The 56,901-nt window shown below is 51.8% G+C and carries 58 protein-coding genes and 2 tRNA genes (1 of these 60 only partly in view); 46 read left to right on the forward strand and 14 right to left on the reverse strand.

The annotated features are described in order from the left end of the window. The first annotated feature begins 144 nt into the window (after window positions 1-144). The 5 genes from NI21_RS0110625 to NI21_RS0110645 all read left to right on the forward strand — a co-directional run bounded on the left by NI21_RS0110625 (window position 145) and on the right by NI21_RS0110645 (window position 2,824). The gene (locus NI21_RS0110625) at window positions 145-1,287 is read left to right on the forward strand and encodes a DUF3810 domain-containing protein (protein WP_081958045.1); all 1,143 of its coding nucleotides are present in this window, start codon (window positions 145-147) and stop codon (window positions 1,285-1,287) included. Between the two features lie 21 nt (window positions 1,288-1,308). Next, complete coding sequence (gene prdD, locus NI21_RS0110630) at window positions 1,309-2,064, forward strand: proline reductase cluster protein PrdD (RefSeq protein ID WP_033126203.1); 756 nt, start codon at window positions 1,309-1,311, stop codon at window positions 2,062-2,064. A 32-nt stretch (window positions 2,065-2,096) separates the two neighbouring features. Continuing rightward, window positions 2,097-2,585 (forward strand): glycine/sarcosine/betaine reductase component B subunit, encoded by a 489-nt coding sequence (locus tag NI21_RS0110635; protein ID WP_033126204.1) that lies wholly within the window; start codon window positions 2,097-2,099, stop codon window positions 2,583-2,585. 88 nt (window positions 2,586-2,673) lie between these two features. Then, window positions 2,674-2,745: transfer RNA gene (locus tag NI21_RS0110640), tRNA-Glu, on the forward strand. A 7-nt stretch (window positions 2,746-2,752) separates the two neighbouring features. After that, window positions 2,753-2,824 (forward strand) — tRNA-Cys (locus NI21_RS0110645). Window positions 2,825-3,004: 180 nt separating this feature from the next. On the opposite strand, the gene NI21_RS15885 is transcribed toward NI21_RS0110645, so the two are convergent. The 3 genes from NI21_RS15885 to NI21_RS0110660 form a co-directional block, all read right to left on the reverse strand. Then, window positions 3,005-3,337, reverse strand: coding sequence for a HEPN domain-containing protein (locus NI21_RS15885; protein WP_052084059.1), 333 nt, complete (start codon window positions 3,335-3,337; stop codon window positions 3,005-3,007). Further along, the gene (locus tag NI21_RS0110655; RefSeq protein ID WP_033126205.1) at window positions 3,322-3,651 is read right to left on the reverse strand and encodes a nucleotidyltransferase domain-containing protein; all 330 of its coding nucleotides are present in this window, start codon (window positions 3,649-3,651) and stop codon (window positions 3,322-3,324) included. Before NI21_RS0110655 ends, NI21_RS15885 begins: the two co-directional genes overlap by 16 nt. Before the next feature lie 106 nt (window positions 3,652-3,757). After that, complete coding sequence (locus NI21_RS0110660; RefSeq protein ID WP_033126206.1) at window positions 3,758-5,101, reverse strand: MATE family efflux transporter; 1,344 nt, start codon at window positions 5,099-5,101, stop codon at window positions 3,758-3,760. Between the two features lie 177 nt (window positions 5,102-5,278). On the opposite strand from NI21_RS0110660, the gene NI21_RS16105 reads away from it, so the two are divergent. From NI21_RS16105 to NI21_RS0110685, 5 genes are all read left to right on the forward strand, one after another. Beyond that, a complete protein-coding gene (locus NI21_RS16105; protein WP_052084060.1) occupies window positions 5,279-6,124 on the forward strand; it encodes a PocR ligand-binding domain-containing protein in 846 nt (281 codons plus the stop codon). Further along, window positions 6,121-7,467 (forward strand): MATE family efflux transporter, encoded by a 1,347-nt coding sequence (locus NI21_RS0110670; protein ID WP_033126207.1) that lies wholly within the window; start codon window positions 6,121-6,123, stop codon window positions 7,465-7,467. Before NI21_RS16105 ends, NI21_RS0110670 begins: the two co-directional genes overlap by 4 nt. A 130-nt stretch (window positions 7,468-7,597) precedes the next feature. Next, window positions 7,598-8,875, forward strand: a complete 1,278-nt coding sequence (locus NI21_RS0110675; RefSeq protein ID WP_033126208.1) for a sugar ABC transporter substrate-binding protein — start codon at window positions 7,598-7,600, stop codon at window positions 8,873-8,875. Between the two features lie 70 nt (window positions 8,876-8,945). Then, window positions 8,946-9,731 carry a sugar ABC transporter permease gene (locus tag NI21_RS0110680; RefSeq protein WP_330601314.1) on the forward strand — a complete coding sequence of 262 codons (786 nt, stop codon included), beginning with the start codon at window positions 8,946-8,948 and terminating at the stop codon, window positions 9,729-9,731. Continuing rightward, window positions 9,728-10,567, forward strand: a complete 840-nt coding sequence (locus NI21_RS0110685) for a carbohydrate ABC transporter permease (RefSeq protein ID WP_033126210.1) — start codon at window positions 9,728-9,730, stop codon at window positions 10,565-10,567. Before NI21_RS0110680 ends, NI21_RS0110685 begins: the two co-directional genes overlap by 4 nt. Window positions 10,568-10,607: 40 nt before the next feature. Here the strand turns inward: NI21_RS0110685 and bilS are convergent, their stop codons facing one another. Further along, window positions 10,608-11,129 carry a flavodoxin family protein BilS gene (bilS, locus tag NI21_RS0110690; RefSeq protein ID WP_052084062.1) on the reverse strand — a complete coding sequence of 174 codons (522 nt, stop codon included), beginning with the start codon at window positions 11,127-11,129 and terminating at the stop codon, window positions 10,608-10,610. 30 nt (window positions 11,130-11,159) lie between these two features. Continuing rightward, entirely contained in the window at window positions 11,160-11,555 is a 396-nt protein-coding gene (locus tag NI21_RS0110695; protein WP_033126211.1) for a Zn-finger containing protein, read from the reverse strand. 167 nt (window positions 11,556-11,722) lie between these two features. On the opposite strand from NI21_RS0110695, the gene srtB reads away from it, so the two are divergent. The 11 genes from srtB (at window position 11,723) to murD (ending at window position 21,953) form a co-directional block, all read left to right on the forward strand. Next, window positions 11,723-12,748 carry a class B sortase gene (gene srtB / locus NI21_RS0110700; RefSeq protein ID WP_369792798.1) on the forward strand — a complete coding sequence of 342 codons (1,026 nt, stop codon included), beginning with the start codon at window positions 11,723-11,725 and terminating at the stop codon, window positions 12,746-12,748. A 33-nt stretch (window positions 12,749-12,781) separates the two neighbouring features. Next, on the forward strand, window positions 12,782-12,973 hold the full coding sequence (locus NI21_RS0110705; RefSeq protein ID WP_033126212.1) for a DUF951 domain-containing protein: 192 nt from the start codon (window positions 12,782-12,784) through the stop codon (window positions 12,971-12,973). A 130-nt stretch (window positions 12,974-13,103) separates the two neighbouring features. Further along, a complete protein-coding gene (rpsF, locus tag NI21_RS0110710; protein WP_033126213.1) occupies window positions 13,104-13,391 on the forward strand; it encodes a 30S ribosomal protein S6 in 288 nt (95 codons plus the stop codon). Between the two features lie 18 nt (window positions 13,392-13,409). After that, a complete protein-coding gene (locus NI21_RS0110715) occupies window positions 13,410-13,850 on the forward strand; it encodes a single-stranded DNA-binding protein (protein WP_033126214.1) in 441 nt (146 codons plus the stop codon). Between the two features lie 32 nt (window positions 13,851-13,882). Then, complete coding sequence (gene rpsR / locus NI21_RS0110720) at window positions 13,883-14,149, forward strand: 30S ribosomal protein S18 (RefSeq protein ID WP_033126215.1); 267 nt, start codon at window positions 13,883-13,885, stop codon at window positions 14,147-14,149. Window positions 14,150-14,290: 141 nt separating this feature from the next. Beyond that, window positions 14,291-15,340, forward strand: a complete 1,050-nt coding sequence (locus NI21_RS0110725; RefSeq protein WP_147581189.1) for a hypothetical protein — start codon at window positions 14,291-14,293, stop codon at window positions 15,338-15,340. A gap of 29 nt (window positions 15,341-15,369) precedes the next feature. Further along, entirely contained in the window at window positions 15,370-16,710 is a 1,341-nt protein-coding gene (locus NI21_RS0110730) for a D-serine ammonia-lyase (protein ID WP_033126217.1), read from the forward strand. Next, window positions 16,707-17,552: an aminotransferase class IV gene (locus tag NI21_RS0110735; RefSeq protein ID WP_033126218.1), complete on the forward strand. Its 846-nt coding sequence runs from the start codon at window positions 16,707-16,709 to the stop codon at window positions 17,550-17,552. Before NI21_RS0110730 ends, NI21_RS0110735 begins: the two co-directional genes overlap by 4 nt. 4 nt (window positions 17,553-17,556) lie before the next feature. Further along, window positions 17,557-19,035, forward strand: a complete 1,479-nt coding sequence (locus tag NI21_RS0110740) for a sulfatase-like hydrolase/transferase (RefSeq protein ID WP_033126219.1) — start codon at window positions 17,557-17,559, stop codon at window positions 19,033-19,035. A 106-nt stretch (window positions 19,036-19,141) separates the two neighbouring features. Next, complete coding sequence (locus tag NI21_RS0110745) at window positions 19,142-20,512, forward strand: hypothetical protein (RefSeq protein WP_033126220.1); 1,371 nt, start codon at window positions 19,142-19,144, stop codon at window positions 20,510-20,512. Window positions 20,513-20,528: 16 nt separating this feature from the next. Continuing rightward, window positions 20,529-21,953 carry a UDP-N-acetylmuramoyl-L-alanine--D-glutamate ligase gene (gene murD, locus NI21_RS0110750; protein WP_033126221.1) on the forward strand — a complete coding sequence of 475 codons (1,425 nt, stop codon included), beginning with the start codon at window positions 20,529-20,531 and terminating at the stop codon, window positions 21,951-21,953. 35 nt (window positions 21,954-21,988) lie between these two features. Here the strand turns inward: murD and NI21_RS0110755 are convergent, their stop codons facing one another. Continuing rightward, the gene (locus tag NI21_RS0110755) at window positions 21,989-22,909 is read right to left on the reverse strand and encodes a helix-turn-helix domain-containing protein (protein ID WP_033126263.1); all 921 of its coding nucleotides are present in this window, start codon (window positions 22,907-22,909) and stop codon (window positions 21,989-21,991) included. 187 nt (window positions 22,910-23,096) lie between these two features. On the opposite strand from NI21_RS0110755, the gene NI21_RS0110760 reads away from it, so the two are divergent. The 5 genes from NI21_RS0110760 (at window position 23,097) to dnaB (ending at window position 29,180) form a co-directional block, all read left to right on the forward strand. Further along, entirely contained in the window at window positions 23,097-24,023 is a 927-nt protein-coding gene (locus NI21_RS0110760; protein WP_033126222.1) for a sugar phosphate nucleotidyltransferase, read from the forward strand. 125 nt (window positions 24,024-24,148) lie between these two features. Further along, window positions 24,149-25,165, forward strand: a complete 1,017-nt coding sequence (galE, locus tag NI21_RS0110765; RefSeq protein WP_033126223.1) for a UDP-glucose 4-epimerase GalE — start codon at window positions 24,149-24,151, stop codon at window positions 25,163-25,165. A 150-nt stretch (window positions 25,166-25,315) separates the two neighbouring features. Then, complete coding sequence (locus tag NI21_RS0110770) at window positions 25,316-27,376, forward strand: DHH family phosphoesterase (RefSeq protein ID WP_033126224.1); 2,061 nt, start codon at window positions 25,316-25,318, stop codon at window positions 27,374-27,376. Continuing rightward, a complete protein-coding gene (rplI, locus tag NI21_RS0110775) occupies window positions 27,377-27,826 on the forward strand; it encodes a 50S ribosomal protein L9 (RefSeq protein WP_033126225.1) in 450 nt (149 codons plus the stop codon). Window positions 27,827-27,839: 13 nt separating this feature from the next. Further along, window positions 27,840-29,180 carry a replicative DNA helicase gene (gene dnaB / locus NI21_RS0110780; protein WP_033126264.1) on the forward strand — a complete coding sequence of 447 codons (1,341 nt, stop codon included), beginning with the start codon at window positions 27,840-27,842 and terminating at the stop codon, window positions 29,178-29,180. Here dnaB and NI21_RS0110785 read toward each other — a convergent pair. The 5 genes from NI21_RS0110785 to pflB form a co-directional block, all read right to left on the reverse strand. Continuing rightward, window positions 29,163-29,522, reverse strand: coding sequence for a hypothetical protein (locus NI21_RS0110785; protein WP_033126226.1), 360 nt, complete (start codon window positions 29,520-29,522; stop codon window positions 29,163-29,165). The genes dnaB and NI21_RS0110785 overlap by 18 nt on opposite strands. A gap of 177 nt (window positions 29,523-29,699) precedes the next feature. Further along, window positions 29,700-29,870, reverse strand: a complete 171-nt coding sequence (locus NI21_RS16465) for a DUF362 domain-containing protein (protein ID WP_081958046.1) — start codon at window positions 29,868-29,870, stop codon at window positions 29,700-29,702. Window positions 29,871-29,985: 115 nt separating this feature from the next. Then, window positions 29,986-30,762 carry a pyruvate formate-lyase-activating protein gene (pflA, locus tag NI21_RS0110790; RefSeq protein ID WP_033126227.1) on the reverse strand — a complete coding sequence of 259 codons (777 nt, stop codon included), beginning with the start codon at window positions 30,760-30,762 and terminating at the stop codon, window positions 29,986-29,988. Then, complete coding sequence (gene grcA3 / locus NI21_RS0110795) at window positions 30,728-30,970, reverse strand: autonomous glycyl radical cofactor GrcA3 (protein ID WP_033126228.1); 243 nt, start codon at window positions 30,968-30,970, stop codon at window positions 30,728-30,730. The genes pflA and grcA3 overlap by 35 nt, the downstream gene beginning before the upstream one ends. Before the next feature lie 56 nt (window positions 30,971-31,026). Continuing rightward, a complete protein-coding gene (pflB, locus tag NI21_RS0110800) occupies window positions 31,027-33,144 on the reverse strand; it encodes a formate C-acetyltransferase (RefSeq protein ID WP_033126229.1) in 2,118 nt (705 codons plus the stop codon). Between the two features lie 247 nt (window positions 33,145-33,391). Here pflB and NI21_RS0110805 point away from each other — a divergent pair, with 247 nt between their 5' ends. After that, complete coding sequence (locus tag NI21_RS0110805) at window positions 33,392-34,597, forward strand: substrate-binding domain-containing protein (protein ID WP_033126230.1); 1,206 nt, start codon at window positions 33,392-33,394, stop codon at window positions 34,595-34,597. Window positions 34,598-34,801: 204 nt separating this feature from the next. Here NI21_RS0110805 and NI21_RS0110810 read toward each other — a convergent pair whose 3' ends face one another. Genes NI21_RS0110810 through NI21_RS0110820 form a run of 3 tightly spaced genes read right to left on the reverse strand, consistent with a single transcriptional unit; the run spans window position 34,802 to window position 39,385 of the window. Then, the gene (locus NI21_RS0110810; RefSeq protein WP_369792799.1) at window positions 34,802-36,256 is read right to left on the reverse strand and encodes an ATP-binding protein; all 1,455 of its coding nucleotides are present in this window, start codon (window positions 36,254-36,256) and stop codon (window positions 34,802-34,804) included. A gap of 16 nt (window positions 36,257-36,272) precedes the next feature. Continuing rightward, window positions 36,273-36,974 (reverse strand): response regulator transcription factor, encoded by a 702-nt coding sequence (locus NI21_RS0110815; RefSeq protein ID WP_033126231.1) that lies wholly within the window; start codon window positions 36,972-36,974, stop codon window positions 36,273-36,275. A 32-nt stretch (window positions 36,975-37,006) separates the two neighbouring features. Then, complete coding sequence (locus NI21_RS0110820; protein WP_033126232.1) at window positions 37,007-39,385, reverse strand: endonuclease MutS2; 2,379 nt, start codon at window positions 39,383-39,385, stop codon at window positions 37,007-37,009. A gap of 224 nt (window positions 39,386-39,609) precedes the next feature. Here NI21_RS0110820 and NI21_RS16110 point away from each other — a divergent pair, with 224 nt between their 5' ends. From NI21_RS16110 to NI21_RS0110905, 19 genes are all read left to right on the forward strand, one after another. Continuing rightward, the gene (locus NI21_RS16110; RefSeq protein WP_052084063.1) at window positions 39,610-39,894 is read left to right on the forward strand and encodes a hypothetical protein; all 285 of its coding nucleotides are present in this window, start codon (window positions 39,610-39,612) and stop codon (window positions 39,892-39,894) included. Window positions 39,895-39,924: 30 nt separating this feature from the next. Then, window positions 39,925-40,896 carry a S1C family serine protease gene (locus tag NI21_RS15890; protein ID WP_052084064.1) on the forward strand — a complete coding sequence of 324 codons (972 nt, stop codon included), beginning with the start codon at window positions 39,925-39,927 and terminating at the stop codon, window positions 40,894-40,896. A 70-nt stretch (window positions 40,897-40,966) separates the two neighbouring features. Then, on the forward strand, window positions 40,967-41,911 hold the full coding sequence (locus NI21_RS0110830) for a 3'-5' exoribonuclease YhaM family protein (protein WP_033126233.1): 945 nt from the start codon (window positions 40,967-40,969) through the stop codon (window positions 41,909-41,911). Window positions 41,912-42,009: 98 nt separating this feature from the next. Continuing rightward, window positions 42,010-43,434, forward strand: coding sequence for a 23S rRNA (uracil(1939)-C(5))-methyltransferase RlmD (gene rlmD, locus NI21_RS0110835; RefSeq protein WP_033126234.1), 1,425 nt, complete (start codon window positions 42,010-42,012; stop codon window positions 43,432-43,434). A gap of 277 nt (window positions 43,435-43,711) precedes the next feature. Beyond that, complete coding sequence (locus tag NI21_RS0110840; protein WP_052084065.1) at window positions 43,712-44,731, forward strand: virulence RhuM family protein; 1,020 nt, start codon at window positions 43,712-43,714, stop codon at window positions 44,729-44,731. Between the two features lie 140 nt (window positions 44,732-44,871). Further along, entirely contained in the window at window positions 44,872-45,183 is a 312-nt protein-coding gene (locus NI21_RS16470) for a hypothetical protein (RefSeq protein ID WP_242842848.1), read from the forward strand. 68 nt (window positions 45,184-45,251) lie between these two features. Beyond that, entirely contained in the window at window positions 45,252-46,100 is an 849-nt protein-coding gene (locus NI21_RS0110845) for a KilA-N domain-containing protein (RefSeq protein ID WP_033126235.1), read from the forward strand. A 464-nt stretch (window positions 46,101-46,564) separates the two neighbouring features. After that, window positions 46,565-47,395: a hypothetical protein gene (locus tag NI21_RS16905; RefSeq protein WP_197052624.1), complete on the forward strand. Its 831-nt coding sequence runs from the start codon at window positions 46,565-46,567 to the stop codon at window positions 47,393-47,395. 488 nt (window positions 47,396-47,883) lie between these two features. Further along, complete coding sequence (locus NI21_RS17270; RefSeq protein WP_033126236.1) at window positions 47,884-48,198, forward strand: site-specific integrase; 315 nt, start codon at window positions 47,884-47,886, stop codon at window positions 48,196-48,198. A gap of 17 nt (window positions 48,199-48,215) precedes the next feature. Next, window positions 48,216-48,473 carry a tyrosine-type recombinase/integrase gene (locus tag NI21_RS17275; RefSeq protein ID WP_033126237.1) on the forward strand — a complete coding sequence of 86 codons (258 nt, stop codon included), beginning with the start codon at window positions 48,216-48,218 and terminating at the stop codon, window positions 48,471-48,473. A gap of 267 nt (window positions 48,474-48,740) precedes the next feature. Continuing rightward, window positions 48,741-48,935 (forward strand): hypothetical protein, encoded by a 195-nt coding sequence (locus NI21_RS0110865; RefSeq protein ID WP_033126238.1) that lies wholly within the window; start codon window positions 48,741-48,743, stop codon window positions 48,933-48,935. Between the two features lie 92 nt (window positions 48,936-49,027). Continuing rightward, window positions 49,028-50,941 carry a nucleoside-diphosphate sugar epimerase/dehydratase gene (locus tag NI21_RS0110870; protein WP_033126239.1) on the forward strand — a complete coding sequence of 638 codons (1,914 nt, stop codon included), beginning with the start codon at window positions 49,028-49,030 and terminating at the stop codon, window positions 50,939-50,941. A gap of 200 nt (window positions 50,942-51,141) precedes the next feature. Next, window positions 51,142-51,648: an antiterminator LoaP gene (gene loaP, locus NI21_RS0110875; RefSeq protein WP_033126240.1), complete on the forward strand. Its 507-nt coding sequence runs from the start codon at window positions 51,142-51,144 to the stop codon at window positions 51,646-51,648. Window positions 51,649-51,760: 112 nt separating this feature from the next. Next, window positions 51,761-53,035, forward strand: coding sequence for a DegT/DnrJ/EryC1/StrS aminotransferase family protein (locus NI21_RS0110880; RefSeq protein WP_052084067.1), 1,275 nt, complete (start codon window positions 51,761-51,763; stop codon window positions 53,033-53,035). A gap of 30 nt (window positions 53,036-53,065) precedes the next feature. Continuing rightward, a complete protein-coding gene (locus NI21_RS0110885; RefSeq protein WP_081958048.1) occupies window positions 53,066-53,467 on the forward strand; it encodes a sugar transferase in 402 nt (133 codons plus the stop codon). Window positions 53,468-53,708: 241 nt separating this feature from the next. Then, entirely contained in the window at window positions 53,709-54,977 is a 1,269-nt protein-coding gene (locus tag NI21_RS0110890) for a DegT/DnrJ/EryC1/StrS aminotransferase family protein (RefSeq protein WP_033126241.1), read from the forward strand. 14 nt (window positions 54,978-54,991) lie between these two features. Continuing rightward, window positions 54,992-55,645 (forward strand): sugar transferase, encoded by a 654-nt coding sequence (locus tag NI21_RS0110895; RefSeq protein WP_033126242.1) that lies wholly within the window; start codon window positions 54,992-54,994, stop codon window positions 55,643-55,645. Between the two features lie 11 nt (window positions 55,646-55,656). Further along, a complete protein-coding gene (locus tag NI21_RS0110900) occupies window positions 55,657-56,619 on the forward strand; it encodes an ATP-grasp domain-containing protein (RefSeq protein WP_033126243.1) in 963 nt (320 codons plus the stop codon). Between the two features lie 3 nt (window positions 56,620-56,622). Beyond that, on the forward strand, window positions 56,623-56,901 hold the 5' portion of the coding sequence (locus NI21_RS0110905) for a glycosyltransferase family 4 protein (RefSeq protein ID WP_033126244.1). It continues 927 nt past the right edge of the window; only the first 279 of its 1,206 coding nucleotides appear in the window; its start codon is at window positions 56,623-56,625; its stop codon lies off the right edge, out of view.

Below are 56,901 nucleotides of genomic sequence, written 5' to 3' on the forward strand. Positions count from 1 at the left end.
AGAGAAATGCCCATCTCCATGGCTCATTCATCTGAGATAGTAACTTGAAAAACCTTTATTTTAAAGGAAAATCACTTGACAATATAGGGAGGGTGTATAATGTGATTACAACCAGGAAATGAAGCGACAAAAGAGGAGACGGGCATGGGGACAGAGGAGAGAAAGGTGAGAGAAATACGGGACGAGAAGAGAAACAATGTTTACGGGACAGCTGTGAGACGGGCTGTGGCGGGCATTGTCCTTTTCGCTGCGGCGTTTCTTCTTCTGTTTGCCGCCTCAGTATCCGGAGAGTTTGCCCAGTGGTACACGCTTCACGTCTACTCCTTTTTTGTGGCTACACTGGGTCGTTTTTTTGGCATATTCGCCTTCTCTGCGTCTGAGTTTATGCTGTATGTGCTGATCGCCTTTCTTGTGTGGCAGATCATAAAGACTGTGTACAGATGCCGGCGGGGAAAGAATGTGAGAGAGCCCCTGGCAGCCTTTTTCTCAGGGATCTTTCTGGCGGCCGGGATCTTATTCTTTCTCTATGCCGCTTTCTGCGGCGTGAACTATCACAGGAGCTCCTTCGCGCAGGAGACGGGGCTTACGTGGGAGGGGGCCACGGTGGAGGAACTGGAGGCAGTCTGTGAGGAGCTGACATCGGCGGTGAACCGGACAGGGCAGCAGGTAAAGCGGGATGAAAACGGGATCATGGTGCTGACAGAGGATGTGTCTGTCCACGCTGTGCGGGCAATGGAAAAGCTGGCACTGGAATACCCCTGCCTGGAGGGCTGCTATCCGCAGCCCAATGGCCTGGAATTTTCCTGGATCCTGTCCGTCCAGCAGCTGACAGGGATTTACTCGCCCTTTACGATAGAGGCAAATTACAATACGGATATGGTTGCCTATAACATTCCTTTTACAGCCTGCCATGAGCTGGCTCACCTGCGAGGATTCATGCAGGAGCAGGAAGCGAATTTTATAGGATATCTGGCCAGCACCCGGGCAGACAGCCTGGAGTTTAACTACAGCGGCTATATGCTGGGGTGGATCTACTGTACAAATGCGCTCTATGATGTGGATCCGGATGCCTACGAGGAAGTGCGAAGTGAGCTGTCGGAGGAAGCGGAGGCGGACCTGGAAGCCAACAGCAGGTTCTGGGGGAAGTATGACACGCCGGTGGCCGAGGTGTCGGACCAGATCAACGACAGTTATCTGAAGGCCAACGGGCAGGAGGACGGAGTAGCCAGCTATGACCGGATGGTGGAGATGATCCTTACATATTACAGAGAAGAAGGACATTTATAAAAAATACAGGAGGGATGACAGATGGAGACAGGAACAAGACTTACCGTGAGGGCCTACCACATATCCTCGTTGGAATACGGGGAAGAAAACCGGGTTACACTGGACGGGCATATGACAGTGTGTCCGTCTGTGGCGGAAAAGATCCGGGAGAAGGAACCGCTGATCAAGGACATTTCGATCCGGATCATCCGGCCCGACGAGCATGACCAGCACACCAACACGGTGATGGACGTTATCCCTCTCTCCGCGAAAGTGCTTGGAAAGGTGGGAGAGGGGATTACCCACACGTTGACGGGGGTGTATGTGATCCTGACAGGGGTGGATGAGGCCGGCCGGCAGGTGTGCAATTTTGGCGCCAGCGATGGGATCCTGCGGGACAAGATCGCGTGGGGCAGGCCCGGGACTCCCCTGGAGAGTGACCTTTTGATCTCCTTTGACGTGGTGCTGCGGGAGGGGACCTGGGCGGACCGGCCCGGTCCGGAGGCGATCCACAGAGCCTGCGATGTGTTCTGCCAGATCTTCCGGGAACAGATGAAGAAATTCAACGGGTACAAGTGCACGGAAAAGCACGTGTTCCAGGAGACCTATGAGCCGGGCCGCAAGGATGTGGTGATCGTCAAGGAAGTCTCCGGGCAGGGGGCTGTGTACGACACGAGGCTGTTTGGAAATGAGCCCTGCGGCTACGAGGGCGGACGCTCTGTCATTGATATGGGATGGATGCCGGTGGTGGTGACGCCCAACGAATTCCGTGACGGCATTATGCACGCAATGGACTAGGCGGGAGACCCTGGCGGAAAGGAGAGGAGACTATGGGTATAGGTACAAGCATGAAAGAGACCACGCTCCACTATTACAGAGATCCTCTGGTGGAGGTGCTGTCGGAGGACAGGGACGTCAACCTGAGGGGGATCGTGATTGTAGGATCCCCGGATAAGAACGAAGACAAATATCTTTCGGCGGAGAGAGTGGGTGTCTCACTGGAATGTATGCGGGTGGACGGCGCCATTTTCTCCTGCAATGGGATCGGGAATAATCATGTGGATTTTGCGCATGCTATTGAGGAGACGGAAAAGCGGGGCGTCCCCACGGCAGTCTTAAGCCAGTGCCCTGCAAAGGACTTTGTAGTCCAAAACGACCACCTGGACGGCGTGATCTGCTATTACAAAGCGCTGGACAGGATGGATCAGCCGGGAGATGAGACGAAAATGCTGGCAGAAAATACTGTGACAGAGACGGACGCCAGAAAAGCGCTTGCGCTTTTAAAACTGAAAATGCGCAAGTGGGAGGAAAAGGGATAAAAATAAAAAAATGCCTTGCAATTTACAGCGGAGTGTGATACGATATCTCACAGTCAGCTTGAGAGAGCTGACTGTCTATATCGTATCTGGCTCCGTGGTCAAGAGGTTAAGACATCGCCCTTTCACGGCGGTAACACGGGTTCGATTCCCGTCGGAGTCATGTATCAGGCGCAGTAGCCAAGTGGTAAGGCACAGGTCTGCAACACCTCGATTCACCGGTTCAAATCCGGTCTGCGCCTTTCAAATTTAAAGTGCTTCAAACTCTTTGTTTATAAGAGCTTGAAGCACTTTAAATTTGAGAAGAAGTTGTACGATTTTGTGTCAGGACAGGAAACGGGATACTTACTGCTTTACAATATTTCTTTTTTCTGTAGATAGTTGGTAATAAATTCATGAAATGTTTGAGCTTTTTGAACTTGTTACTCAGCATCCTGGCGGGAAGCAACGAAAAAATCTTCGTAGTCAGCATGTTCACGCATTTCAGAAGATGTTCGGATGATCTTCGATGCTTCTTTAGAAAAATCGCCTGTCTTAACATGGTATTGATTAAAATGGGCAATGACACCGCTATGCTTGCTGCTGTCAAATTCATCCAGGACATTTACTGCGCGCATACCGTGAAAAATAGAATAATAGGATCGGTTAAGAGCAAGCTTATATTTACCGGTTTCCAACATTGCTTTTGCGTTTTCTAGTTCTTCAGAGGATCTTTCATACCGGTATCTTGATAAATCTTTTATGCTGCCGGCCATAATACAATCCCTTCCTTTTTCACGTTTTTATAAAATGGCATTACATTTTCCCACTCTGCAAATTTATCATGATCAATAAGGAGCACGGAAAGGACTTTGTCATATTCTAATTCCAAGTCTACGACAAGATCTGTCATCTGTTCGTGCATCTCTTTGGTATATGATCTGACCAGGACAGCGATGTCAATATCTGATTCTTCTGTCTGAGTTCCTCTTGCCACAGAGCCATAGAGGATGATACTTGTAATTGAATCCTGAAAAATACGGACAAGTCCGGGGATTAATTTTTTCAGCAGATTTGTGTAATTTTCCATGGTGTGCCTCCTTTCTCCTGTTTGAAGTTATTGTACCTTATTTTAAGGACGAAATCAATCAAGTGAGAAAAGTTGAAGGAGCGGCATACAGAATTCAGGCGGAGAATTATGCTATCAGTTTCTTCTGCGTCCATTTTCCGCGGAAATAGCAGATGGCTCCGGCTGCGGATACAAGGATCCATGTGAGCCCCTCGGCCAGCCAGATTCCCCACTGTCCGATAAAGGGAATGGAGGTGAGAAGGAAGGCGCACCCCATTCTGCCAACGACTTCCAGGATCCCGCTGACAAGGGCGAACCCTGCGTTCCCGGCTCCGTTCAGAATGCCGCGGAAGACGTAGAGGAGTCCCCAGAAGACAAAAAACAGACTGATCAGCTTCAGGGCCTGGGCGCCGGTCTCAATGACCTGCCGGTCGGCCACAAACCATCCCATGAACATGTGACCACACAGGTACATGACAAGGACCATGAGGAGCGAAAATCCTACAGTGATCTGAATGCAGCACCGGGTGCCGGCGCGGACCCTGTCTGTGTTCCCTGCTCCCAGGTTCTGGGCTGTGTAGTTGGACAGGGCCGTGTTGGCGGCTATGTAGATCTGATTTACCAGATTTTCAATGCGGTTGGTGGCAGTGAAGACAGCCATGATCATGGTGCCGAAGGAGTTGATGACACTCTGGAGCATGACGCAGGAGAAGGCAATCATGGCGTTCTGCAGCGCCAGGGGGAGTCCGATGTGCATCATCCGCCGTATCAGGCCTGTATCCGGACGGAATTCCTCTTTTTTAATATGAAAATACGAGTTTGTCTTCAGGGAGAAGACAAGGCAGGCGCAGGCGGAGGAGAACTGGGCAATGGCCGTCGCCAGGGCGGCGCCCGCAACACCCATGTGGAATACCGTGACAAAGAGCAGGTCCAGCCCCACATTTAAAAGAGCGGCCAGAGCCAGAAAGATCAGAGGCGTCCGGCTGTCTCCCAGCGCTCTGAGGATGGAGGAGATGCCGTTGTAAAAGGCGACGGCCACGATCCCTCCGCTGGTGATCTGGAAATAGACGGCAGCATCCTGCATGATCTCCTCCGGTGTGCCAAGGAAGGTGAGAATTGGTCTGGCAAGCGTAAGGCCGATCAGTGTCAGCAAAATAGAAGCTGCCAGCAGGATGTACACAGAGCAGGCAATGCCTTTGCGCACTGTGCTGCCGTCACCAGCGCCGAAATACTGGGAGATCACGATCCCGATTCCGGCAGAAAGCCCGAGAAAAAGGGAAAACAGCAAATAGATAACAGAGGAGCAGGCGCCGATGGAAGCAAGGGCGTCCGCGCCGACAAATTTCCCCACGATAATGGAGTCCGCCATGGTGTAAAACTGCTGGAACAGACTTCCGATAAGAAGGGGAATAGAAAAAGACAGAAGAAGCTTGAACGGAGATCCTTTTGTCATATCCTGCATAAAGTTCATAGTAGATCATATCCTTTCCACGTGTTTTAAAAATATAAGTCCATTTGGATATTCCGCAAAAAATATATTATATGGAAGATAAAGGGAAAACAATGTATAATATGTTTATGATTAGCACAATCGGACACATATGTCAGAAGATACTATTCATGTCCGGGAAGAGCAGGGGGAAGAAATATGTCAGAGATCATTTCGCTGGAAGATATTTTAAAGCAGCTGTATGCCATATCGGGCATCCTCATCGACGTGTATGACCTGGAGGGGCATTCTGTTGCCAGGTATCCGGATACAGGCGCCTATTTTTGCAGCCTGGTGACCAGGAACTCCCAGGGATGTGAACGATGCGGCCGGGACAACAGAGAGGCTTTTGCAACGGTGCGGGAGGAGCACAAAGTACATATTTACCGGTGCCATATGGGGCTGTATGAGGCAGTGTTCCCCCTCTACCACTACGGGCGCCTGGCAGGGTATATGATGACCGGGCAGATGCTGGAAAAGCGGGAGGGAGCCGCGGAAGAGGTGATGCAGAAAGCCAGGCAGATGAACCTGGGGAGCGAGGAGGAGATAGCGGAGGGGGTGAAAAAGCTGGTGCGCATCGATCTGGAAGAGATCGGGGCTTTTGTGACCATGTGCAGGGTCTGTGCGGACTATATAGCCAACCATCATCAGTTCCCGGTCACTGCCACTGGAACGGCCAAAGAGATCATCCGCTATCTGGAAGAGCATTACAGGGAGGACATTACTCTGGAAGGGCTGTGCCGCTGGTTCGGGTACAGCAAGACAAGGCTGAACCAGCTGTTCCGCGAGTACACAGGCACCTCTGTGTACCGCTATCTCATGGGTGTGCGACTTACCAATGCATGCAGAAGCCTGAGAAATTCGGAAAAGTCCATCTATTCAGTTGCTTTGGAGAACGGATTTTCCAATCAGAATTATTTCTCCCGGCAGTTTAAAAAATATATCGGATGTACGCCCGGGGAATACAGAAGAAACCAGGAGAGGGAAGGCGGTCAGAAGGCATGAAAACAGAAAAAGGATTCTACAGAAATTTCTTTTCCATCTATATCATGCTGGTGCTCCAGAATGTGGTGACCATCAGTGTCAATCTGGCGGACAATGTGATGCTGGGAGGGTACAGTGAGGCCGCCCTCTCCGGCGTGGCGGCTGTGAACCAGATCCAGTTTGTCTATCAGCAGCTCCTTCTGGCTCTGGGGGACGGGCTTGTGATCTTCTGCAGCCAGTACTGGGGAAAACGGCAGACAGAGCCCATGCGGAAGATCTCCTCGGTGGCCATGCGGGCGGGACTGTTTATAGCAGTCGTTCTTTTTGCGGCGGTCAGCCTCTTTCCGCAGAGAGCGGTGGGGCTCTTTACCACGGAAGAGTCCATCATACGGGAGGGGACAGCCTATCTGGGGATCGTAAAATACACCTACGTCTTCTTCGCGGTGACTATCATCCTGCTGGCCACGCTGCGGAGCGTGGAGACGGTAAAGATCGCCTTCTGGCTGTCGGTCATGGCGTTCTGCGTCAATTGCTGTATCAATTATGTGCTGATCTACGGGAGATTCGGAGCGCCCGAGCTGGGGGCGAAAGGAGCGGCCATAGGGACGCTGGCGGCCAGGATCGCGGAGTGCGCTGTGCTCCTTGTCTATATAGCGAAAAAAGAAAAAAAGCTGCATTTGCAGCTGAAAGATTATTTCCGGGCGGACCGCCTGATGGCGGGAGACTATTTCCGGGTGTGCCTGCCCATGCTGGTGGTGCAGGGACTGTGGGGGCTCAACACAGCTCTGCAGACAGTCATATTGGGGCACATGAGCGCTGCTGCCATTGCGGCAAACAGCGCGGCGTCCACCCTGTTCCTGCTGGTGAAATCCATGTCTGTGGGGGCTTCCTCCACCGCATCGGTCATTGTGGGAAAGACTATCGGGACGGGCAACATCCCTCTTGTGAAGCATTACTCCTCCATCATGCAGAGGATGTTCGTGGTGATCGGCCTTGTGTCCGGCCTGCTCCTCTTTCTGATCCGCATCCCCGTTATGACGCTCTATGACCTGTCCCCGGAGGCGATGGAGATGATGAATACGTTCCTCATCATCCTGAGCGTGGTCTGTGTGGGTATGTCCTACCAGATGCCCACCAACAACGGCATCATCCGTGGCGGCGGCAATGCCATGTTCGTGGTGAAGATGGACCTGGTCAGCATCTGGATGATCGTCATCCCCCTGTCCTTTGCTATGGCTTTTGTGGTGAAGGCTTCTCCGGCGGTGGTGGTGTGCTGCCTCAACGCAGACCAGATATTTAAATGCGTGCCTGCCTTTCTGGAGTCCCACTACGGGAACTGGATACGGAAGCTTACGAGAGAGTAAACCCGCAGGACATATTGATGAAAACGATAAGTGGGATCATACATGTGAAAAAACGATTAGACGCCCAATTCCCTGCTTGATATACTTTCTTTGATACCAGAGAAAAAGGTATGGTAGGAGGTATACAATTATGAAAAAGAAACTGGTGAGCATGCTGCTCTGTGCTGCTATGGCAGCGACACTGACAGCAGGATGCGGCTCGGACAGCAGCGGTGAAAGCGGAGAGAAAAGCTCTTCATCCGGTGAAAGTAAGGAAATCACTTTTATGGCGCCTGACTGGGCAAACCCGGGAGATGAGCTGCTGGCAGAATTCACGGAGGAGACAGGTATCTCTGTCATTTTTAATGAGGTGAGCTGGGATGATATCCGGGATAAGGTGTCTATTGCGGCCAGCGGCGGAGAGGCAGCAGCTGACGTGATCGAGGTAGACTGGTCATGGGTAGGAGAGATGAACAGCGCGGGATGGCTGGAGCCTATCGAGATGACAGATGAGGACAAGGAGGACATGCCTACGCTTGAGACCTTTACCATTGATGGTGAGATACTTGCTGTGCCTTATGCAAATGATTACCGGATCGCCTACTATAATAAAGAGCATTTTGAGCAGGCTGGAATTACAGAAGTTCCTGAGACTTGGGATGAGGTATATGATGCTCTGAAAAAGATCAAAGAAGCAGGGATCGTAGAGTATCCCTACACAATGCCGATGAACGCGGATGAGTCTGCCACCACTTCCATGATGTGGATGGCCTTCTCAAGAAGTGGCCAGGTGTTCAATGATGACGATACACTGAATGAAGAAGCGGTCATGGATGCTCTGACATTTGAGAACCAGCTTGTGCAGGATGGATTTGTGGATCCAGCATCTATTTCTTTCAATGGCATGGATTGCTACCGCAAGATCACATCGGGCGAGGCCAGCTTTATGGTAGGTCCTACCAAGTTTGTGGGTATCAGCAATGATCCTGAGCAGTGCTCAGAGATCGGAAACATTGTTCCTATCCTTCTTCCGGGAACAGACGGAACATCTCCGCAGACAATGGCTCTTCCGGAAGCAGTTGGAATTACTTCCTTCTCAGAAAACAAAGAAGCAGCCCAGGAGTTCGTTAAATGGTACAGCTCAGCAGATGTCCAGAAGAGAATGTACGCAGTCAACAGTTCCATTCCGACAAGAAACTCAGTCTTGGCAGAAATGGTAGAAGATGGCACATTTGAAAATGCAGGGGCCATGCTGGACGAGGCAGACCTGATCAAGTCTGTTTTTCCCAATGGCGTTCCTTCCTACTATTCTGAGATGAGCAACACTATGTACAATAACATTAATCAGATGGTTCTCGGAGAGCAGACTCCCCAGGAGGCATTTGATGCGATGAATGCGAAAGTGAATGAATTAATTGAAAAGAAGTAAGATATTACCTTATGCATTACTGGCGCCCATTATTCTTATAATGGGCGTGTTGGTGTTTTATCCGACGATCATGACATTTTCATATAGCTTAAAGGAGATGAAGCTGACCAGCCCGGAGGACACAGACTTTGTGGGCCTGTCCAACTATGTGGATGTCCTTACTTCAGACTCTTTTATGTATAGCTTGCAAAATACTCTGTTCCTCCTTGTCGTAGTTGTTATCCTGACTACAGTCCTGGGGTTTGGTGTGGCTCTTCTGCTCAATGTGGATACAAAGATATCGGGGCTTTTGATGGCGCTGGCCGTCCTTCCCTGGGCGCTCCCGCCCATTGTGAATGGGATCATATGGCGTTTTATTTTTCATCCAGGATATGGTTTTATGAACAAGCTCCTTATCAGGCTGCATTTTATAGAAGAGCCCATTATGTGGCTGACAGACCGGTGGCTGCTTCTTCTGATCGTGGCTATCGTGGTGGCGTGGAGGAGTATTCCGTTCTGTGCGATCGTCTGTCTCTCGGGGCTGCACGCTATCCCGGAAGAACTCTATGAGGCAGCAAAGATAGACGGCGGCGGCAGGGTGACTGTCTTCCGATATATAACGGCACCGCTCATGATGCCTTTTATCGGTATTGGCATTACATCTGCATCGATCACGGCCATCAATATTTTTGACGAGATCGTAGCCCTTGCAGGGTACAAAGATCTGGGGAAAAATCTTCTGATCGAGAGTTATCTCACGACCTTCTCCTTTCTGGATTTTGGAAAGGGGAGCGCTCTTACTTATCTGATTATGCTGATGGCGGCCGTGCTTGGGTTCTTTTATCTTAGAAGTCTGAACAGGGAGGTGGAATTTTGAAGAAAAAAGTTTCTCCTCTCTACTGGGTGGCGGTGGTTATCTTTCTTGTTTTGACAGTGGGACCTTTTGTGTGGGCCTTCTCGATTTCTGTCACACCGGAGTATGAGATGTTTAAAAACACTATGAACATGTTCCCCAGCGAGATTACCTGGGATAACTATCTTACGCTGTTTGATTCTATCAGTCAGCAGCATATCCGGCTTTTCCGAGGGCTTGAGAACTCTCTGAAGGCAGTGGCGTGTACACTTGTCATCGGGATTCCTGTGGCTGCAGTCACAGCCTACACTCTGAGCAGGATGGAGTTCAGGGGGAAGAAGATCATCAAGAACGCGATCTTGATTACTATGGTCATTCCGGTGTTTGCGACTATCATTCCTCTATACAGGATGTTCTCGGCTATGGAACTGCTCAACAGCACTTTTTGGCTGAGCATGGTATATGCCAGCTCCTTTCTGCCTATGAGCATCTGGCTGATGAGCAATTACTTTTCGACGATACCCAGGGAATTAGAAGAAGCCGCCCTTGTGGACGGCTGCGGACGGCTAAGGACATTTTTCCGGATCATACTTCCGGTGTCCTATCCTATCATATGTGCCAGTATGCTCATTATGTTCCTGAGCGCCTGGAGTCAGTTTCAGATTCCCCTGATCCTGGCGTCGAATAATGACACAAAGCCGGCGGCCATTGTGGCCTCGGAGTTTATGACAAAAGACACAGTGCTTTACGGAATTACTGCTGCTGCGGGGATGCTGATCATTCTGCCGCCGGCCATTGCAGCGCTTGTCTTCCGGAAACTTCTCGTTAGAGGAATGACAGGGGGATCTATCAAGGGGTAAAAGATCATGCCAGATTGATAAAAGGAATCAGCAGATCTGTTTAAACACAGGAGGCATGGGAAATGCAGGATAATGCGAATTCCTGTGCCTTTTTCAGATCCTCCCGGTCCGGGTGAGTCATGGCGCAGTCAAAGTTTCGGATAAACCCGTCTACCTGCGGGGCGTTTTCGCTGGTGCGCATGTTCTCGTATTTCTGGCGGACCTGCATGGGCATCTTTCCCTGGCAGATGTAACAGCCCAGGTAGCGGCAGCTGCTGTTGATCCATGCGCTGACATTTTTCTCAATAAGGCTGTAGTATTCCGCGGATCTTCCCATGCCGCAGGTGCCGAAGAGGGCAATGTTCTTATTCTCCAGGGAGCTGAGCAGATCGCTCACCTCTATGCAGCAGGAGCCTCTGTGAACGCAGAAGCCGATAAAATAAGTGGAAGCCTCGGGGATGGGCTTGCCGCTGTCTATGTCGATCAGATCTCTGGAGCCCTCCGGCAGGGCGGAGAAGATGGCGGCAGCTACGCTCTTTGTGTTTCCGGACTGGCTGTTGTATAAAACTAAATAATCCAACATATGCACGTACCTTCTTTCATGATATCTTTATCAGCTCTTCTTGATGAACCGGGTCTGGCATTTGGGACAGCGGATCTCGATCTTGCCCTTGCCTTTCGGAACCCGGATCTTCTGCCGGCAGGTGGGACATTTGTAGATGTGGTGGGTCTTGCGCTGTGCCATCAGGTTCTTCTGGGTGGCGAACCAGGTGCGGATCCGGCGTGTCTTTGCCAGGTAGGCCTGGTTCTCGGCAGAGCGCCTGTAAATGTTCCTGGAAAACAGCCGGAAGTATGTGTAGATGATCAGAGCCCAGGAAAGGAGCGACAGGATGGCGCTCTCAAAGAAACCGGACAGGATCATCACGATAAGAGCAACGATCAGGGTTGCCTTTCCCAAAGAGTCAAAGCCGTAGCGTCCGGCCATAAATCGTATCAGTTTTTCTTTCATTTTCTCATCCTCCTATCTGCAATCATACTCGCACCGCCTGCAAAGTCAATAAACTGGAAATTAAAAATATATAAAATAATAGAAGCGCATCTTTTGATGTGTTATACTGGGAAAGAACAGGCATCGTGCAATGTGACGTGTGTTTATGAAGAAAAGGAGTTAAGACATTGAGCGAAAAGAAGCATTACCATAGAGGGAGAAGGCGCTCTTCCAGCCTGGCCGGGAGCCGCGGCAGCAGCCGGGAAAGGGCTGCGCGTCAGGTGGAGAGACGGCCGGAAGAAGATTGGGAGAACGAGTGGATCGATCTGGAGGAAGATGAGGATCTGCGAACACCGGACCAGGTTAAGGCTACAGGGAAGAGAAGAGCTGCTTCCGGAGGCAAAGCGGGCGCCGGGAAAAAGAAAGGGAAAACTCCCGGAAAGGGCGAGAAAAAGAATGGACGGAAGGGGCGCATGATCAGCAACATCATCCTTGTGGTGGCTGTCATCGTCTTCTGCGTGTCTGCCTTTCAGCTTTTTCACATTATCTCGGGGTATTACGAGGGACGCAAGGAGTACGACGAAGTGAAAGAGCTTGCTATCACGGAGGAGGAGTCTGAGGACGGAGAGAACCAGTTCACGGTGGATTTTGACACACTGATGGGGATCAATCCGGACACGGTGGGATGGATCCGCTTTGACCCGGAACCGGCCCAGATCAATTATCCCCTGGTCCAGACGGCGGACAACAGCACCTATCTGAATAAGACTTTTTCTGCCAGTGACAACACGGTGGGGGCTATTTTTGTAAATACGTACAATAACCCGGACTTTAATGACAGAAATACCATCATATACGGACACCGTATGAACGACAGTTCCATGTTCCACGACCTGGCCAAGTATGAGGAGCAGTCTTTCTGGGAGGCCAATCCCTACTTCTATATTTATACGCCGGACGGGCGTGAGATCACCTACCACATCTATGCGGCAGGGCAGGTGACGGAGACATCGGACACGTACCTGACGGACTTTGCCGATGATGCCGCCTACCAGGCTTTTCTGGACTATACGAAGGAGGCATCCGCCTACGACACAGGCGTGGAGGTGACTACCCAGGACACCGTGGTGACGCTGTCTACCTGTACCCGGGCCAGCGACGAGCACAGGATGGTAGTTGTGGGAGTGAAAGAAAGTGAAAAGCAGATTAATTAAATAAAAAGACAGGAGCATGAGGGAGGAAGAAAGATGACACCGTACACATACGAAGTGGGAGATATTGTCAGGATGAAAAAAAAGCATCCCTGCGGGAGCTTTGAGTGGGAGATCCTCCGGGTAGGGGCGGATTTCCGCCTGAAGTGTACAGGATGCGGGCACCAGATCATGATCGCGAGAAAACTTGTGGAGAAAAATACAAAAGATTTAAGGAAAAAAGCTTGAAATAAGCAAGACCATATGATATCATATTAACTCGTGATATATCAGTATCCGACCGGAAATCGTCCGGAAGGGTATCCTTGCTCCCGGCAGAAAGCCAGGGGCCAAAAGACCAGAAGGAGGTGCAAACTACATGAATAAGTATGAGTTAGCTGTTGTAGTCAATGCAAAGATCGAAGACGAAGAGAGAGCACAGGTCATCGAGAAAGTGAAAGACATGATCACTCGTTTCGGCGGCAATGTGACAGACGTTGATGAATGGGGTAAGAGAAGACTCGCTTACGAAATTCAGAAGATGAAAGAAGCTTATTACTATTTCGTCCACTTCGAAGCTGATGCTACAGTTCCAGGCGAGATCGAGCAGAGAATTCGCATCATGGATAACGTACTCAGATATTTATGCGTAAAACAAGAGGCATAGTATAAGAGAGGTAGAAGAATGAATAAAGTAATTTTGATGGGACGTTTGACGAGAGACCCGGAAGTGAGATACTCACAGGGAGAGAATCCGCTGGCCATCGCCAGATTTACACTGGCTGTAGACCGCCGGTTCAAGCGTGACGGAGAGCAGAGCGCAGATTTTATTTCCTGCGTTGCTTTCGGAAAACAGGCTGAGCATGCGGAGAGATACTACAGACAGGGACTGAAGATCGTTGTCTGCGGACGGATCCAGACGGGCAGCTACACCAACAGGGACGGCGTGAAGGTATACACAACAGAGGTTGTAGTGGAAGAACAGGAATTTGCCGAGAGCAAAGCTGCAAGCGATGCACATGCAGGCGGTTTCCAGTCAGCTCCCCAACCGGCACCAGCCGCACCGGCCGGTGACGGCTTCATGAATATTCCAGATGGAATAGACGAAGAATTACCGTTTAATTAAGGACATATTGTGTATAGAAAGGAGAGACCATCATGGCTTTCGAGAAAGGAAATCGTCCTGAAGGCGGCTTCAAGAGAAGAGGCGGCGGACGCAGAAGAAAAAAAGTTTGCGTGTTCTGTGGAAAAGAGAACAATGAGATCGATTACAAGGATGTAGCAAAGTTAAGAAAATATATCTCTGAGAGAGGAAAGATTCTTCCCAGAAGAATTACAGGAAACTGTGCAAAACATCAGAGAGCTCTGACAGTAGCTATCAAGAGAGCAAGACATATCGCTTTAATGCCATATGTTCAGGACTAATCTGTAGGGTGAAATGCCGGGCGGCAGATGGAAATTCCATCTGCCGCTCTTTTATTCCTATAGAATTTCGTGGAGTTGGTTGTGCGCAGAGGCTCCAGCATCTATAATGAAAGAAAATATGATGTTAGAAGGGGGAAGGTGATGAAGAAACGGACAGTGCTGCCAGCGTTGGCGTTCTCGCTGGCAGTGGTTCTGACAGTGGGGTGCCAAGGTTTCTCTGGGGAGACTGGTACTGGACAGGAGAGAGGTGCGGGACAATCGGAAGAGATGCAGGGAGAGACATGGAGAAAAGTGCAGGAAGGGGAACAGACAGGTCGGGCGCAAATTATAAAGGAATCTCCCAGTGACGAAAAATCCTGGGAATATTTTACATATTCCTTATCCGGAAATATGGCGGTGATAGACAAGACGCTCTATTATATAAGCGATTTGGATATGGCCCGGATGAAGGTGGATCTGACTGTTGACAGCCCTGAGGCAGAGCCGGTAGGGTACGGAGAAATCGTGGCTGTAAAGGCGGGAGGAGACATTCTATATATGGTTAGGGATGATGGCTGCCTTATCCTCTACGATACGGTGTGCCAGACAGAAATTTCCACTCTCTTCCCAGGATACCAGATACCGATGGAAGATACGAGCGATATATGTCTATGTACAGCAGATGACACGGGTGTATATTTTACCGTGGATGAAAGGAAATTCATGCATGTGAAATCTGACGGAAGCGTGGAGGAACTCAGGGGATTTGACGAACCTCAGACCGTAAGACTTGCAGCGGTGGATGGCAGTGTTTTTTATTATGATAAGTGGGCGGAAGATGGGAGATATGATACCGGTACGCCATACTACCTCTGGAATGGAAGAATTCTTTTTTCGTCTGGAGGCTTCCTATATTCGGTAAACGTGGATGATACAGGGGATGAGAAAAGTACAGAAATTTCTGGCAATAACTGTACACTTATGGGAGAATATATTTATTACGTGGATTCAGGAGACAGAGGACTGTACACGGTTGACCTCTCCACTATGGAAACTAAGAAGGCGGATGATTCCTATCACGCATGGGGAGGAGTTATGGTGGCAGTGGGAGATAGTCTCCTGATCCACAGGACGGAGGCGAGAGATGTAAATGCCATGTCCCAGGGAGAGTGGGAGGAAAAAATCTACTACTTTTCCCCGGAAGACTTATAGTACTTCATACGACTACAGGAGGTATAAAAATGGTAAACACAGATAGGTTGGAAGAGAAGGCCCCCATCGTGGGGAGCTTGCGGAAAGCAGAGGAAGTGACCTGGATCAACCCGCTGCTTGAGAGTACAGAGGAGGCTATGAGAAAGATCGATCTGACTATGGAGGATGTGCGGGATGCCGAGGCGCGGCTGGAGAGGTTTGCGCCCTTTATCCGCCGGGCCTTCCCGGAGACGGAGAAGGACGGGGGACTGATCGAGTCGCCGGTCCGGGAGATCAGCGGCATGAAGGAGGAGATGAACAGCCGGCAGGCGGCAGGGCTTCGAGGGAGGCTCCTTTTGAAGATGGACTCGGATCTGGCAGTGGCCGGCTCGGTGAAAGCCCGGGGCGGGATCTATGAGATCCTGAAACATGCAGAGGAGCTGGCCATCAGGGAAGGCATGCTGGAGGAAGGGCAGAGTTATGAAGTCTTTGCCCGGGAGCCCTTCCGGGAATTTTTTTCTCAGTATGCCGTGCATGTAGGATCCACCGGTAATCTGGGCCTGTCCATTGGGATCATCAGCGCGGCCTTGGGATTCAGGGTGTACGTCCACATGTCCCAGGATGCGAAGCAGTGGAAAAAAGACCTGCTCCGCTCCAAGGGCGTACAGGTCATCGAGTATGCCGGGGACTACGGAGCGGCGGTGAAAAAGGGCCGGGAGGAGGCCATGAGAGATCCTGCCAGCTATTTTGTGGACGATGAAAATTCTGTCAGCCTGTTTCTGGGCTACGCGGTGTCTGCGCTGCGGCTGCAGAGACAGCTGGAGGCGGCAGGTGTCAAAGTGGACGGGGAGCATCCGCTCTTTGTTTACATTCCCTGCGGGGTGGGCGGCGCGCCGGGAGGGATCACTTTTGGCCTGAAGCTGATCTACGGGGATCACGTGCATGTCTTTTATGCGGAGCCTGTCCAGGCCTGCTGCATGATCCTTGGCATGACTACAGGCCTTCACAATGAGATCTGCGTCCAAGATATCGGCCTTTCCGGCATGACAGAGGCGGACGGGCTGGCTGTGGGAAGACCGTCAAAGTTTGTGGGCAAGACAGTGGAACACCTGCTGAGCGGTGAGGTGACGGTACAGGATGACCGGCTCTATGTGTATATGAAAGAACTGCTGGACCGGGAAGGGATCTTTATAGAGCCCAGCTCCTGCGCGGCTTTTGCGGGGCCGGCCAGGATAGAAAAAGAGGAGGTCTGTCGGGCTTATCTCAAGGAGCAGGGACTTGAGGAGAGGATGGAACAGGCGGCGCACCTTGTCTGGGCCACAGGCGGCTCCCTTGTTCCTGCGGATGTGAGGGCAGAATATGTGAAAAAAGCAGAGGAGAAGAGACCATGAAAACATTAGGCTACTATAACGGAAAATATGGCGAGCTGGAGGAGATGACGGTTCCTATGAACGACAGGGTGTGCTGGTTCGGGGATGGCGTCTACGATGCGGGGCCGGCCAGGAACTATAAGATCTTTGCTATTGACGAGCACGTGGACCGGTTTTTCAACAGCGCAGGGCTGCTGGATATCCAGGTACCGGTGACAAAAGAGGAGCTGAAAGAGATCCTCCAGGAGATGGTGAACAAGATGGACAGGGGCAACCTGTTTGTCTACTATCAGGTGACACGGGGAACAGGGATACGCAATCATGTATTTACCGAGGGCCCCGGAAATCTGTGGATCACGCTGCGGCCTGCGGAGATCTCAGACGGGGAGAAGCCCATCAAGCTGATCACCACAGAGGACACCCGCTTTTTACACTGCAATATCAAGACGCTGAACCTGATCCCTTCCTGCATGGCATCAGAGAAGGCGCGAAAAGCAGGATGCCAGGAGGCGGTCTTCTACAGGCCGGGCGGACGAGTGACAGAGTGTGCCCACAGCAATGTGCACATTATCAGGGATGGGAAGTTGGTGACAGCGCCGGCAGACAACCTGATCCTTCCGGGGATCGCGAGAGCTCATCTGATCAGGATGTGCGAGAGACTGGGGATCCCGGTCAGCGAGACACCCTACACGCTGGAAGACCTGTTCAGCGCCCAGGAAGTCATTGTGACCAGCTCCAGCAATCTCTGCCTGCATGCGGATGAGATTGACGGCAGGCCGGTGGGAGGGAAGAACCGGGAACTTCTAGAAAAGCTCCGGACAGCCCTTCTGGAAGAATTCTATGAAGCGACAAAAGAGGAGTAAGGATATGCGGAAACAATTTATTATGATTATGACAGACACGCAGCGGCTGGATATGGTCAGCTGCTATGAGAATGCGGGGATCTCAACCCCCTGTCTGGATGCGCTGGCCAGGGAGGGAGTAAAGTTTAACAAGGCGTACACCGTGCAGCCTGTGTGCGGCCCGGCCAGGAGCGCCCTGTTCACCGGCCAGTATCCCTGTGTCAATGGTTCCTACGCCAATTCCCTAGCACTTGGGGACAATGTAAAGACCATCGGCCAGCGCCTGTCCGACAAGGGGATTGCCACAGGGTATGTGGGAAAATGGCATCTGGACGGAGGCGATTACTTTGGACTTGGCGTGTGTCCCGAGGGGTGGGATCCGGATTACTGGTACGACATGCGCAATTATCTGGATGAACTGTCGGAGGAGGATCGCAGAAAGTCCAGGGACAGCCAGACGATGTACAGAGAGTCATGGCCTCTTGAGAAGACCTATGCCTACCGCTGTTCCCAGCGGGCCATCGACTATATCAGGAAGCACAAAGACGAGGACTTTTTCTTGGTTCTCAGCTACGATGAGCCCCATGACCCGTCCCTGTGCCCGGAACCTTTTGCCAGTATGTATGAGGATTTCTGCCTGCCCAAAAAAGAAAACGTGTGGGATACGCTGGAAGAGAAACCGCCCCACCAGCAGGCCTGGAGCGGACCCCGCAGACACCAGGACAGAGACGCCCTCACCATCCGCATGAAGGAGCTTTTCGGGTGCAACAGTTTTGTGGACAGTGAGATCGGCCGGGTGGCCGGGGCTGCCAGGGAGATCCTGGGGGATGACTTTACGCTTCTCTATACAAGCGACCACGGAGATATGGCCCAGTCCCACTGTCTCTACGCAAAAGGGCCTGCAGCCTACGAGGAGATCGCCCACATCCCCTTTATCCTGTGGGGGCAGGGATCCGGGGAGATAGACACGCCGGTGTCCCACATCGATGTGGCTGCCACTGTGTGGGATTTCTTCGGCTTCCAGAAGCCGATGATGCTCCAGGGTGAGAGTCTTCTTCCTCTTGTGCGGAACGGGGAATGTCCGGACCGCCGGGATGTATTTGTGGAATTCGGCCGCTATGAGATCGACCATGACGGCTTTGGGGGCTGGCAGCCGCTCCGGTGCATTTTCGACGGGCGGTACAAGCTGGTGATCAACCTGCTGTCCGAAGATGAATTTTATGATCTGGAGAAAGATCCGGGTGAAATGCACAACGGTATCTGTGACGAAGAGACTGCCAGCATCCGCGACGACATGATGAAGAGACTGCTGGAACACATGAATGAGATACGAGATCCCTTCCGAGGATACTGGTGGGAGCAGCGGCCCTGGTACACTCACGCTGCCGCACCTTCTTGGGACTACACAGGTTTTACCAGGCAGAGGGAAGAGCTGGACTACGAAGTGCCGCAGCTTGACTACAACACTGGCCTGGAGCCGGACAGCCTGGTTCGCAGAAAATAGAGAACGGATGCGCGCAAAACCTCCTGTCAACTGCCCGGAATGACTTGAGAAAAGGGGCAAAATGAGATAAGATATACAAAGAAAAAATGACGAGGAAGGTGCATGTATGTATTCATATACAGAACTGAGAAAAGAACATCCGGAATTTATTTATCGCGGATATGAGATAGAAGAGAGTGCAGACAAGGTGGGGATCGTCTATGATTTTGAGATCCCCGGGCTTGCCTCCTTTCACCCCACCTGGGAGTTCCCGAAGAAGCGGGGAGAGCAGAGGTGCTTTAAGGAGAACGGCACATTTCAGAAGCTGGTCTTTTCCCTGGGTATGGTGGAGCTGATCAGCTACTGGAAGACAGCCTGCCCCCCTGTGGTCAAGGTGGAGGCGGGAAGCCTGACAGAGGAGCAGTGTGAATGGTGGAAGGATCTGTATTTTAACGGGCTTGGAGAATTCTACTATACAAACGGCATCCAGGAGAACCAGGAGGACTTTATGGAGATCCGGTCTCTGGGCGGAGATGTCGAGGGGGCTGAGCAGCCTCTGAGCCGGGAGGCGGAAGGCTTCCTGATCCCTGTGGGAGGCGGCAAAGACTCGGCTGTGACCCTGTCTCTTCTGGAAGGGGAGAAGGAAAAGAACTGTTGCTATATCATCAATCCCCGGGGCGCTACCTTAAAGACGGTGGAGAGAGCCGGATATGGTGAAGACCAGCTGGTGACTGTAAAGCGGACCCTGGACAAGAACATGCTGGAGCTGAACCGCCAGGGCTATTTAAACGGGCATACGCCCTACTCCGCCATTGTGGCTTTTTCTTCTACAATAGCAGCCTACATGAGTGGGCTGAGGTACATCGCCCTGTCCAACGAGTCCAGTGCCAATGAGAGCACAGTGGAGGGGAGCACCGTGAACCACCAGTACTCCAAGAGCTTCCGCTTTGAGAAGGCCTTCCACGACTACGAGGCGGCGCATATAGGAAGCGGGACTTACTATTTCAGTATGCTGCGTCCTTTAAGCGAATTTCAGATCGCCCGGTATTTTGCCCGGTGCCGCCAGTTCCACGACATTTTCCGCAGCTGCAACGCCGGCAGCAAGGAGGACAAGTGGTGCGGACACTGTCCCAAGTGCCTCTTTGTCTGCCTGATCCTGTCTCCCTTCCTGACAAGGGAGGAGATCATCGCCATCTTTGGGCGGGATATGCTGGATGACCCGGATATGCTGGAGGATTTCCGCAAGCTCACGGGGATGGAAAAAGAGAAACCATTTGAATGCGTGGGCAGCAGGGATGAGGTGAACGCAGCCGTATCCCTCACCATTGACAAACTGGAAAAAGAAGGACAGGCTCTGCCGGAGCTTTTTGCATACTATAAAAATTCCGGCCTCTACAGGAAAGAGGACCCGGAAAACCGACGTTTCTTTACTTACTTTGACGGGGAAAATCTTCTGCCGCCGTCCTGTCTTGCTCTGATAAAGGAAAAGTGTTTATAAAGGGGGAGACAAAAGGATGCTGAAGAAGATACGTCAGACGATAGAAGGTAAGAAAGTGCTGATCCTGGGATTTGGAAGAGAGGGAAGATCCAGTCTGCGGTTGGTCTGCAAAGCCGGCGGCTGGGAGAGACTGGCCGTGTCAGACTTAAGGAAGGTGGACCCGTCCAGGGAGGCCGGCGGAAACAAGGTGGAGCTGTTCACCGGCGAACACTACCTGGACAGGGAGCTTCTGGACTCCTTTGACATTGTGTTCAAGACCCCGGGCATCGTCCTGCCGGAGGAGCCGAAAGTCTACCGGTGCCGGTTCGTGTCCCAGACAGAGCTCTTCATCGAGAGGTTCCGGGACCAGATCGTGGGGATCACCGGGACAAAGGGGAAGAGCACCACGTCCTCCCTTTTGTACCATATCCTGAAGGAGACGGGGGAGGATACCGTGCTTGCGGGAAATATCGGGATCCCCGTGTTCGACATCGCGGAGGATATTATGCCGGGGGAGGTCATCGTGCTGGAGCTCTCCTGCCACCAGCTGGAGCACATCCAGGTGTCCCCCCGCATCGCGGTTCTTCTCAACCTGTACGAGGAGCATCTGGACCACTACGGAACCATGGCAAAATACGTCCGGGCCAAGCAGAACATCTACGCCTGGCAGCGGGAGGGGGACATCCTCTTCTGCAATGTGGACGTACTGCCCGGGAAGGAGATAGAGGGAGCCGGAAAGGAGAGCGCCTGCGTGCCCTGCCGGGGCGAGATCATCTCCGCCGTTATGGTGCCGGAGGGCGAAAAAGCCCGGGGCGCCGGGGACATCGAGGTGGCCGGGAACGCGGTCCGTTACAGGGGCAGCGGCCTGCGGATCCCGGAGGAGGGCATCTCTCTGTTCGGGCGGCACAACTACTTTGACATCGGCGTGGTCTACGGGATCTGCAAGGAGTTTTCCGTGACAGACGAGAAATTCCTGAAGGCCCTGCGCACCTTCCAGACCCTTCCCCACAGGCTTCAGTACCTTGGCGTGAAGGAGGGACTGCGCTTCTACGACGACTCCATCTCCACCATCGGGGAGACCACCATCCAGGCTCTGGAGAGCGTGAAGAATGTGGACAGCATCCTGATCGGCGGGATGGACCGGGGCGTGGATTACAGCCAGCTGGAGGAGTATCTGACGGGCAGCAGCGTGCGCCATATCATCCTCATGGAGGCCACGGGAAAGAGGATTTACAGGGAGATCAAAGAAAAGTATCCCACCCTGTTTGCCAGCGGAAGGCTGGCTCTGACAGAGCACCTGGAGGAGGCTGTGGATCTGGCCAGGGAGCTGGGGGAGGAGGGCGGCGCCTGCGTGCTGTCGCCGGCGGCCGCCAGCTACGGGATATTCAAAAATTTTGAAGAGCGCGGAGAGTATTTCAGACAATATATTTTCGGGCAGGAGGGCCGGCAGGCGGCCCGCTGACCGGATCGGAAAAAGACGGACGGGGATTCCGGACCTTACGGTTTGAAATCCCCGTCCGCCATTGCCTTTATGGAGGAGGCATACTCCGAGGGAGTCATGCCTGTGACTTTCTTGAACTGCCGGGAGAAGTAGTGGATGGAGGTGTAGCCCAGCTGCTCGGAGATCTGGGTGAAATTCATCTTGTTTGTCCGGATGAGCTGCTTGGCCGCGTTGACCTTCATGAGAGAAAAGTACTCGATGATGCCAAGACCGCTCTGCTCCCGGAAAATCTTCTGGAGCTGGGAGCGGCCGATGAGATTTTCACGGCACACCTGCTCGATGGTGACGTGGCCCCCCAGGTGGGCCTCCAGGTAGTCCACCACCCGGTTGAAGAGCTCGATGTCGCTCTTTTTCTTGGTGGCCTTCTGGGGCTGGGGCCGGAGGGCTGATTTCACCAGGGGGATGGGCTGGGAGCAGCGGCGCAGCAGATGGATCAGGAAGTGCTCCAGGTAGAGGCGGATGAGCTGCTCCGCCCCGAACTGCTCTGCCTCCTTCTGGGGCATGTTCTGGAGATAGGGGTCGTCCAGCCGGCAGTCAAAGCAGTGCCGGGCCTCGATGACGATATCCGCCAGGAGGTTGCGCTCCGTCTCGTCCACCTGGAGGACCTTCTCGCGGAAAAAGTCCATGGCCGGGCTGTCGCACTGGAAGGAGATGACCACCAGGTTGGGGGCGCTGTGGCCCGTGGCCTGGACAGTGTGGAACTCCCCGGGCTGGTGGAAGGCCACCTCGCCCCGGTTCAGGATCATCTGTCTGTCTCCCCCGGTGACGGCCACGTCCCCCTTGTCCACGCAGATAAACTCCCAGAAGTCGTGGGACTCCCCGGGAAATTTAAAGTCGCTCATGTATTCAAAATAGTGGATGCTGTACAGCTTTCCCACGGTGATGGAGTCTTTCAGGTCGATCCCAATATAGGGCACGGCGCACTCCCCCTTTCCTGTTTTTAACCTTATGCTTATCATAGCCCAATTTTGCAGAAAAAGCAAAAAGAAAATGCAGATTGTACAAATCAATCACAAAATAGGATAAAGATTTTTTAGTACATTTATACTACAATAAGCGTAGAAATCGAGAACATCAGAAATATTCAGAAAGGATATGAAAGAGATGAAAAAACCAGTATTAGTGATCATGGCGGCAGGAATGGGAAGCCGCTACGGCGGACTCAAGCAGATTGACCCGGTGGACAATGAGGGACACATTATCATGGATTTCTCCATGTACGACGCGAAGAGAGCCGGATTTGAGAAGGTGATCTTCATTATAAAGAAGGAGATCGAGAAGGACTTCAAGGAGTCTGTGGGCAACCGCATGAGCCAGATCATGGAGGTGGAGTACGCCTACCAGGATCTCCACAATATCCCGGAGGGCTTTGAGGTGCCGGAGGGGAGAGTGAAGCCGTGGGGAACCGCTCACGCTGTCCTCTCTGCCATTGACCTGATCGACGGGCCCTTCGCGGTCATCAACGCGGACGACTACTATGGAAAAGAGGCCTTCCAGGTGATCTACGACTACCTGGCCACCCACGAGGACGATGAGAAATACCGCTACACCATGGTGGGATACCAGCTCGGCAACACAGTGACGGACAACGGCCATGTGGCCAGGGGACTGTGCGACATGAACGCGGCGGGAGAGCTGACAGGCATCCACGAGAGGACACGCATCGAGAAGCGCGACGGCGGCATCGCCTACTCCGAGGATGGCGGGGAGACATGGGTATCCGTGCCCGCGGACACAACCGTCTCCATGAATATGTGGGGATTTACAAGGAGCATCCTGGAGGAGATCCGCAAGGGCTTTCCGGCCTTCCTGGAGGAGGGGCTGAAGACCAACCCCATGAAGTGCGAGTACTTCCTTCCCTCTGTGGTCAGTGACCTGATCGGACAGGACAAGGCCACCGTGGCTGTGCTCCACTCCGCTGACAAATGGTACGGCGTCACCTACAAGGAGGACAAGCCGGTAGTCATGGCCGCCATCCAGAAGCTGAAGGACGAGGGCGTGTACCCCCAGCATCTGTGGGAGCAGAGGTAAAAAGTACACAAGAAAATCCGCAATATTTTTATAGTTTCAGCCACTATTATTATAGAAATTGCGGGCTGTCCAAACTATAATTACAGTAGATACAGGAAAACAGATCCAAAAAGGAGGAGACCATCATGACGATTTTAATCACAGGAGGAGCCGGCTACATCGGAAGCCACACGGCTCTGGAGCTGCTGAACGAGGGATATGACGTGGTTGTATACGACAATCTGTGCAATTCTTCCAAGGAGTCCATCAAGAGAGTGGAGGAGCTGACGGGCAAGAAGATCCGTTTTTACGAGGGGGATGTGCAGGACGAGGAAGCGCTCCTTGAGATGTTCAAGATACAGAAGATCGACGCGGTCATTCACTGCGCGGCCCTGAAGGCTGTGGGCGAGTCCGTGCAGAAGCCTCTGGAGTACTACCAGAACAATATCGCCGGCACGCTGACACTCCTGAAGGTGATGCGTGAGGTTGGCGTGAAGAACATTGTGTTCAGCTCTTCCGCTACGGTATACGGAAGTCCGGAGGAGATGCCCATCACAGAGGAGTGCCCCAAGGGACAGTGCACCAATCCTTACGGCTGGACAAAATCCATGATGGAGCAGATCATGTCGGATGTACAGAAGGCGGATCCCTCCTGGAACGTGATTCTCCTGCGCTACTTCAACCCGGTGGGAGCTCACAAGAGCGGCCGCATCGGTGAGGATCCGAAGGGCATCCCCAACAACCTGATGCCCTACATCTCACAGGTGGCAGTGGGCAAGCTGGAGAAGCTGGGCGTGTTCGGAGACGACTACGACACACCGGACGGAACCGGAGTGAGAGACTACATCCACGTAGTGGATCTGGCCATCGGACACGTGAAGGCCATCAACTACATCTTTACCAACCCGGGACTGGATGTCATCAATCTGGGAACCGGACAGGGCTACTCCGTCCTGGATATGGTGAAGGCCTTCTCCAAGGCCTGCGGCAAGGAGATCCCCTATGAGATCAAGCCCCGCCGGGCGGGAGATATCGCTATGTGCTACGCAGATCCATCCAAGGCGGCCAGAGTGCTCGGCTGGAAGGCCGAGAGAGGGCTGGACGAGATGTGCGAGGACACATGGAGATGGCAGTCACAGAACCCCAACGGATACGAGAAATAAGCTGAAAAGGACAGGACATAAGACACAGCAGGACACACAGGCAGGGACGCGGGCCGTCAGAAGGCTCCTCCCTGCCTTTTCTCTTTTCTTTTCCGCGGAAAAGTGCTATAATACGGTGAGCAGCTTTTTAGTTTTTTCGAGGGAACGAATATGAAGAAGAAAGCAAAACAAAATGTGCGCCTGAAGGGACAGCTGAAGCTCTATATGCAGTGGCCGGCGTTCATGACGATCCTGCTGATCGCCATGAATGTGTGGATCTACCGCCTGGACAGGAAGGCGGGGCTTCTCATGCTGATCTTTGTCCTGATTTACATTGTGATCGTGGGGGTTATGTATTTCTACAACAAGTCCCTTGTCATGAAGGATCTGGTGGACTTTGCGGCGCAGTACGGCATCATACAGAATACGCTTCTGAAAAAGCTGGCAGTGCCCTACGCTCTCCTGCTGGAGGATGGCCGTCTCATGTGGATGAACGACCAGTTCCGGGAGATACTGGGCAGCAAGCTGAAGGGGGAGGCGGTGCTGAGCAGGTATATACCTGAGCTGAACCGGAGCATTTTCCCCAAGGAAGAGGATCAGATCGTGGAGATGGAGGTCTACTACCACGATAAGGAGTACCGGGCGGAGCTGCGCAAGGTGTCCGTGGAGGGGTTCAGCGACTCCGAGCGGCTGCTGGACATGCCGGAGGAGAAGGAGTATTTTATCGCCGTCTATCTGTCCGACGTGACCGAGCTGAACACCGCGCTGCGGCAGAATGAGGAGCAGCGCCTCGTGGCGGGGCTCATCTACATCGACAACTACGACGAGATGATCGACAGCGTGGAGGAGGTGCGCCAGAGTCTTCTGGTGGCTCTCATCGACAGGAAGATCAACCAGTATATCGCGCGTCTGGACGGTATTGTCAAGAAGATGGAGACAGATAAATATTTTATCGTCATGAAAAAATCCTGTTTCAAGGAGCTGGAGGCGGACCGCTTCTCCCTCCTCGAGGACGTGAAGGCCATCAACATCGGCAACAGTATCCCGGCCACCCTGAGCATCGGCCTGGGACTGAGCAAGAACGCCTACGTGCAGAGCTACACCTACGCCCGGGCGGCTATCGACCTGGCCCTTGCCAGGGGCGGCGACCAGGCGGTCATCAAGGACTGCAACGGCATTACCTACTACGGCGGCAAGAGGGAGCAGACCTCCAAGAACACCCGGGTGAAGGCAAGGGTGAAGGCGGAGGCTCTCCGGGAGTTCATCACCGTGAACGACACGATCCTTGTCATGGGGCACAGGATGACGGACATGGACTCCTTCGGGGCGGCCATCGGCATCTACCGGGCTGCCGCGGCGCTGGAGAAAAAGGCACACATTGTCATCAACGACGTGTCGGCCACCATCCGGCCCCTGTATGAGGAGTTTGTGGAGCATCCCTCCTACCCGGAGGATATGTTTGTCACCTCCGGGGAGGCCAAGGAGATGATCGATGACACCTCCATGGTCATTGTGGTGGATACCAACCGGCCGGGCATGACAGAGTGTCCCGAGCTTCTGGGCATGACCCGCACCATCGTGGTCTTCGACCACCACAGGCAGAGCAGCGACAATATTGACAATGCCCTGCTGTCCTATATCGAGCCCTACGCCTCCTCGGCCTGCGAGATGGTGTCCGAGGTGCTCCAGTATATTACGGACGATGTGAAGATCCCCGCCGTGGAGGCCAACAGCCTGTACGCGGGCATTGTCATCGATACAAACAACTTTATGAACAAGACCGGCGTGCGCACCTTTGAGGCGGCCGCCTTCCTGCGCCGCTGCGGAGCGGACATTCCCTTTGTCCGGAAGATGCTGCGGGACGACATGAAGTCCTACCAGGCCAAGGCCGGCATCATCAGCAGCGCGGAGGTCTACAGAGACAGATTTGCCATCGCCAGGGGAGAGAATCTCCATATAGAGAGCCCCACCATCATCGGCGCCCAGGCGGCCAACGAGCTTCTGGACATCGACGGCATCAAGGCCACCTTTGTGCTGACGGTCTACAACGGAAGGATCTACGTCAGCGCCAGGTCCATTGATGAGGTCAATGTGCAGGTGATCATGGAGAAGCTGGGAGGAGGCGGACATATGAACGCGTCCGGAGCCCAGTTTGACCACACCAACATGGACGAGGCGGTGACATCCCTCAAGAGGGTCATTGACCAGATGATAGAAAAAGGAGATTTATAAATGAAAGTTATTTTACTGCAGGACGTAAAATCCCTTGGAAAAAAGGGAGACATCGTGGAAGTCAACGACGGATACGCAAGAAACTTTCTTCTGAAGACAAAGAAGGGAGTGGAGGCAAACAATAAAAATATGAACGACCTGAAGCTTCACAAGGCCAACCAGGACAAGATCGCCCAGGAGCAGCTGGAGGCTGCAAAGGAGCTGGGAAAGAAGCTGGGAGAGAGCAAGGTGACTGTCTCCATCAAGACAGGAGAGGGCGGCAGGGCCTTCGGTTCCGTGTCTTCCAAGGAGATCGCGGCGGCCGCCCAGGAGCAGCTGGGGCTGGACATTGACAAGAAGAAGGTTCAGCTAAAGGAGCAGCTGAAATCCCTGGGGACCTTCCATGTGCCCGTAAAGCTTCACCCGAAGGTAACTGCAGAGCTTACAGTAATCGTTGTGGAGGAGGCATAGGAAGATGCCGGATATGGAGGAAGCCCTCATCAAGCGTGTCCCGCCCCACAGTATAGAGGCGGAGCAGTCGGTAGTCGGCGCCATGCTGATGGACAAGGATGCCATCATGACCGCTTCCGAGATCATCAGCGGCAGTGATTTTTACCAGACCTCATACGGAGTCATCTTTGACTCCATGACAGAGCTTTTCAACGAAGGCAAGCCGGTGGATCTGATCACCCTGCAGGAGCGGCTGAAGGAGAAAAATGTGCCGGAGGAGATCTCCAGCCTGGAGTTTGTCCGCGAGCTGGTAGCCGCTGTGCCCACATCCGCCAATGTGAAATACTACGCGGAGATCGTGTTTGAGAAATCCATGCTCAGAAAGCTCATCAAGGTGAACGATGAGATTTCTAATGCCTGCTACGCGGGCAGCGAGCCTATGGAGGCCGTCCTTGAGACGGCGGAGAAAAATATTTTCGAGCTGGCCCAGAAGCGGGGCACCGGAGACTATGTGCCCATCAAGGAAGTGGTGCTGAACGCCCTGGAGAAGATCGAGAAGGCGTCCAAGACAAAGGGGACTGTGACCGGTATCCCCACCGGGTTCCTGGATCTGGATTACAAGCTGTCCGGCCTGCAGCCCTCGGACTTCATCCTTGTGGCGGCCAGGCCCTCCATGGGAAAGACGGCCTTTGTCCTGAACATCGCCCAGCACGCCGCCTTCAAGAGCGGCAAGACGGTGGCCATCTTCAGTCTGGAGATGTCAAAGGAGCAGCTTGTGAACCGTCTCTTCTCCCTGGAGTCCCAGGTGGACTCCCAGTCCCTGCGTACAGGAAATCTGAAGGATGACGACTGGGAGAAGCTCATAGAGAGCGCCGGGATCATCGGAAAATCCCACCTGATCATAGACGATACGCCGGGTATCTCCATCTCGGAGCTCCGGTCCAAGTGCCGCAAGTTCAAGCTGGAGCAGGGACTGGACCTCATCATCATCGACTACCTGCAGCTCATGAGCGGCCGGGTAGGAGGACGCTCTGAGTCGAGACAGCAGGAGATCTCGGACATTTCCCGATCCCTGAAAGGCGTGGCAAGGGAGCTGAATGTCCCTGTCATCTCCCTGTCGCAGCTGAGCCGTGCGGTGGAGCAGCGCCCCGACCACAGGCCCATGCTCTCGGATCTGCGTGAGTCCGGAGCCATCGAGCAGGATGCGGACGTGGTCATGTTCATTTACCGGGACGATTATTACAACAAAGATACAGAGACCCCCAACCAGGCGGAGATCATTATCGCAAAACAAAGAAACGGCCCCATAGGGACCGTTCACCTGGCATGGCTGCCGGACTACACAAAGTTTGCGAACCTAACCTGGAAGGAATAGGCGTTTTAACCGCTGGGCCGCTCCCTGGTGGCTGGCAGTCTCTTTTCGGAAGGACTGCTGCTGCCGGATGAGCTGGTCCAGCTTTTTAAACTGTTCCTCCTCCTGCCGCTCCTTTGCGTCCAGGAGGAAGGACATTTCTTTCGTGATCATGGCCGCAAGCACTTCGTTGTTGTTCTCCAGCATGCGTTTGATGCGGAGCTGCTCCCTTGTCCGCTTCATATCGGGAATGAGAGCCTTCAGCTCGTCAAAGGGAACACCCTGCTCGTACAGTTCTTTGATGCAGTTATACAGCTTTGTGTCTTCTTTTGTTGCGCTGCTTAAAGTGTTCAGTGCATTTCCCATATTCATACCCCCTTTACACATAAGAGAGTATAGCATGTACCAAGTGGGCAAGACTGTCAAAACAGGTCGGCATCGTGTACGAAAATACGGCAAAAAAACGGACCACCTGCACTTTTTGCAGACAGTCCGCCTTTTTGCTATGTTCATATGCCGTATGTGGAAAAATCCCAATCAGGATTAGCCCTGAGAGATAGCTCCTGTAGGACACTGAGCTGCGCAAGCACCGCAGTCTACACAAGCGTCCGGATCGATCTCGTAGTGATCAGCTCCCTGAGAGATAGCTCCTACTGGACATTCAGCTTCGCAAGCGCCGCAGCTTACACATTCATCACTAATTACATGTGCCATGATATCTTCCTCCTTTGACTGTTGTCAGTTGTTTATACATATAATAATACAAAAGCTTCAAATATACAAGACTTAGTGATGTTCTAAATTTAGCACAAGAGATTGAGTATCATCCTCAATTTTCTCTGGCCCTTTTGTAGGCTTTAAGGATGATCTGCCGGGCCGCTGCTGCCTCTTCCTTTGTGGCCTCCCGGGTCCCCTCCAGGGGATAGGGGAGGCCTAAACTGTCATATTTTGCCCTTCCCATCGTATGGTAGGGGAGGACGTCCAGGGCCCGCACGTTGTGGAGGGAGGCCATGAAGGTGCCCAGCTCCTCCAGGTATTCACGATAGAGGGTGATGCCCGGCACCACCACGTGGCGGATCCACACAGGGACACCCTGCTCATCCAGATACCTGGCAAAGGAGAGGATCTGCCGGTTGGTGTGGCCTGTCAGCTTCCGGTGCCTCTCGTCGGACATGTGCTTGATGTCCAGCAGCACCAGGTCGGTCAGGGGAAGGAGCTCCCCCAGCTGTGCCATAAAGCGCTCGCTGTGGGGGTTGAACATGATCCCGGAGGTGTCCACACAGGTGTGGATGCCGCTGCGCTTCAGATCCCGGAACAGCTCCGTGAGGAAAGCCATCTGCATCATGGGTTCCCCGCCTGTCACAGTGACGCCCCCGTTCCGGTAGAAGGGGAGGTTGGAATAAAATCCTTCCAGCACCTCATGGACGCTCATGAGTTCCCCCTTCCCGTACTCCCAGGTGTCCGGATTGTGGCAGTACTGACACCGCATGGGACAGCCCTGGAGGAAGACCACGTACCGTATGCCCGGCCCGTCTACGGTGCCGCAGCTCTCGATGGAGTGGATCCAGCCCTTACATTCCCTCGTGGAAGGTACGGGAGATGACATCGTCCTGCTGTTCCTTTGTCAGTTTGTTGAAGTTGACCGCATATCCGGACACGCGGACTGTGAGCTGGGGGTATTTCTCCGGGTGCTTCTGGGCGTCCAGAAGGGTCTCCCGGGTGAATACGTTCACGTTCAGGTGGTGTCCCCCCTGCTCCACATATCCGTCCAACATTGCTACAAGATTGTCTACCTGCTGCTGATTTACTGCCATAATGATATTCTCCTTTCACGTCTTACTTTTAATGCTCTGCTGTTTATTCTCTGTCACTATTCTCTGTCGATGCTCTCCTCGATATTGGGGATGCTGCACGCCATGTTGGCGCACTCGTCCTCCAGCCTGTCCACATCCAGGTCGCCTGCGAAGATGCGGTCATCTTTGCCAAGAGCCCCCGGGATGATGGAGAAGGTGTTGGAGATGCCGTCCTGGGCGTGGCGGAAGGGGATCTTCGCCACAGAGGCCAGGGACGCCAGGGCGCCGTGGGTATCCCGCCTGTGCATGGGGTTGGCTCCAGGAGCCAGAGGCTCGCCCTGTTTCCTTCCGTCCGGTGTGTTTCCGGTCTTCTTGCCGTACACCACGTTGGAGGTGATAGTCAGGATGGACATGGTGGGGATGGAGTGGCGGTAGGTATGGTGCTTGCGGATCTTGTCCATAAAGGTCCGGACGATCTCCACGGCGATCTCATCCACTCTGTCATCGTTGTTTCCGTATTTGGGGAAATCTCCCTCCACCTGGTAGTCCACCACGAGGCCGTCCTCATCCCGGACAGGCTTCACCTTCGCGTACCTGATTGCGGACAGGGAGTCGGCTACAACAGAAAGGCCGGCGATGCCGGTGGCAAAGTAGCGCTTCACCTCCCTGTCGTGGAGGGCCATCTGGAGCTTCTCGTAGCAGTACTTGTCGTGCATGTAGTGGATGACATTGAGGGTATTGACATAGAGCTCCGCCAGCCACTCCATCATATCGTCAAATTTCTGCATCACATCATCGTACTCCAGGTACTCCGTGTCCACCGGGCGATACCTCGGTCCCACCTGCACCTTCATGCGCTCATCCATGCCGCCGTTGATGGCGTAGAGCAGGCACTTGGCCAGATTGGCCCGGGCGCCGAAGAACTGCATCTCCTTTCCCACCCGCATGGAGGACACGCAGCAGGCGATGGCGTAGTCGTCGCCATGTGTAGCCCTCATCAGGTCGTCGTTCTCGTACTGGATGGAGGAGGTCTTGATGGACATTTTCGCGCAGTACTCCTTGAAGGCCCTGGGAAGTCTTGTGGACCACAGGACAGTCAGGTTGGGCTCCGGCGCTGTCCCTAAGTTGTCCAGGGTGTGGAGGTAGCGGAAGGATGTCCTTGTCACAAGCGGGCGTCCGTCTATGCCCACGCCTCCGATGGACTCTGTCACCCAGGTTGGATCCCCGGAGAAGAGGGAATTGTACTCCGGCGTGCGGGCGAATTTTACAAGCCGCAGCTTCATGATAAAGTGGTCAATGTACTCCTGGGCCTGCTCCTCTGTGATGAGGCCTCTGTCCAGATCCCTCTGGATGTAGATGTCCAGGAAGGTGGAGGTGCGGCCAAGACTCATAGCGGCGCCGTTCTGCTCCTTGACGGCCGCAAGATAGCCGAAGTAGAGCCACTGGATGGCCTCCTTCGCGTTTCTGGCCGGCCTGCTGATGTCAAAGCCGTAAATGTCTCCCAGCTCCTTTAACTCGCCCAGAGCCCGGATCTGCTCGGCCAGCTCCTCCCGCAGACGGATGTTGTCGCCGGTCATGCGGACAAGGGATGTGGCCAGCTGCTGCTTTTTGTCCTCGATGAGCCAGTCTGTCCCGTAGAGGGCCACCCGGCGGTAGTCTCCGATGATGCGGCCTCTGCCGTAGGCGTCCGGAAGACCGGTGATAATGGCGGATTTTCTGGCAAGGCGCATTTCCGGTGTATACACGTCAAAGACGCCCTGGTTGTGTGTCTTTCTGTATTTGGTAAAGATCTCCACCACCTCCGGATCCACCTCGTAGCCGTTCTCGCGGCAGGCGTTCTGGGCCATGCGGATGCCGCCGAAGGGCTGCAGGGAGCGCTTGAAGGGTTTGTCCGTCTGAAAGCCCACGATCTGCTCCAGGTTCTTGTCCAGGTAGCCCGGTCCGTGGGAGGTGATGCCGGAGACGATCCTGGTGTCCATGTCAAGGACGCCGCCTGCCTCCCGCTCCTTCGCGGACAGATCCAAGACCTGGTCCCAGAGCTTTTTCGTGGCGTCCGTGGGGCCCGCCAGGAAGGACTCGTCTCCCTCGTAGGGTGCGTAGTTGTTCTGAATAAAGTCCCGCACATTTACGGAGGTGCGGTTCCATCTGCCCGGGCGGAAGCCGTCCCAGCTCTCCGCGATCCAATGTTTTTCCATATAGGTTCCTCCTCTGAAATATGTGAATATAAGATCATAAAATAAATAGTTGAACAGCTGTTGTGGCACTATTATATGAGAATGACTATCATTTAGTCAATAGATAGATTGTATTTATTTGTATACAGTATACAAATATGATAAAAATTATACATCTTGCAAATTTAAGAAATTTTTCAACATTTTTTTGATATTTTGGTGTATAGTGTTTGTAGTCAAAATTTCAATGATGTGGAGTGTAGAGAAAATGAAAAGGTTATGGAGAGCTTCGGCGCTCCTGGCCGGCGCGGCCATCGCGCTGGCAGGGTGCAGTCAGACAAGGATCAATGACGGGGAGGAGCAGACCACTACCGTCAACAGAACCGAGGAGAAGGTGGACGAGGAGAAGGTCCGCCTTGATGCTCTGGACCCTTCCGCCTACGGCAATGTGGAGGGGCTGAATCTGGAAGCAGGCACGTATCTATCCATTATCGGAAAGGCCTCCGGCGGAGATTTCTGGGACGATGTGAAGGAGGGGGCCCAGAAGGCGGTCTCCGATATCAACGACGCGCTGGGCTACAAGGGGGAGGACCGGGTGCGCATGGTGTACAGCGGCCCCTCCGAGTCGGGGGATGTGGATGAGCAGGTGAACATTCTGGACGAGGAGCTGGCCAGATATCCCCAGGCGGTTGGTATCGCCATCATAGACTCCCAGTCCGGGGACGTGCAGTTTGACCTGGCGGCGGAGAACGGCATATCTGTGGTGACCTACGACTCTCTTAGCAACTATCAGAACGTGATGGCCAAGATCAGCACGGACAACACCGCCGCGGCGGCAGAGGCGGCGGATCACCTGGCGGAAATCCTGGGAGAGAGCGGGGAGATCCTTATATTTGCACACGACTCCCGCTCCGTGACCACCCAGCAGAGAGTGGATGGCTTTACCCAGAAGCTGGCGGCGGACCACCCGGAGATCAAAGTGGGAACTACCTACTATCTGGATGAGCTGGAGGATCTGAAGAAGACCATCGCGGACGAGATCAACGCGGGAACCTACGCGAAGGAGGGGCAGGAGGCCGCTCCCATAGAGGACGAGGAGAGCCAGCTCACCGCGGAGGATATTTCCGACGAGGAGGCTATGGATTATATCTTTGAGAAAAACCCCGATGTCACGGCCATCTACGGCACAAGCGGGGAGGCTGTTATGGATGCTGTGGAGAACACCCAGCGGCTGGAGAAGGAGGACGTGAGCATTGTGGGCTTTGACGCCACAAAGGAGGAGGCTCAGGCCCTGGAGGAGGGGCTGGTGGACGGCCTTGTGGCCCAGAACCCCTACGGCATGGGCTATGCCACAGTGGTGGCCTGCTCAAGGGCCATCCTGGAGCTGGGAAATGAGGCGGAGGTGGACTCCGGCTACACCTGGATCACCGCGGACAACATGGAGGACCCGGAAGTGGCGGCCATGCTGTACTAAGTGGGATGGGATTTTCCGCTCAAGAGAGAGTCTTTATCCTGTGCAGGAAAAGAGAATGACTTTGCGTATAAACAGAAAAAGGAGGGCCACATTTCCGAATAGGATATTCCGGCGGGAGGGGTGAGAGACTGTCATACAGGCTCGAACCCCGGAGCCGGCCTCAAGGGAATGTGGCCCTCCTTTTTCGTGCGTTTTTATAGAAAGCTAATTGCTCTTTTTGGGCAGGGAGAAGATGAACTCCGTCCCCACCCCCTCGGTGCTGATGACGTTGATGTTCTCCCCGTGGGCCTGGATGGCCTCCTTCACGATGGACAGGCCCAGGCCGGTGCCCTTCTTGTCCTTCCCCCTGGAGGCGTCTGTCTTGTAGAAGCGCTCCCAGATCTTGTTCAGGGAGTCCCTGGGGATGCCGATGCCGTAGTCCTTGACAGAGATGTAGACCTTGTCGCCCCGGTCCGTGGTCTCCACCGTGATGCTGGAGTCGGAGTCGCTGAACTTGATGGCATTGTCGATCAGGTTGTAGAGGACCTGCTGGATCTTTTTCCGGTCCGCGTACACGTTCAGGTGGCGGGCGGCCAGAATGAGCTCAATGGAAATCTTCCTCTTTGTGCAGATGCCCTCAAAGGTGGCGGCCGTGTTCTTGATGACCTCGTGTATGTCGAAAACCTCCTTGTTCAGGAGGATGTCCTTTGTGTCAAACTCGTTCAGCGTCAGCAGATCCTGGGTCAGGTCCGTCAGCCGCTCTGTCTCAAAGAGGATGATGTTCAGGTATTTCTGCTGCATTTCCGGAGGGATGGTCCCGTCTGCCATGGCCTCCACATAGCCCTTGATGGAGGTGAGAGGGGAGCGGAAATCGTGGGATACATTTGCCACGAACTTTTTCTGGTAGTCCTCCATGTCCCGCAGCTGCGCGGACATATAGTTCAGGGAGGCGGACAGATACCCCATCTCGTCCTGGGTGGTCACCGGGATCTCGTACTCCAGGTTGCCGGAGGCGTACTGGGTGGCAGCCTCCGTTATTTTGCGCAGAGGCCGGTACACGAGAAACTGGAAGGCCAGCAGCACGATGAAGGAGAGAAGATAAATGATGATCACCGTGGCGTAGACAGAGCGCATCAGGGTGTCCCTGAAATCCGTCAGGTCAGAGACCTCCTTGTGGATCAGCAGGTAGCCCTTTGTGGAAAAGCCCTGGATCACCGGGGCGCTGACTGTGAGTACATCCTCCTCAAAATAGCCGTGGTAGTTTCCCTCCTGATATGTGGCGCTGCCGCTGGCGGCGGGATCAAAGCCCCGGATCTGGGCCGGGGCGGTGGGGTAGCTGTCAGGGCGGGAGGAGACCAGCACATTGCCCTCCCGGTCCACCAGCCAGACGGCGGCCTTTGCGTAGGCGGAAATGCCGTTCAGCTGCATCTTTACGTCAGAGCCTGTGAGCAGATCGCTGAAGTACCCCGGCAGGTAGTCGTTGGCCATGGCAGTGGCCTGGGCGTAGAGCCGGTCCGCCTCCGAGGACTTGAGGCCGCTGTAGGTCAGCCCCGAGGCCAGGGTGGCGGCGGTGAAAAGGCTCAGGAACCCGAGAATGATGTAGACGATGATAAATTTCAGATACAGCGTGCTGTTCAGAGGAAGATTATTCTTTTTTGCTTTTTTTCGTCTGAAAAACATTCGTTTACCTCGAACACTATTTTACCTCGAATTTATAGCCGATGCCCCACACGGTGGCAAGAGACCAGGACGGATGGTCCTTGATCTTCTCCCGGAGTCGTTTGATGTGCACGTCCACAGTCCGGGTGTCGCCGATGTACTCATAGCCCCAGATCTGGTCCAGAAGCTGTTCCCTTGTGAAGACCTGGTTCGGGGAGGAGGCCAGGAAATAGAGGAGCTCCAGCTCCTTTGGAGGCATATCCACATTTTTTCCGTCCAGGAGGACAGAGTAGTTGGTGAGATTGATGACAATGCCCGGATACTCCACACATTTTCCCCGCTCCTCCTTCGGAGTCTCCTGGCGGGCCGGCTGGTAGCGCCGAAGGACGGCCCTCACTCTGGCCACCATCTCCTTGGAGTCAAAGGGCTTCATGATGTAGTCGTCCGCCCCCAGCTCCAGTCCCAGCACCTTGTCAAACACCTCCCCCTTGGCGGAGAGCATGATGATGGGGGTCTGGGAGCGGCTGCGGATCTCCCGGCACACCTGGTACCCGTCGATGCCGGGCAGCATCAGATCCAGGAGGATCAGGCTGGGATGGTACAGGTCAAATGCCTTCAGAGCCTCCTCCCCGTCGTGGACGATCATGGTGTCAAAGCACTCCTTCGTCAGGTACAGGGAGATCAGCTCCGCAATATTTTCATCGTCATCTACGATCAGTATTTTCTGTTTGTTTACCATAAATATCCTCCCTCTTAAGATGATGTCGGTCTCTATTTGAATTCCACGATGGTGACGCCCGCATCGCCCTCGCCGAAGGCGGCCAGGTGGAAATCCTTCACGTGCTTCTGTCTGCGCAGATATTTGTGGATGCCGCTGCGCAGGGCGCCGGTGCCCTTGCCGTGCACGATGCGCACCTGGTTTATGTGGGCCAGGTAGGCATCGTCCAGATATTTGTCCAGCTCCGCCACGGCCTCGTCCACAGTCTTCCCGAGGAGGTTGATCTCCGGGCTGACGGACAGGGATTTGCCCATCTTCATCTTGCCCTGTGAGGTGCGCCGCAGGTTTTTCGCCGCTGAGTACACGGGCTGCTCCTCAATGATCTCCAGGTCGGAGATGTTGACCTGGGAGTTGAGGATCCCCATCTGCACGTTCACATTTCCCTTCGCGTCAGGCAGGGAGGTGACGGTGCCGTTCAGGTTCAGGCTCAGCACACGGACAGACTCGCCCAGCTTGAAATCGCCGGGCTTATGCTGCTTCCTGGGCTTTGCGGCCGCCAGCTTTTTGCCGGAGCCGGTGGAGGCGATCTTCTTGCGGAGACGCTCCCTTTCCTTCTCCATCTCCGCAGCGGAGATGTTCTCCTTGCCGAATTTGCGGAAATTTTTCATGGTCTCGTCGGCCATCTCCTTGGCCTCCTCCAGGATGGCCCGGGCCTTGTCGTTTGCCTCCTCCAGGATGCGGTCCCTCTGGGCGTCCAGCTTCTCCTGGCGGGCGGCAGTCTCGTTCTTCAGCTTCTCCAGCTCCCGGCGGTAGGCGCTGATCTCCTCCTTCTCCCTGTCGATGGTGCGGCGGCTCTGCTCCAGGTTCGTCAGCAGGTCCTCAAAGGACTCCTCCTGCTCGGAGAGCTGCTTTTTCGCCTCGTCGATGATGTAGTCCGGCAGCCCCAGCCTGCTGGAGATGGCAAAGGCGTTGCTCTTGCCGGGGATGCCGATGAGGAGCCGGTAGGTGGGCCGCAGGGTGGCCACGTCGAACTCGCAGCAGGCATTTTCCACTCCCTCTGTGGAGAGGGCAAACACCTTCAGCTCGCTGTAGTGGGTGGTGGCCATGGTGCGGATGCCCTGCCTGTGGAGATGCTCCAGGATGGCGATGGCCAGGGCGGCTCCCTCGGTGGGGTCTGTGCCGGCCCCCAGCTCGTCGAAGAGCACCAGGCTGTCCGGGGTGATATGCTTCAAAAAGGACACGATGTTTGTCATGTGGGAGGAGAAGGTGCTGAGGCTCTGCTCAATGCTCTGCTCGTCCCCGATGTCCGCGAACACATTGGTAAATACGCCCAGCTCGGAGCGGTCCAGGGCCGGGATGTGGAGGCCTGCCTGGCCCATCAGGGTGAAAAGCCCCACGGTTTTCAGGGAGACTGTCTTTCCTCCTGTGTTGGGGCCTGTGATGATGAGCAGGTCAAAATCCTCCCCCAGCGTGAGAGAGATGGGAACCACGGACTTCGGGTCCAGAAGGGGATGGCGTCCCTGGCGGATCCGGATCCTCCGCTCGCTGTTAAAGAGGGGGCGGCTGGCGTTCATGGAGAGGGCCAGGGCTCCCCGCGCGAAGATGAAGTCCAGCTCTGTCATGGCCTTGTAGTCCGCCCGGATAGCGTCCACGTGCTGAGCAGTCTCATTGCTTAAGTCCGCCAGGATGACCTGGATCTCCTCCTGCTCTTTTCCGTAGAGCTCCTTCAGGTCATTGTTCAGCTTGACGATGGACATGGGCTCGATGAACAGGGTGGAGCCGGTGGAGGACTGGTCGTGGATCATGCCCGGCACCTGGCTTCTGTACTCGGCCTTCACAGGGATGCAGTACCGATCCCCCCTCATGGTGATGAGGGCGTCCTGCAGATAGCTGCGCAGAGGGCCGTTCACAAGGGAGGTCAGGGTGGAGTGTATCTTATCACCGGCCAGACTGATCTGGCGGCGGATGTGCTTCAGCCCCGGGCTGGCCTCGTCGCTGATCTCCTCCTCGCTGATGATGCAGCGGTCAATCTCGCCCGCCAGATTGGTGAGGGGTTCGATCTGGTCAAAATAGACGTCCAGGCAGTCGGCGGCCTCGTCCACTGTCTCGTGGCGGCCGTAGGACTTTGCCCTGCCGGCTGCTTTCAGGACCTTGCAGATGCGAAGGAGTTCTCCGGCCCCCAGGGTTCCGCCGATCTCCAGGCGCTTCAGGGAGTCGCTCACCGGATCGCAGCCGGAGAAGGACAGGCGGCCTTTTTTTACAATCCTTGTGAAGGCGGCCTGGGTCTGCTCCTGGGCGGTCTCGATCTTATTGATGTCCGTGTATGGCTTCAGGGAGCGGCAGGACCGCACGCCTCCCGGGCAGGTCGCCTGGGCGGTGAGAAGGTCCACCACTTTGTCAAATTCCAGTTTTGTCAGTGTCTTATGATTCATGATAGGTTCACCTGTATTCCATGTTTTTTTGTCAGATTTTGTCGCACTTTGCCGTGTCCTGTCGGTATATCCCTGCGCAGCAGGGTGAAGCGAGTTCCTCGCTTCAGATTGCGCTTTTGCGCAATCATTATACCGCATTTACAGGGGAAAGGAAAGGATAATTATTGAACATTGCGGGGGGATATTGTATACTAAAACAAGGATTGCACAAGGAGAAGATGGTCATGGAATATCATGAAAATCCTGAGGAGAGCAGAGAGGAAAACGAAGAGGAAAAGAAAGAAGAATTTTCCTTTATGCAGGAAACCATCAAGGATGAGAACGTAGGATACAGGAAGATCCGAAACATGGTCTTGAGATATGCGGGCCTTGGTCTGATATTCGGACTTGCGGCCTGCCTGGGATTTTATGCCCTCAGGCCATGGGCGGAGGACCGGTTTTCCAGCAATCCCAGGAAAATCACCATCCCGGAGGAGGAAGAGGAGGAGACCCAGGAAGGAGAGGAATGACAGACAGAAGAGACCTCCCCTGTTCTCACAGTGGATGATTACGAGGAACTGAACCAGGCTCTTGTGACTGTGGCCAACACGGTAAACAGGAGCATGGCGGAGATATCTGTCCAGGTTTCCCAGCCGGAAGGGCAGGACCAGGCGCTTGTGGACGAGGACAGCGTGGCGGGCGTCATCTTTGAGGACAACGGCGTGGAGCTCCTGGTGGCGGCCAAAAGTCTGGCCGTGCCTGAGGGAGGCTCTCTGCAGGCCCGGCTTGTGGACGGCAATTCCTACAGCGTCAGTGTGAAGAGGCAGGATACCAACCTTGGCATTGCGGTCTACGCCATTGCGAAAAACACCCTGTCGGAAAATGCCTGGAACCAGATCCAGACAGTGGCTCTGGGTAGCTCCGGGAGCGTCTCAAAGGGAGATCCTGTCATTGCCATCGGCAGCCCCTTCGGGTATTATGGAGGCATGGGCATTGGCGTTGTCTCCTCCACCAGGGAGACGGTCAGCCGGGCGGACGGAGACTACAGCCTGCTGTGCACGGACATTGGCGGCAGCACAAGCGGCACCGGGATCCTGCTCAACACGGACGGTCAGATCATCGGCCTGATCGACCAGGAGCGCTTCTACGGGGACGGGGAGTCCGGGCCTGTGGCGGCCTACGGCATCTCTGACCTGAAGGACGCCCTGGAATTTCTGTCCAACGGGCAGGCGGTGCCCTACATCGGCATACAGGGGGTCACAGTGACAGAGGAGCTGACAGACAGCCAGGGCATTCCTGCCGGCGTTTACGTGCAGGAGGTCAGCGCCGACTCGCCGGCCATGGCGGCGGGCATCCAGAGCGGCGATGTGATCGCCGAGGTGGACGGCACTTCAGTGACCACTCTGTCCGGCTACAACAACGCCCTGATGCAGCAGGAGACAGGCAATGAGATACGGATCCGGGGGCAGCGCCAGGGAACCGGCGGCTATGTGGACATCACTTTCCGGGTGACTGTGGGAAGTAAAGAGTAAGAAAACGCAAAAGACGCAAACCTTAAAAGACGCAAGACAATTAGAAAATTATCAGAAAGAGGCATTTTATATGAGATATATCAACACTCTCTGCGAGGGAGAGACCATCAGGAACATTTACCTGTGCAAGGGCAAACGTTCCGCTGAGACAAGAAACGGCAAACCATACGACAACCTGATCCTCCAGGACAAGACAGGAACACTGGACGGAAAGGTGTGGGATCCCAACTCCAGCGGCATCGCGGACTATGAGGAGATGGATTTCATCGAGGTGTACGGCGAGGTCATCAGCTACAACAACGCGCTGCAGCTGAATATCAAGCAGATCCGCAGGGCCTACGAGGACGAGTACAACCCGGCGGACTATATGCCTTCCACGGAGAAGGATCCGGAGGCCATGTACCAGGAGCTCTTATCCTACGGCCGCCAGGTGAAAAATCCGTATCTCCGGAAGATCATAGAGTACTACTTTGAAAATGACATGGATTTCATCAAGAAATTCAAGAACCACTCTGCGGCCAAGACGGTCCACCACGGCTTTGCCGGCGGCCTTCTGGAGCACACCCTCAGCGTGGTGAAGTTCTGCGAGTACATGGTGGGAGCCTACCCCATCCTGAACAGGGATCTTCTCTACACCGCGGCCATGTGCCATGACATCGGGAAGATCAAGGAGCTGTCTCCCTTCCCGGCAAACGACTACACAGACGACGGCCAGCTTCTGGGCCACATCGTCATCGGCGTGGAGATGATCAGCGACGCCATCCGCACCATCCCGGATTTCCCGGAGGTGCTGGCGAGCGAGCTGAAGCACTGCGTCATCGCCCACCACGGCGAGCTGGAGTACGGCTCCCCGAAGAAGCCGGCCCTGGCCGAGGCCATGGCCCTCAACTTCGCGGACTGCACAGACGCCAAGATGCAGACGCTGACCGAGATCTTCAAGGATAAGCAGGGCAGCAGGGAATGGCTGGGATATAACCGGCTCTTCGAGACAAACCTGCGCCGGACGGAGATGTAAATAGTATTAAATGTATTTGGGGACGTAACAAAGTTTAAAAGTGTTACGTCCCAAATTCATATAACTGGTGCGTAAAAGTGACACAAAGGGGAATATTTATGCAGAAAAATGATTTGGTGACAGTGCGGATAGAGGACATGGGCACTGGTGGAGAGGGCATCGGAAAGGCAGACGGATGCGCTCTTTTTATTAAGGATGCGATCATCGGGGACCTGGTGGAAGCAAAGATCATGAAGATGAAGAAAAACTATGGGTATGCAAGATTAATGAATATTCTTGCGCCCTCACCCGCCCGTCAAAATGCAAGGTGCAAGGAGGCCAGAAGATGCGGCGGCTGCCAGATCCAGGAGATGGATTACAGGCAGCAGCTTGCCTTTAAAAAGGGCAAGGTGGAGAACAACCTTCTGCGGCTCGGCGCAGTGCCAAAAGAGGTGCTGGACGCCGCCATGGAGGGGATCATCGGAATGGACGAGCCCTTCCGTTACCGCAATAAAGCCCAGTATCCCATTGGCAGAGACAGAGAAGGCCATCTGACGGCAGGCTTCTATGCCGGACGGACCCATCAGATCATCCCCCTGCCGGACATGGACTGCGCTCTGGGGGCAGAGGAAAATCAGCCTATCCTGCAGGAGATTCTGGCCTTTATGGGGGAATACCACGTGCAGCCCTACGACGAGGAGTCCCACGCCGGGCTGGTGCGCCATGTGCTGATCCGCAAGGGCTTTGCCACCGGAGAGCTGATGGTCTGTCTAGTCATCAACGGAGACGCCCTTCCCCACAGCGATGTGCTGGCAGAGCGGCTGTCCTCCATCCAGGGCATGACGAGCATCACCTGCAGCGTCAACAGGGAGAAGACAAATGTGATCATGGGAAAGGACATAAAAACCATCTGGGGGCAGGACTATATCACAGACTACATCGGCGATGTGAAATTCCACATTTCTCCCCTCTCCTTTTATCAGGTGAACCCGGTGCAGACGGAGCGGCTCTACGGCACGGCCCTGGAGTTCGCCGGCCTGACGGGAAAGGAGACGGTGTGGGATCTGTACTGCGGCATCGGCACCATCTCCCTCTTCCTCGCCCGGAGGGCAGGCCGCGTCTGCGGGGTGGAGATCGTCCCCCAGGCCATCCGGGATGCCAAAAACAACGCCGCTATCAACGACATTTCCAACGCCCGGTTTTATGTGGGAAAGGCGGAGGAGGTGCTGCCTGGCATGTACGAAAAAGAGGGGGTGCAGGCGGATGTGATCGTGGTGGACCCGCCCCGGAAGGGCTGCGAGCAGATTGTGCTGGAGACCATGGTGAAGATGCGGCCGGATCGGATCGTGTACGTCAGCTGCGACCCCGCCACCCTGGCCCGGGACGTGAAGTACCTGCGGGGGAACGGGTATGAGCTGGACAGGGTGAAGGCGGTGGATATGTTCCCGCATACGGTGCATGTGGAAGTTGTGTGTTTGCTTTCCAAACTTAAAACTTATAAACATATTGATGTGAAATTAGAGATGGATGAATTAATGATATAGTCTATACTTAACCATAGATAGGTGTTAAGAAAAACAAATTATTAGCTGGGTCAGCACCTAAAGTTCATTGAATTCTAACATTTTACTATTGAACATGATACGGAAATAGGTTTGGATAAGCAGGGTAAGGTGTAAGTATAGCATTCAATCATTCGTGGGATATGTTTGAAGGAAGCGATAAATCGGAAGTTAATATTGGTGAAAAATTGAAGAACGATATTATGATTTATAGGGGGCTGATTGTATATAAAAGAGAAGATACTAGGAGAGGTGAAAGGTGGAGAATAAAAGAGATATTTCTAAAAACGTTGAGAGCGAAATTATCATATATCAGACGGAAGATGGACACACAAAAATTGACGTTAAGTTTGAAGATGAGACCGTTTGGCTTACACAGGCACAATTATGCGAACTATACAAAACCAGTAAATCCAATATCAGCGAGCATATCAAACACATTTTTGAAGAGGGAGAACTGGAAGAAAATTCAGTTGTTCGGAAACTCCGAACAACTGCTACTGATGGGAAAAAATATAATACAACACATTATAATCTTGATATGATTATTTCTCTTGGATATAGAGTGAGATCCAAGATTGCTACAAATTTCCGCCGGTGGGCTACCGAACGATTAAAAGAGTACATGATCAAAGGCTTTATAATGGATGATGAGCGGTTGAAAAATCTGGGCGGAGGTAACTACTGGAAAGAGCTGTTAGACCGCATACGGGATATACGTTCGTCTGAAAAGGTTATGTACCGGCAGGTTCTTGACCTTTATGCAACGAGTGTTGACTATGATCCCAAGAGCAGTGAATCTATTGCCTTTTTTAAAATGGTGCAGAACAAATTGCATTATGCAGCACACGGACATACAGCAGCAGAGGTTATATACGAGCGTGCGGATGCGAGTCAGCCTTTCATGGGATTAAAGAGTTTTCCTGGTGACTTTCCTGCTTTAAAGGATATAGGCATTGCAAAGAATTACCTTAATGATGAAGAATTAAAAATATTGAATAATATTGTATCAGGATATTTTGATTTTGCGGAAATACAGGCTATGCGTCATCATCCTATGTATATGTCAGATTATGTGGAGCATCTTGATAATGTTTTGAAGACTACAGGGGAAAAGGTGCTGCAGGGTGCAGGTACAATCAGCCATGCGCAGGCAATTGAGAAGGCGACAGAAGAGTATAGAAAATATCAGACACAGAATTTGTCGCCAGTTGAAGAGGAATATTTGGAAAGCATTAAAAATATTCAAAGCATAGTGAAGAAAAAAGATAATAATTAATAGAACAGGATACTTCCATGTAAATAGCAGAGTTGAAGAGGTTTTTGGGAAAATAGTGTAAATATTAGTTTGGACAACGAAGAACATGTGGAGACGGCGTCGCTTTTATCCTGCAAATCCCCAGACAGTGTAATGTAAAGGTGGAATTTGGAGAAGGTGATGATAAGATATCGTCAGATGCGATTACAGAGCAGATAGTCCCATTACATCAGAAAGCCTATGAGGTTTATTTGCCGTTGGTTGAAGATGTGTGCAGCAGAACCGTGTCAGAAGATGAATTGTCACATTTGTTAGATTATTTACTGGACTTTGCGTGTGATGAAAAAATGTTGAGATTGTACAAAAGGGTATGTAGAAAGTATTTGGATGTATATCCCAGTTGTATTAGGGATTATATTGAAGCATATTGGGAAATGTGGGAAGATGAAGGTGAATTGGAAAACGATTTATGAATTAGGCGGAGGATGTATGTTCTAAAAGATATGTTGCCTCAGTTTATGCTGGGGAGAGGAGGATGTTTATGGCGAAAATTGTTAAGGAGACTATCCATGCAAAAGGTATTGACATAGGAATCTATACTACAAATTTTGAAAATGAATTTATTTCATTAACGGATATTGCAAAATATCGAAATGAGGACGACCCGCGATTTGTGATTCAAAACTGGATGCGAAATAGAAATACGATTGAGTTTTTAGGCGTTTGGGAAGAATTGCATAATCCAGATTTTAACCGTGTGCAATTCGAGGCGGTTAAAAATGAGGCTGGATTAAACCGTTTTGTTATGACACCGACAAAGTGGATTACGCAGATGAATGCTATCGGTATTGTCTCAAAAGCAGGACGTTATGGCGGAACATATGCCCATAGCGATATTGCTATGTCTTTTGCAACCTGGATTTCGCCTGAATTCCAGTTATATATCATGAAAGATTACAGGAGATTAAAGACTGATGAGAATAGTCGGCTATCTCTGAATTGGAATTTGAACAGAGAGATTTCTAAGTTGAATTACAAGATACATACTGACGCGATTAAGGATAATTTGCTACCGCCAGAATTAACACCCGCACAGGTAGCGTATACCTATGCTAATGAAGCGGATCTGTTGAATGTTGTTTTGTTTGGAAAGACCGCAAAGCAATGGAAAGAAGAAAATCCGAATGTTAAGGGGAATATGCGGGATGTAGCAACGCTGAATCAATTACTGGTACTTTCAAATCTGGAAAGCTATAATGCGGTTTTAATTAGTCAAGAAAAGAACCAGAAAGAGCGGATGGAATTGTTGCGGCAGTTGGCAGTACAGCAGTTACAGACGTTGGAAACGATGAGCTTGAATAATTTACCGAATTTGGAAGTTGAAATGTAAGAAGAAAGTTTTGGCTATTTGTGTATTAGTAAAGATAGTGGAGAGGTGAAAGGTCATGAGATTGTACTCCCAGAAAAGTATAAAGAGTAGCTTATGATCATAAAGCTGGCAGAATCCGACCAATTGGTACTATGATCCGGAAACTGAAGAGTTCGTGGATTTCGGAGAGAATAAATCTATTCCTTGCGCGGTGATTGATCTACATAACCCAGTATGCAGTCCTGTTATTGAGAGCCGGAATAAAAGCGACGAATATAAAAGAGACGGACAAGGAGAAAACGGCACCTACAGAGGATGAAATCATCCGCCATCTTGCTGGATTCGTATCCAGACTGTGGCAGATCCATGTGTTTGGCGAGGGCAACACCAGAACGACAGCGGTGTTCTTCATTAAGTATTTACGAACGCTGGTCTTTGACCTGTTTTCGAAAACGGATAAAGGGAAAAATCGGAGGACGTCAAACATGAGTTATTTCAAAAATATTACAGTAGGAGAAATGTGCGTTTGGAGGAACGAAATCATAAGGTTTGATCCGGACAGTTCTCCGTCGGCGTGGACACATTATCGCACAATTTATGAAGGCAGAATCGAAGGATATGATTTTAGCCGTCTGTCCTTTTATATCAGATACAGTGAATTCGGTGATTTAAATAGATGCTTTTGTGGCGAAAGAAACATTTGGCTTAATTACATTGATCTGCCATCGCCTGACAGCAGGGACTACAATCGTTTGTTTGCTTTAAAAGATGACACAGTAAGGATTGAAAAAGAAGGTGTGACCTACATAGAGCCGGCCTATAGATACGGGGGAGAATGTGACTTCAATTTTAATGAAAAGAAGTATAAACTGTTTAAAGAAATCATAGGCGGTGACGCGTATGCACTGGACAGACTAGAAAAGTGCAGGGCAAAGCATCATACCCTCATTAATTTTTCGTTGATGCAGGCATTGGGTAATATGCAGGGAGTCAAGGGCGAAGAGGATTATGACCGACTTGATGTGTTTATTCATAAGCTGAACCAGTATTTTGAGGGGAGTTCAGATGAGGTAGTTTGCTCGGCGGGCAGAAACCGGGAATTCTTAGAAAAATATTTGCATAGTTTTTGCGATATATATGACTATTGCGAAAAAATATATTTTATTGACAGTAAAGAATTTGTTGATGAAATAATAAGGCAAGGAGCCCTGCCAATAGCAGGATGTAGAGATGTCATAAGGTACATGAACCTGGCAGACGAGTTTTGGAGGAGGAAGAGGATAAAAATAGAGGAAATCTATCGCAAAAGAAGTTAAGCGAGCTCTCGGCGAATATAATTTGGGCCTGTTTCTCTTTCACATTGTGGATAAGAGGGTGAGGCAGCAGTATGAGGTGAGGAAGAGGTGAGGACCACAAAGACCGCCGGTTCCCGGAGAACAAAATTCAATCAATGACAAAATATTTATGGAAACTGTCTGGGATGTGTGCTAGTATATATAAAGCATTATATTTCTGGCAGTTTTTTCCTTGCTTTTTATTTTGAAAATAGTTTACGTGGAAGGAAAATTGATGGTGAGCTGATTGAGTGTTGGTAAAAATTTAGCTTATGGATAGTTTGTAAGAGAAGGTACATTACGAATAAAATATACAAAAATACTTTATACAGAATGTGCTTTCTTGGTTTCACATCCACAAAAATGTGAGATTGTGGTGTGGGATTAAATGATATATTATCCTCCCATCCCGCCCCTCTCCCCTCCCTGTGTTACACTACCCTCATACCAAACAACAAGGAGGAAAAGAGATGAATCTTACGACGGCACTCAGAGATTACCTTGAATTTTGCAGATACCGGAAGGAATTGGATGTGAAGACGCTGAAAGCGTACCGGATCAACCTGCGGCAGATGGCAGAGTATCTGGACGGGCGTGAATGTACCCGGCAGAACCTGGAGAAATACGTAACGCACCTTCATAAGCAGTTCGGGAAAAAGACCGTTAAGCGGAAAATAGCCAGCATGAAGGCCTTCTTCAGTTACCTTGAAGAGGAGGAGCGGATTGAAAGAAATCCCTTTGAGAAGATCAAAGTGCGATTGCCAGCAGCAGCCATTTCTTTGTGAACCGGAGAGGCAGGGCCATGTCCGAGCAGTCTATAAGAAATATGCTTCACAGCTATCAGGAAAAGGCCCATTTGCCGGGAAATATCACGCCGCACATGTTCCGACATTCAGTGGCTACCTATCTGCTGGAGGAGGATGTGGATATTGCCTATATCCAAAAGCTGCTGGGACACAGCTCCATTAAGACGACGCAGATCTATATACACGTGGCGTCCAAAAAGCAGGCGGAGCTTTTGAAGGAGAGGCATCCGAGAAATAAAATGAGTATCCGCTGAGCACAGATTGTCTCTGATAAGTGGAGACACTGGCGGCAAGGTAAAATAACTGTAAAACTCAGGTGAAGTCTCATCATTTGGAAACAGATAAAAAATATCAATAACATAATGCCGCCTGCACAATCGCATAAAAAAATCGTCTCCTACAGTTGGAAAAACAATGAAATTGTACAAAAAAATGGGATGTTTTGGCGGGGGATTGAAAAAAATGAGGTAAACCATTATAATAGAAACAGTCTCTAAAGGGTAAAAAAGGAGAAGACGATTATGAAACATGCTGGAACTGCTTTGAAAATGCTGGTGCTCTGCTGTTTAGTGCTGTGCAGCGCAGGTATTGTCATGTATATTGGGGCAGGGACTGTTGTGACAGAGACAGTAGATCCGCTCCGGGCGGTGATCGCTGCGGTGATTGCTCTGGCAGCCGGATTGATTATTTTTTTCAAACGACACATTGTGAACTAGAATGAGAACTGACTGGCTGCAGGATGAGACAGATCAGTTTTTTTCACGTGACATGACGTGTCTGATACTGAATGGAAAAAAGGAACAGGGAAATGAGTGGAGAAAAACAGGGAAAACAATTAAAATGGATACATAAAGCGCTGATCCTAGCCGCCGCGGATGTGGCGATCATCCTGGCGTCCTATCTGGGAGCGCTTTTGCTGCGGTTTGATTTTGTGCTCTCCAGCATCCCGCCGGAGTATATCCAGGGCTATCTGTGGTCCATGCCCTTCTGGGTCGCCGCAACGCTGGTCGTGTTTTACGGCTGCCGACTGTACCACAGTATCTGGAGCCTGGCCAGTGTGGCAGAGTTCAGAAGGATACTGGCAGCCTATGTCATATTGCTGGTGGTCTATGTGGCGGGCATGATCTTTATGGGGCTTCGCATGCCCAGATCCTACTATTTCATGGGATATATCATCAGCTTCTGCCTGACGACGGGGGTGCGCTTCTCCTACCGGATCCTGCGGATGTACGCGATCCGGGAGGACAATGCGGCAAACGCGGACAAGATTCATGACCGGGTTATGATCATCGGAGCCGGAAGCGCGGGTCAGGTTCTGATCAAGGAGCTGCTGAGCTCTGAGAAGACCCATGTGCAGGTGTGCTGTGTCATTGACGATAACCCCAACAAGCTGGGCCGGTCGCTGGAGGGGATTCCCATCGTGGGAAACCGGTACGATATTGTGGAGATGGCGGAAAAATATAACATCAATCGCATTATCTACGCCATTCCCGCAACAACAGGCAAAAACCGCAAGGATATCCTGAACATCTGCAAGGAGACAAAATGCCGGATGCAGACAGTGCCTGGCGTCTATCAGCTGGTAAACGGCGAGGTCAGCGTCAGCACGCTGCGCAATGTAGAGATCACAGATCTGCTGGGCCGCGCCCAGGTCCGGGTCAATAACGAAGAGATCTTTGCCGCTATTAAAGGTTTGAACGTACTAGTAACAGGTGGTGGAGGCTCTATTGGGTCAGAACTTTGCCGGCAGATCGCCCAGGCACAGCCCAGGAGGCTGATCATCTTTGATATATATGAAAATAACGCCTATGAGATACAGCAGGAGCTGATCCGGAAATACGGGGACACGCTGGACCTGGTAGTGCTCATCGGCTCTGTCAGAAATACCAACCGGATCGGCTGGGTGATGGATAAATATAAACCCGATGTGGTGTTCCATGCGGCGGCACACAAGCATGTACCGCTGATGGAGGACAGCCCTAACGAGGCCATCAAGAACAATGTCCTTGGCACCTACAAGACAGCAAAGGCAGCAGCCAGGGCGGGGGTAAGAAAATTTGTCCTCATCTCTACTGACAAGGCTGTCAACCCCACCAACATCATGGGGGCGTCCAAGCGCCTCTGTGAGATGGTGGTGCAGATGATGAACCGGAAATGCCCGGATACAGATTTCGTGGCAGTCAGGTTCGGAAACGTACTGGGAAGCAACGGAAGCGTCATCCCGCTCTTTAAGAAACAGATTGCGGCGGGCGGACCGGTTACCGTTACTGATAAAAATATCATCCGCTACTTTATGACCATTCCTGAGGCGGTCTCACTGGTGCTCCAGGCGTCCTACTACGCAAAGGGCGGTGAGATATTTGTCCTGGACATGGGGGCTCCTGTCCGGATCGACGACATGGCGCGAAATCTGATCCGCCTGTCAGGCTACGAGCCGGATGTGGACATCATGATCGAGTACACCGGCCTGCGTCCGGGTGAGAAGCTCTTTGAGGAGCTGCTCATGGACGAGGAAGGGCTGCAGGATACAGAAAATGAGCTGATCCACATTGGAAAGCCCATAGAGATGGATGATGAGTGGTTTGAGGTACAGCTCAAGAGGCTGGACCGGGAGAGCAAGATAGAAAACGGCCATATCAAAGAGCTGGTGGCAGAGATCGTGCCAACCTATCACCCAAAGCCCTCCGACCTGGGAGAACAGGAACCACAGCAGGCTTCATAGTTTGATATTTTCAGGATTCCAAAGGAAGTCAGATCGTCGCCTTGCCGCGTCTGGCTTCGTTGGATGATATAGTGTCTCCGCAGTTTCTGCCTTTTTTCGGGGCAGAAATGGCGGAGCCTGCTCTTTTTTACCTGTTTAACAGGAAATTTCATAAATGATCATAAGGCAAGGGATAATTAAACAAGGAGAAATACCAGACTATGTGGTACGTCATGCAGGTGCGCACAGGCACCGAAGAGAGTATCCGCATCCAGTGCCAGAGCAATATACCCGCCGGCGTGCTGGAGAGATGCTTTGTCCCTTACTATGAAGAGAGAAAACATATCCGGGGTACATGGATCACACAGAAGAAGGTCCTGTTTCCCGGGTATGTTTTTGTCGTTACAGACAAATTGGATCAGCTCTACGAGTCTCTGCGAACTGTCATCGGCCTCACAAAGCTGATCGGCACCGGCCGGGATATCGTTCCCCTGACAGACCAGGAGAAGCACTTCCTCCTGGAGTTTGGCGGCGAGGAGCAGATGGTCGCCATGTCCGAGGGGATCATAGAGAATTCCAAGGTGCACGTCTACTCCGGGCCCCTCAAGGGCAAGGAGGGCTACATCCGGAAGATCGACCGGCACAAGCGCAAGGCCTGGCTGGAGATCGAGATGTTCGGCAGGCTGCAGAAGGTGCAGGTGGGATTGGAGATCGTGGTGAAGACGTAGGGATAAGAAGTAATATGAGAAGAAATGAGAGCCTTTAGGGGCTCTTATTTTTGTGGGGAAAATGCATAGCCCATATATGAATTTATATTAAAAAGGTGAGAGGAACAAAACAATGGCATTTCAAACAGAGAGCACAGGGATCAGTCCATTTGAAAAGAAAATATGGCTTTCCAGCCCGACCATGCACGGTCCGGAGCTGGAATATGTGACAGAGGCGTATAAGACAAACTGGATGTCTACGGTGGGCGAGAATATAAATGAGGTCGAGAGACTTGCATGTGAAAAAATCGGATGTGGATATGCAGTCGGGCTCTCTGCCGGAACCGCCGCCCTACATATGGCGGTAAAGCTTGCAGGGGTAAAGGCGGGAGACAGGGTGTTCTGTTCGGATATGACATTTGACGCCACAGTGAACCCGGTTGCATATGAAGGAGGTATCCCTGTGTTCATTGACACAGAATATGATACATGGAATATGGATCCCGCAGCTTTGGAGAAGGCGTTTGCGCTTTATCCGGATGTGAAGGTTGTAGTGATTGCTCATCTCTATGGAACACCGGGAAAAATTGATGAGTTGAAGGAAATATGCGACAGACACGGAGCGGTGATCATTGAAGACGCGGCTGAGTCGCTGGGAGCGGAATATAAAGGGAAACAGACCGGGAGCTTCGGGCGGTATAACTGTATTTCCTTCAACGGCAACAAAATTATTACAGGCTCTTCCGGCGGAATGTTATTGACAGATGACAAAGAAGCGGCAGACAAAGTGAGAAAGTGGTCCACTCAGTCCCGGGAAAACGCGCCCTGGTATCAGCACGAGGAGCTGGGCTATAACTACAGGATGAGTAATGTGATTGCCGGGGTTGTACGAGGGCAGTTCCCCTATCTGGAGGAGCATATCGAGCAGAAAAAAGCCATCTATGAGAGATACCGGGAGGGCTTTAAAGACCTTCCGGTTGTGATGAATCCCTATGACGCAGAGAACAGCGAGCCTAACTTCTGGCTCAGCTGCATGCTGATCAAGCCGGAGGGAATGTGCCGGCAGGTAAGAGGAGAGCAGGAGGCAATCTATATAAGCGAACCGGGGAAATCCTGTCCGACAGAGATTCTGGAAACACTTGCAGAATATAATGCCGAGGGAAGACCTATCTGGAAGCCAATGCATATGCAGCCGATTTACCGGATGAATGGATTTGTCACAAGGGAGGGTAATGGAAGAGCAGTGACCAATGCGTATATTGCCGGCGGTGCTCTTGGAAAGGACGGCAGGCCGCTGGACGTGGGAATGGATATCTTCCAGAGAGGGCTGTGTCTGCCCAGTGACAATAAGATGACGGCGGCGGAGCAGGAGCAAGTGATTGAGATTGTGAAGAGATGTTTTGAGTAAAATGAAGTATTTGGAAGAGAGTTTTTAAAAATGGGGAATAGGCATAAACCATACGGACCATATGAAAAATACATAAAACGTCCAATTGATTTTTTGTGTGCTCTTGCAGCTATTGTGGTTTTCAGCTGGCTTTATATTATTGTGGCTGTCCTTGTAAGGCTGAAATTGGGAAGTCCGGTTCTCTTTACGCAGGAGCGCCCGGGAAAAGACGGGAAAATATTCAAATTATATAAGTTTAGAACAATGACAGATGAAAAAGATAAAAATGGGAAGCTCCTGCCGGATGAGGTTAGGCTGACTAAATTTGGAAGACTGCTCAGAGCTACAAGCCTGGATGAACTTCCTGAAGCTTTTAACATATTGAAGGGGGATAGAGGTATAATAGGGACAACCAAGAGAAACATTGATTTTTCAAGCGTTGTCACGGCATAAGTCAGCCCCGTTCTTAGGTTTTGTGCGAATTGGGTAGAATAGCGGTTGAGAACGGTGAAAAGTCAAAATGGCTTCTTGATTGCTTATTTTGACCCAATCTGATAAGCGTACAAAATTTGATAAGGAGGTTGACTTAGCCGAGGCATGGTAGCTTTACCATTCTCGGCTAATTGTCGTGTTATAGCTCAGATATGAACCTGTTAATTTAGATGATATTGAATGCGAAAGGTAGAAAAAAGAGATGTTGATTAATCCGTTTAAACACAAAATTTGGCTGTCATCGCCCACGATGCACGGTGACGAATTGAAGTACGTTACCGAAGCGTATGAAACAAACTGGATGTCCACGGTAGGAAAGAATATTAACGAAGTAGAGCGATTGATTGCTGAAAGAATAGGTGTCCGATATGCAGTCGCATTATCGGCAGGAACGGCATCTCTCCATCTTGCCATGAAGCTTGCCGGAGAAGCCATGTATGGTCAGCCGGAAATTGGAAAAGGTGCACTGAGCAATAAGAAAATTTTCTGTTCCGATGTCACTTTCGATGCCACGGTGAACCCGGTTGTCTATGAGGGTGGTATCCCTGTTTTCATTGATACCGAGCGTGACACCTGGAATATGGACCCGGTGGCGCTGGAAAAGGCATTTGAGATTTACCCGGATGTCAAGGTGATTGTAGTAGCTCATCTGTATGGAACACCGGGCAAGATTGATGAAATTAAGAAGATAGCAACTGCCCACGGAGCTGTGATCGTTGAAGATGCAGCGGAGTCCCTGGGTGCTACATATAAAGGAAAAGAAACTGGCAGCGTTGGCGATTACGGCTGCATCAGTTTCAATGGAAATAAGATCATTACCGGTTCGTCCGGCGGGATGTTCCTCACTGATTCTAAAGCGGATGCCGAGAAGGTACGCAAGTGGTCAACCCAAAGCCGAGAAGCAGCGCCGTGGTATCAGCATGAGGAGCTGGGCTATAACTACCGCATGAGCAATGTGATTGCCGGAGTTGTGCGTGGGCAGATTCCATATTTGGAAGAACACATTGCGCAGAAGAAAGACATCTATATGCGCTACAAGGAAGGCTTGAAAGACCTTCCGGTGCAGATGAATCCTTACGATGTGAAGAACAGCGAACCTAATTTCTGGCTGAGCTGTATGTTGATCGACAAGGATGCCATGTGCCAGCAGGTTCGTGGGGAACAGAAAGCACTCTACATCAGCGAACCGGGCAAGAGTTGCCCGACAGAGATTCTGGAAACTTTGGCGAAGTATAATGCGGAAGGTCGTCCGATCTGGAAGCCGATGCACGAACAGCCAATCTTCCGAATGAATCCGTTTATCACAATAGAAGGCAATGGCAGAGCCAAGACCAATGCCTATATCGAAGGTGGTAGTGAGGATGTGGGCATGGATATATTCGAGAGAGGTCTGTGCCTGCCAAGTGATAACAAGATGACTGCTGAGGAGCAGAATGTTGTAATTGAAATTATCAGAAGATGTTTTGAGTAAAAGAGGGAAAGTATATGAACAATCAGCATAAACCATACGGGCCATATGAGAAATATTTCAAGAGAGTGCTTGATGTATTTTGTGGTCTTGCGGCGTTGCTTGTATTCTGGTGGCTTTATATTATCGTAGCGGTTTTAGTCAGAATTAAATTGGGTAGCCCGGTGTTGTTTAAGCAGGAACGTCCGGGGAAAAACGAGGAGATATTTAAGCTATATAAATTCCGTACTATGACGGATACACGAGACGAAAACGGAAATCTTTTGCCGGATGAGGTTCGTCTAACGAAATTTGGAAGAGCATTGAGGACAACCAGTCTGGATGAATTGCCTGAAGTTTTTAATATTTTGAAGGGCGAGATGAGCCTGGTGGGACCCCGCCCGCTGACGATACAATACTTGCCCTATTACAGCGAAGAAGAACGACACCGCCATGATGTCAGACCAGGGCTTAGTGGTTTAGCTCAGGTAAATGGTAGAAACTTTATTGATTGGGATCATCGGCTCGCATTTGACGTTCAATATGTAAAGAAAATCACATTTATTGGCGATTTGCGCATTATTCTTCAAACGGCTCTAAAGTTCGTTAAGAAAGAGGACATTGCGGTAGATACCAATAAAGTCGAACCTAATTTCGCTGAGGAAAGACGCTTAAAAATGCAAGTAAAGTAAGGGAGATATTTATGAACATTTTGATACTGAGTGCGGGAACTCGAAATAAAATTGTCCAATATTTTGTAAAGACTTTGAATGGAACCGGGAAAGTCATTGCGACAGATATGAGTAATTTAGCTCCCGCTATCTATGAAGCTGATAAATACTATATTGTTCCGAAGATGACTGCACCTGAGTATCTGGATGTAGTGTTGGATATTTGTAAGAAGGAAGAAATTACTGGTGTGCTTTCACTGATTGACCCGGAGCTTTCCCTTCTGGCAGAAAATAGAGAAAAATTTGAAGCCATAGGTACGACTGTAATTGGTTCGTCTTATGCGCTTTGTGAAATGTCTTTGGACAAGTTCCAGATGTATAGATGGTTGGAAACACACAGATACCGGTGCGCCAAATCCTATATGGATAAGGAAGCTTTCTTTGCGGATGTTGACGCTGGGGTGATTACCTATCCTGTGTTTGTAAAACCGGCAAGAGGCAGTGCCAGCATCTCTATCTCCAAGGTTTATGACCGGGAGACGGTTGAATTGTTGTTTGCCCATGAGGATGGCCTGATGATTCAGGAGTTCCTGGATGGACAGGAAATCGGTGCGGATGTGTATATTGATATGGTGTCTCACGAAGTGGTATCCATCTTCACAAAGAAAAAGTTGAAAATGCGTGCCGGTGAGACAGATAAGGCAGTTTCTTTTAAGGATGAAAAGTTGTTCGCTCTGATTGAACGGTTTGTCAAGGATGCAGGCTACAATGGTCAGATCGACATCGACATTTTTGACGTGAATGACGAGTATTACATTTCTGAGGTCAATCCCCGCTTTGGCGGTGGGTATCCTCATGCATTTGAGAGCGGCGCAGATCATATGAAGCTTATCATTAATAATCTTGATGGAAAGGTGAATGAGTGTTCCATTGGAGAGTATAACGATGACATATATATGATGAAGTATAATGAGGTCATGTTTAAGAGGGGATAAGTGATGAATATTCTATTTCTTTCGATAGGAGACATACCGAGTATAAAACATAGAGAAATATATCCGGATTTAATGAGAGAGTTTATCAAAAATAATCATAACGTTTATGTGATCTGCTCCAGAGAGAAGCGAAATAATTTAGCCACCGAATTTGTAGAGGAAGATGGAGCAAAACTTGTTAAAGTAAAGATTGGGAACATTACAAAAACAAATTTAATTGAGAAAGGTGTATCAACTCTTCTTGTAAGTATTCAATATAAGTTAGCTATAAAAAAATTTTTC

The sequence above is a fragment of the Eubacterium sp. ER2 genome, assembly GCF_000765215.1.
GTDB lineage: Bacteria > Bacillota > Clostridia > Lachnospirales > Lachnospiraceae > Claveliimonas > Claveliimonas intestinigallinarum.

What these genes read in the sequence shown, in the direction of transcription:
- rlmD (WP_033126234.1), top strand. Translation starts at nt 42,010, where the DNA reads ATGCAGAAAAATGATTTGGTGACAGTGCGGATAGAGGACATGGGCACT.
- NI21_RS17270 (WP_033126236.1), top strand. Translation starts at nt 47,884, where the DNA reads ATGAATCTTACGACGGCACTCAGAGATTACCTTGAATTTTGCAGATAC.
- NI21_RS0110895 (WP_033126242.1), top strand. Translation starts at nt 54,992, where the DNA reads ATGAACAATCAGCATAAACCATACGGGCCATATGAGAAATATTTCAAG.
- NI21_RS0110740 (WP_033126219.1), top strand. Translation starts at nt 17,557, where the DNA reads ATGCGGAAACAATTTATTATGATTATGACAGACACGCAGCGGCTGGAT.
- NI21_RS0110695 (WP_033126211.1), bottom strand. Translation starts at nt 11,555, where the DNA reads ATGAAAGAAAAACTGATACGATTTATGGCCGGACGCTACGGCTTTGAC.
- NI21_RS16105 (WP_052084060.1), top strand. Translation starts at nt 5,279, where the DNA reads ATGTCAGAGATCATTTCGCTGGAAGATATTTTAAAGCAGCTGTATGCC.
- NI21_RS0110885 (WP_081958048.1), top strand. Translation starts at nt 53,066, where the DNA reads ATGGGGAATAGGCATAAACCATACGGACCATATGAAAAATACATAAAA.
- NI21_RS0110890 (WP_033126241.1), top strand. Translation starts at nt 53,709, where the DNA reads ATGTTGATTAATCCGTTTAAACACAAAATTTGGCTGTCATCGCCCACG.
- loaP (WP_033126240.1), top strand. Translation starts at nt 51,142, where the DNA reads ATGTGGTACGTCATGCAGGTGCGCACAGGCACCGAAGAGAGTATCCGC.
- dnaB (WP_033126264.1), top strand. Translation starts at nt 27,840, where the DNA reads ATGGAGGAAGCCCTCATCAAGCGTGTCCCGCCCCACAGTATAGAGGCG.
- NI21_RS0110865 (WP_033126238.1), top strand. Translation starts at nt 48,741, where the DNA reads ATGAAACATGCTGGAACTGCTTTGAAAATGCTGGTGCTCTGCTGTTTA.
- NI21_RS0110705 (WP_033126212.1), top strand. Translation starts at nt 12,782, where the DNA reads ATGACACCGTACACATACGAAGTGGGAGATATTGTCAGGATGAAAAAA.
- NI21_RS0110760 (WP_033126222.1), top strand. Translation starts at nt 23,097, where the DNA reads ATGAAAAAACCAGTATTAGTGATCATGGCGGCAGGAATGGGAAGCCGC.
- NI21_RS0110625 (WP_081958045.1), top strand. Translation starts at nt 145, where the DNA reads ATGGGGACAGAGGAGAGAAAGGTGAGAGAAATACGGGACGAGAAGAGA.
- NI21_RS0110715 (WP_033126214.1), top strand. Translation starts at nt 13,410, where the DNA reads ATGAATAAAGTAATTTTGATGGGACGTTTGACGAGAGACCCGGAAGTG.
- pflA (WP_033126227.1), bottom strand. Translation starts at nt 30,762, where the DNA reads ATGTCATCTCCCGTACCTTCCACGAGGGAATGTAAGGGCTGGATCCAC.
- pflB (WP_033126229.1), bottom strand. Translation starts at nt 33,144, where the DNA reads ATGGAAAAACATTGGATCGCGGAGAGCTGGGACGGCTTCCGCCCGGGC.
- NI21_RS0110660 (WP_033126206.1), bottom strand. Translation starts at nt 5,101, where the DNA reads ATGAACTTTATGCAGGATATGACAAAAGGATCTCCGTTCAAGCTTCTT.
- NI21_RS0110675 (WP_033126208.1), top strand. Translation starts at nt 7,598, where the DNA reads ATGAAAAAGAAACTGGTGAGCATGCTGCTCTGTGCTGCTATGGCAGCG.
- NI21_RS0110730 (WP_033126217.1), top strand. Translation starts at nt 15,370, where the DNA reads ATGGTAAACACAGATAGGTTGGAAGAGAAGGCCCCCATCGTGGGGAGC.
- rpsF (WP_033126213.1), top strand. Translation starts at nt 13,104, where the DNA reads ATGAATAAGTATGAGTTAGCTGTTGTAGTCAATGCAAAGATCGAAGAC.
- NI21_RS16905 (WP_197052624.1), top strand. Translation starts at nt 46,565, where the DNA reads ATGAGTTATTTCAAAAATATTACAGTAGGAGAAATGTGCGTTTGGAGG.
- NI21_RS0110805 (WP_033126230.1), top strand. Translation starts at nt 33,392, where the DNA reads ATGAAAAGGTTATGGAGAGCTTCGGCGCTCCTGGCCGGCGCGGCCATC.
- prdD (WP_033126203.1), top strand. Translation starts at nt 1,309, where the DNA reads ATGGAGACAGGAACAAGACTTACCGTGAGGGCCTACCACATATCCTCG.
- NI21_RS0110815 (WP_033126231.1), bottom strand. Translation starts at nt 36,974, where the DNA reads ATGGTAAACAAACAGAAAATACTGATCGTAGATGACGATGAAAATATT.
- NI21_RS0110830 (WP_033126233.1), top strand. Translation starts at nt 40,967, where the DNA reads ATGAGATATATCAACACTCTCTGCGAGGGAGAGACCATCAGGAACATT.
- NI21_RS0110635 (WP_033126204.1), top strand. Translation starts at nt 2,097, where the DNA reads ATGGGTATAGGTACAAGCATGAAAGAGACCACGCTCCACTATTACAGA.
- NI21_RS0110770 (WP_033126224.1), top strand. Translation starts at nt 25,316, where the DNA reads ATGAAGAAGAAAGCAAAACAAAATGTGCGCCTGAAGGGACAGCTGAAG.
- NI21_RS0110900 (WP_033126243.1), top strand. Translation starts at nt 55,657, where the DNA reads ATGAACATTTTGATACTGAGTGCGGGAACTCGAAATAAAATTGTCCAA.
- NI21_RS16465 (WP_081958046.1), bottom strand. Translation starts at nt 29,870, where the DNA reads ATGGCACATGTAATTAGTGATGAATGTGTAAGCTGCGGCGCTTGCGAA.
- NI21_RS0110735 (WP_033126218.1), top strand. Translation starts at nt 16,707, where the DNA reads ATGAAAACATTAGGCTACTATAACGGAAAATATGGCGAGCTGGAGGAG.
- NI21_RS0110785 (WP_033126226.1), bottom strand. Translation starts at nt 29,522, where the DNA reads ATGGGAAATGCACTGAACACTTTAAGCAGCGCAACAAAAGAAGACACA.
- rplI (WP_033126225.1), top strand. Translation starts at nt 27,377, where the DNA reads ATGAAAGTTATTTTACTGCAGGACGTAAAATCCCTTGGAAAAAAGGGA.
- NI21_RS0110725 (WP_147581189.1), top strand. Translation starts at nt 14,291, where the DNA reads ATGAAGAAACGGACAGTGCTGCCAGCGTTGGCGTTCTCGCTGGCAGTG.
- grcA3 (WP_033126228.1), bottom strand. Translation starts at nt 30,970, where the DNA reads ATGGCAGTAAATCAGCAGCAGGTAGACAATCTTGTAGCAATGTTGGAC.
- NI21_RS0110870 (WP_033126239.1), top strand. Translation starts at nt 49,028, where the DNA reads ATGAGTGGAGAAAAACAGGGAAAACAATTAAAATGGATACATAAAGCG.
- NI21_RS0110820 (WP_033126232.1), bottom strand. Translation starts at nt 39,385, where the DNA reads ATGAATCATAAGACACTGACAAAACTGGAATTTGACAAAGTGGTGGAC.
- NI21_RS16110 (WP_052084063.1), top strand. Translation starts at nt 39,610, where the DNA reads ATGGAATATCATGAAAATCCTGAGGAGAGCAGAGAGGAAAACGAAGAG.
- NI21_RS0110845 (WP_033126235.1), top strand. Translation starts at nt 45,252, where the DNA reads ATGGCGAAAATTGTTAAGGAGACTATCCATGCAAAAGGTATTGACATA.
- NI21_RS0110880 (WP_052084067.1), top strand. Translation starts at nt 51,761, where the DNA reads ATGGCATTTCAAACAGAGAGCACAGGGATCAGTCCATTTGAAAAGAAA.
- NI21_RS15885 (WP_052084059.1), bottom strand. Translation starts at nt 3,337, where the DNA reads ATGGCCGGCAGCATAAAAGATTTATCAAGATACCGGTATGAAAGATCC.
- NI21_RS0110745 (WP_033126220.1), top strand. Translation starts at nt 19,142, where the DNA reads ATGTATTCATATACAGAACTGAGAAAAGAACATCCGGAATTTATTTAT.
- NI21_RS0110670 (WP_033126207.1), top strand. Translation starts at nt 6,121, where the DNA reads ATGAAAACAGAAAAAGGATTCTACAGAAATTTCTTTTCCATCTATATC.
- NI21_RS17275 (WP_033126237.1), top strand. Translation starts at nt 48,216, where the DNA reads ATGTCCGAGCAGTCTATAAGAAATATGCTTCACAGCTATCAGGAAAAG.
- NI21_RS0110680 (WP_330601314.1), top strand. Translation starts at nt 8,946, where the DNA reads ATGACATTTTCATATAGCTTAAAGGAGATGAAGCTGACCAGCCCGGAG.
- bilS (WP_052084062.1), bottom strand. Translation starts at nt 11,129, where the DNA reads ATGTTGGATTATTTAGTTTTATACAACAGCCAGTCCGGAAACACAAAG.
- rpsR (WP_033126215.1), top strand. Translation starts at nt 13,883, where the DNA reads ATGGCTTTCGAGAAAGGAAATCGTCCTGAAGGCGGCTTCAAGAGAAGA.
- NI21_RS0110810 (WP_369792799.1), bottom strand. Translation starts at nt 36,256, where the DNA reads ATGTTTTTCAGACGAAAAAAAGCAAAAAAGAATAATCTTCCTCTGAAC.
- NI21_RS0110655 (WP_033126205.1), bottom strand. Translation starts at nt 3,651, where the DNA reads ATGGAAAATTACACAAATCTGCTGAAAAAATTAATCCCCGGACTTGTC.
- murD (WP_033126221.1), top strand. Translation starts at nt 20,529, where the DNA reads ATGCTGAAGAAGATACGTCAGACGATAGAAGGTAAGAAAGTGCTGATC.
- galE (WP_033126223.1), top strand. Translation starts at nt 24,149, where the DNA reads ATGACGATTTTAATCACAGGAGGAGCCGGCTACATCGGAAGCCACACG.